At 71.9% G+C, this 54,612-nt stretch carries 57 protein-coding genes and 1 pseudogene (1 of these 58 only partly in view); 33 read left to right on the top strand and 25 right to left on the bottom strand.

The features are described from left to right. The 5 genes and pseudogenes from DEJ21_RS00285 to DEJ21_RS18505 form a co-directional block, all read right to left on the bottom strand. Positions 1-407 carry the 5' portion of a GNAT family N-acetyltransferase gene (locus DEJ21_RS00285; RefSeq protein WP_111053683.1) on the bottom strand. 121 nt of this gene lie to the left of the window's left edge, so 407 of the gene's 528 nt are visible here — the first part of the coding sequence; the start codon lies at positions 405-407; its stop codon lies beyond the left edge, outside the window. Positions 408-444: 37 nt separating this feature from the next. Further along, entirely contained in the window at positions 445-1,383 is a 939-nt protein-coding gene (locus DEJ21_RS00280) for an aldo/keto reductase family oxidoreductase (RefSeq protein WP_111223347.1), read from the bottom strand. Between the two features lie 51 nt (positions 1,384-1,434). Continuing rightward, positions 1,435-2,055, bottom strand: coding sequence for a hypothetical protein (locus DEJ21_RS00275; protein WP_111223346.1), 621 nt, complete (start codon positions 2,053-2,055; stop codon positions 1,435-1,437). Between the two features lie 49 nt (positions 2,056-2,104). Beyond that, positions 2,105-2,365 (bottom strand): SDR family oxidoreductase, encoded by a 261-nt coding sequence (locus DEJ21_RS18510; RefSeq protein ID WP_258374838.1) that lies wholly within the window; start codon positions 2,363-2,365, stop codon positions 2,105-2,107. Between the two features lie 128 nt (positions 2,366-2,493). Continuing rightward, a pseudogene (locus DEJ21_RS18505) lies at positions 2,494-2,919 on the bottom strand (SDR family NAD(P)-dependent oxidoreductase); the annotation flags it as partial. Between the two features lie 34 nt (positions 2,920-2,953). Between DEJ21_RS18505 and DEJ21_RS00265 the strand changes: the two are divergent. Further along, complete coding sequence (locus DEJ21_RS00265) at positions 2,954-3,766, top strand: putative RNA methyltransferase (RefSeq protein WP_111223345.1); 813 nt, start codon at positions 2,954-2,956, stop codon at positions 3,764-3,766. 19 nt (positions 3,767-3,785) lie between these two features. Here DEJ21_RS00265 and DEJ21_RS00260 read toward each other — a convergent pair whose 3' ends face one another. After that, positions 3,786-4,205 carry a VOC family protein gene (locus DEJ21_RS00260; RefSeq protein ID WP_111223344.1) on the bottom strand — a complete coding sequence of 140 codons (420 nt, stop codon included), beginning with the start codon at positions 4,203-4,205 and terminating at the stop codon, positions 3,786-3,788. A gap of 62 nt (positions 4,206-4,267) precedes the next feature. Here DEJ21_RS00260 and DEJ21_RS00255 point away from each other — a divergent pair, with 62 nt between their 5' ends. Continuing rightward, positions 4,268-5,224 (top strand): YafY family protein, encoded by a 957-nt coding sequence (locus DEJ21_RS00255; protein WP_111223561.1) that lies wholly within the window; start codon positions 4,268-4,270, stop codon positions 5,222-5,224. Here DEJ21_RS00255 and DEJ21_RS00250 read toward each other — a convergent pair. After that, entirely contained in the window at positions 5,160-6,209 is a 1,050-nt protein-coding gene (locus DEJ21_RS00250; protein WP_111223343.1) for an Abi family protein, read from the bottom strand. The two genes, DEJ21_RS00255 and DEJ21_RS00250, sit on opposite strands and share 65 nt — an antisense overlap. A 343-nt stretch (positions 6,210-6,552) precedes the next feature. Between DEJ21_RS00250 and DEJ21_RS00245 the strand changes: the two genes are divergently transcribed. From DEJ21_RS00245 to DEJ21_RS00215, 7 genes are all read left to right on the top strand, one after another. Further along, a complete protein-coding gene (locus tag DEJ21_RS00245) occupies positions 6,553-6,642 on the top strand; it encodes a potassium-transporting ATPase subunit F (protein WP_017887940.1) in 90 nt (29 codons plus the stop codon). Beyond that, a complete protein-coding gene (gene kdpA / locus DEJ21_RS00240) occupies positions 6,642-8,324 on the top strand; it encodes a potassium-transporting ATPase subunit KdpA (protein ID WP_111223342.1) in 1,683 nt (560 codons plus the stop codon). The genes DEJ21_RS00245 and kdpA overlap by 1 nt, the downstream gene beginning before the upstream one ends. After that, a complete protein-coding gene (gene kdpB, locus DEJ21_RS00235; RefSeq protein ID WP_111223341.1) occupies positions 8,321-10,420 on the top strand; it encodes a potassium-transporting ATPase subunit KdpB in 2,100 nt (699 codons plus the stop codon). The genes kdpA and kdpB overlap by 4 nt, the downstream gene beginning before the upstream one ends. Positions 10,421-10,422: 2 nt before the next feature. Further along, on the top strand, positions 10,423-11,022 hold the full coding sequence (gene kdpC, locus DEJ21_RS00230; protein ID WP_111223340.1) for a K(+)-transporting ATPase subunit C: 600 nt from the start codon (positions 10,423-10,425) through the stop codon (positions 11,020-11,022). Between the two features lie 121 nt (positions 11,023-11,143). Continuing rightward, on the top strand, positions 11,144-13,636 hold the full coding sequence (locus DEJ21_RS00225; RefSeq protein WP_111223339.1) for an ATP-binding protein: 2,493 nt from the start codon (positions 11,144-11,146) through the stop codon (positions 13,634-13,636). Next, entirely contained in the window at positions 13,633-14,316 is a 684-nt protein-coding gene (locus DEJ21_RS00220; RefSeq protein WP_027466795.1) for a response regulator, read from the top strand. The genes DEJ21_RS00225 and DEJ21_RS00220 overlap by 4 nt, the downstream gene beginning before the upstream one ends. A 96-nt stretch (positions 14,317-14,412) precedes the next feature. Then, on the top strand, positions 14,413-14,931 hold the full coding sequence (locus DEJ21_RS00215) for a helix-turn-helix domain-containing protein (RefSeq protein WP_027466794.1): 519 nt from the start codon (positions 14,413-14,415) through the stop codon (positions 14,929-14,931). On the opposite strand, the gene DEJ21_RS00210 is transcribed toward DEJ21_RS00215, so the two are convergent. After that, positions 14,915-15,760, bottom strand: a complete 846-nt coding sequence (locus tag DEJ21_RS00210) for a LuxR C-terminal-related transcriptional regulator (protein ID WP_071406217.1) — start codon at positions 15,758-15,760, stop codon at positions 14,915-14,917. The genes DEJ21_RS00215 and DEJ21_RS00210 overlap by 17 nt on opposite strands. A gap of 110 nt (positions 15,761-15,870) precedes the next feature. Here DEJ21_RS00210 and hxlB point away from each other — a divergent pair, with 110 nt between their 5' ends. The 3 genes from hxlB (at position 15,871) to DEJ21_RS00195 (ending at position 17,915) form a co-directional block, all read left to right on the top strand. Continuing rightward, a complete protein-coding gene (gene hxlB, locus DEJ21_RS00205) occupies positions 15,871-16,434 on the top strand; it encodes a 6-phospho-3-hexuloisomerase (protein WP_027466792.1) in 564 nt (187 codons plus the stop codon). Positions 16,435-16,445: 11 nt separating this feature from the next. Further along, the gene (hxlA, locus tag DEJ21_RS00200; protein ID WP_071406215.1) at positions 16,446-17,069 is read left to right on the top strand and encodes a 3-hexulose-6-phosphate synthase; all 624 of its coding nucleotides are present in this window, start codon (positions 16,446-16,448) and stop codon (positions 17,067-17,069) included. Positions 17,070-17,192: 123 nt separating this feature from the next. Continuing rightward, positions 17,193-17,915: an alpha/beta hydrolase gene (locus tag DEJ21_RS00195; RefSeq protein ID WP_111223338.1), complete on the top strand. Its 723-nt coding sequence runs from the start codon at positions 17,193-17,195 to the stop codon at positions 17,913-17,915. 71 nt (positions 17,916-17,986) lie between these two features. Here the strand turns inward: DEJ21_RS00195 and DEJ21_RS00190 are convergent, their stop codons facing one another. After that, positions 17,987-19,342 (bottom strand): APC family permease, encoded by a 1,356-nt coding sequence (locus tag DEJ21_RS00190; RefSeq protein WP_111223337.1) that lies wholly within the window; start codon positions 19,340-19,342, stop codon positions 17,987-17,989. Between the two features lie 201 nt (positions 19,343-19,543). Here DEJ21_RS00190 and DEJ21_RS00185 point away from each other — a divergent pair, with 201 nt between their 5' ends. The 3 genes from DEJ21_RS00185 to DEJ21_RS00175 all read left to right on the top strand — a co-directional run bounded on the left by DEJ21_RS00185 (position 19,544) and on the right by DEJ21_RS00175 (position 23,841). Then, positions 19,544-20,311: an HAD family phosphatase gene (locus tag DEJ21_RS00185; RefSeq protein ID WP_111223336.1), complete on the top strand. Its 768-nt coding sequence runs from the start codon at positions 19,544-19,546 to the stop codon at positions 20,309-20,311. Between the two features lie 73 nt (positions 20,312-20,384). Next, positions 20,385-22,895, top strand: a complete 2,511-nt coding sequence (locus DEJ21_RS00180; RefSeq protein WP_111223335.1) for a glycoside hydrolase family 65 protein — start codon at positions 20,385-20,387, stop codon at positions 22,893-22,895. Positions 22,896-23,073: 178 nt separating this feature from the next. Next, positions 23,074-23,841: an SDR family NAD(P)-dependent oxidoreductase gene (locus DEJ21_RS00175; RefSeq protein ID WP_071406210.1), complete on the top strand. Its 768-nt coding sequence runs from the start codon at positions 23,074-23,076 to the stop codon at positions 23,839-23,841. 24 nt (positions 23,842-23,865) lie between these two features. On the opposite strand, the gene DEJ21_RS00170 is transcribed toward DEJ21_RS00175, so the two are convergent. From DEJ21_RS00170 to DEJ21_RS00160, 3 genes are read right to left on the bottom strand one after another with little or no spacing between them, the layout of a single operon-like run. Beyond that, the gene (locus tag DEJ21_RS00170) at positions 23,866-24,252 is read right to left on the bottom strand and encodes a VOC family protein (protein WP_111023335.1); all 387 of its coding nucleotides are present in this window, start codon (positions 24,250-24,252) and stop codon (positions 23,866-23,868) included. Then, a complete protein-coding gene (locus tag DEJ21_RS00165) occupies positions 24,249-24,764 on the bottom strand; it encodes a DUF1697 domain-containing protein (protein WP_111223560.1) in 516 nt (171 codons plus the stop codon). The genes DEJ21_RS00170 and DEJ21_RS00165 overlap by 4 nt, the downstream gene beginning before the upstream one ends. Before the next feature lie 26 nt (positions 24,765-24,790). Then, positions 24,791-25,057 (bottom strand): hypothetical protein, encoded by a 267-nt coding sequence (locus tag DEJ21_RS00160; RefSeq protein WP_035809269.1) that lies wholly within the window; start codon positions 25,055-25,057, stop codon positions 24,791-24,793. Between the two features lie 100 nt (positions 25,058-25,157). Between DEJ21_RS00160 and DEJ21_RS00155 the strand changes: the two genes are divergently transcribed. Together DEJ21_RS00155 and DEJ21_RS00150 are read left to right on the top strand one after the other, a co-directional pair. After that, positions 25,158-25,622, top strand: coding sequence for a hypothetical protein (locus tag DEJ21_RS00155; RefSeq protein WP_027466785.1), 465 nt, complete (start codon positions 25,158-25,160; stop codon positions 25,620-25,622). A gap of 141 nt (positions 25,623-25,763) precedes the next feature. Further along, positions 25,764-26,216, top strand: coding sequence for a hypothetical protein (locus DEJ21_RS00150; RefSeq protein WP_017887957.1), 453 nt, complete (start codon positions 25,764-25,766; stop codon positions 26,214-26,216). 155 nt (positions 26,217-26,371) lie between these two features. On the opposite strand, the gene DEJ21_RS00145 is transcribed toward DEJ21_RS00150, so the two are convergent. Further along, complete coding sequence (locus DEJ21_RS00145; protein ID WP_111028934.1) at positions 26,372-27,847, bottom strand: NCS2 family permease; 1,476 nt, start codon at positions 27,845-27,847, stop codon at positions 26,372-26,374. A gap of 157 nt (positions 27,848-28,004) precedes the next feature. Here DEJ21_RS00145 and folE point away from each other — a divergent pair, with 157 nt between their 5' ends. From folE to DEJ21_RS00120, 5 genes are all read left to right on the top strand, one after another. Then, on the top strand, positions 28,005-28,616 hold the full coding sequence (gene folE, locus DEJ21_RS00140) for a GTP cyclohydrolase I (RefSeq protein WP_111223334.1): 612 nt from the start codon (positions 28,005-28,007) through the stop codon (positions 28,614-28,616). Next, a complete protein-coding gene (gene folP / locus DEJ21_RS00135; RefSeq protein ID WP_111223333.1) occupies positions 28,613-29,548 on the top strand; it encodes a dihydropteroate synthase in 936 nt (311 codons plus the stop codon). Before folE ends, folP begins: the two co-directional genes overlap by 4 nt. Beyond that, positions 29,545-30,294 carry a pyrimidine reductase family protein gene (locus tag DEJ21_RS00130; RefSeq protein ID WP_258374793.1) on the top strand — a complete coding sequence of 250 codons (750 nt, stop codon included), beginning with the start codon at positions 29,545-29,547 and terminating at the stop codon, positions 30,292-30,294. Before folP ends, DEJ21_RS00130 begins: the two co-directional genes overlap by 4 nt. A 54-nt stretch (positions 30,295-30,348) precedes the next feature. After that, complete coding sequence (locus DEJ21_RS00125; RefSeq protein WP_111223331.1) at positions 30,349-31,002, top strand: HAD-IA family hydrolase; 654 nt, start codon at positions 30,349-30,351, stop codon at positions 31,000-31,002. 256 nt (positions 31,003-31,258) lie between these two features. Continuing rightward, positions 31,259-31,801: a type 1 glutamine amidotransferase domain-containing protein gene (locus DEJ21_RS00120; protein ID WP_027466778.1), complete on the top strand. Its 543-nt coding sequence runs from the start codon at positions 31,259-31,261 to the stop codon at positions 31,799-31,801. Between the two features lie 63 nt (positions 31,802-31,864). On the opposite strand, the gene DEJ21_RS00115 is transcribed toward DEJ21_RS00120, so the two are convergent. Further along, on the bottom strand, positions 31,865-32,464 hold the full coding sequence (locus tag DEJ21_RS00115) for a molybdenum cofactor biosysynthesis protein (protein WP_258374792.1): 600 nt from the start codon (positions 32,462-32,464) through the stop codon (positions 31,865-31,867). An 89-nt stretch (positions 32,465-32,553) separates the two neighbouring features. Between DEJ21_RS00115 and DEJ21_RS00110 the strand changes: the two genes are divergently transcribed. Genes DEJ21_RS00110 through DEJ21_RS00095 form a run of 4 tightly spaced genes read left to right on the top strand, consistent with a single transcriptional unit; the run spans position 32,554 to position 35,201 of the window. After that, positions 32,554-34,146: an AlkA N-terminal domain-containing protein gene (locus tag DEJ21_RS00110; RefSeq protein WP_111223329.1), complete on the top strand. Its 1,593-nt coding sequence runs from the start codon at positions 32,554-32,556 to the stop codon at positions 34,144-34,146. Then, positions 34,143-34,655, top strand: coding sequence for a methylated-DNA--[protein]-cysteine S-methyltransferase (locus tag DEJ21_RS00105; RefSeq protein ID WP_111028941.1), 513 nt, complete (start codon positions 34,143-34,145; stop codon positions 34,653-34,655). The genes DEJ21_RS00110 and DEJ21_RS00105 overlap by 4 nt, the downstream gene beginning before the upstream one ends. 28 nt (positions 34,656-34,683) lie before the next feature. After that, complete coding sequence (locus DEJ21_RS00100) at positions 34,684-34,944, top strand: type II toxin-antitoxin system prevent-host-death family antitoxin (protein WP_071250100.1); 261 nt, start codon at positions 34,684-34,686, stop codon at positions 34,942-34,944. Next, positions 34,941-35,201 carry a type II toxin-antitoxin system RelE/ParE family toxin gene (locus DEJ21_RS00095; RefSeq protein ID WP_071250103.1) on the top strand — a complete coding sequence of 87 codons (261 nt, stop codon included), beginning with the start codon at positions 34,941-34,943 and terminating at the stop codon, positions 35,199-35,201. Before DEJ21_RS00100 ends, DEJ21_RS00095 begins: the two co-directional genes overlap by 4 nt. A 4-nt stretch (positions 35,202-35,205) precedes the next feature. On the opposite strand, the gene DEJ21_RS00090 is transcribed toward DEJ21_RS00095, so the two are convergent. Both DEJ21_RS00090 and DEJ21_RS00085 read right to left on the bottom strand, forming a co-directional pair. Further along, positions 35,206-35,799: a TetR/AcrR family transcriptional regulator gene (locus DEJ21_RS00090; protein WP_111223328.1), complete on the bottom strand. Its 594-nt coding sequence runs from the start codon at positions 35,797-35,799 to the stop codon at positions 35,206-35,208. A 9-nt stretch (positions 35,800-35,808) separates the two neighbouring features. Beyond that, positions 35,809-36,375 (bottom strand): hypothetical protein, encoded by a 567-nt coding sequence (locus DEJ21_RS00085; RefSeq protein WP_111223327.1) that lies wholly within the window; start codon positions 36,373-36,375, stop codon positions 35,809-35,811. A gap of 211 nt (positions 36,376-36,586) precedes the next feature. Between DEJ21_RS00085 and DEJ21_RS00080 the strand changes: the two genes are divergently transcribed. From DEJ21_RS00080 to DEJ21_RS00070, 3 genes are all read left to right on the top strand, one after another. Then, positions 36,587-37,408 carry an alpha/beta fold hydrolase gene (locus DEJ21_RS00080; protein WP_111223326.1) on the top strand — a complete coding sequence of 274 codons (822 nt, stop codon included), beginning with the start codon at positions 36,587-36,589 and terminating at the stop codon, positions 37,406-37,408. 18 nt (positions 37,409-37,426) lie between these two features. Further along, positions 37,427-38,299 (top strand): hypothetical protein, encoded by an 873-nt coding sequence (locus DEJ21_RS00075; RefSeq protein WP_111223325.1) that lies wholly within the window; start codon positions 37,427-37,429, stop codon positions 38,297-38,299. 201 nt (positions 38,300-38,500) lie between these two features. Beyond that, positions 38,501-39,976, top strand: coding sequence for an APC family permease (locus tag DEJ21_RS00070; protein ID WP_110859459.1), 1,476 nt, complete (start codon positions 38,501-38,503; stop codon positions 39,974-39,976). A gap of 125 nt (positions 39,977-40,101) precedes the next feature. On the opposite strand, the gene DEJ21_RS00065 is transcribed toward DEJ21_RS00070, so the two are convergent. Then, positions 40,102-40,845 carry a LysE/ArgO family amino acid transporter gene (locus DEJ21_RS00065; RefSeq protein ID WP_220036532.1) on the bottom strand — a complete coding sequence of 248 codons (744 nt, stop codon included), beginning with the start codon at positions 40,843-40,845 and terminating at the stop codon, positions 40,102-40,104. 69 nt (positions 40,846-40,914) lie between these two features. Between DEJ21_RS00065 and DEJ21_RS00060 the strand changes: the two genes are divergently transcribed. Then, positions 40,915-41,829 (top strand): LysR family transcriptional regulator ArgP, encoded by a 915-nt coding sequence (locus tag DEJ21_RS00060; protein ID WP_110859461.1) that lies wholly within the window; start codon positions 40,915-40,917, stop codon positions 41,827-41,829. Here DEJ21_RS00060 and DEJ21_RS00055 read toward each other — a convergent pair. Both DEJ21_RS00055 and DEJ21_RS00050 read right to left on the bottom strand, forming a co-directional pair. After that, complete coding sequence (locus DEJ21_RS00055; RefSeq protein WP_110859462.1) at positions 41,820-42,599, bottom strand: Fpg/Nei family DNA glycosylase; 780 nt, start codon at positions 42,597-42,599, stop codon at positions 41,820-41,822. The genes DEJ21_RS00060 and DEJ21_RS00055 overlap by 10 nt on opposite strands. 92 nt (positions 42,600-42,691) lie before the next feature. Further along, positions 42,692-47,449: a DEAD/DEAH box helicase gene (locus DEJ21_RS00050; RefSeq protein ID WP_111223323.1), complete on the bottom strand. Its 4,758-nt coding sequence runs from the start codon at positions 47,447-47,449 to the stop codon at positions 42,692-42,694. 160 nt (positions 47,450-47,609) lie between these two features. Between DEJ21_RS00050 and DEJ21_RS00045 the strand changes: the two genes are divergently transcribed. Then, positions 47,610-48,284, top strand: a complete 675-nt coding sequence (locus tag DEJ21_RS00045) for a PadR family transcriptional regulator (protein WP_111038468.1) — start codon at positions 47,610-47,612, stop codon at positions 48,282-48,284. Between the two features lie 136 nt (positions 48,285-48,420). Here DEJ21_RS00045 and DEJ21_RS00040 read toward each other — a convergent pair whose 3' ends face one another. Beyond that, entirely contained in the window at positions 48,421-49,041 is a 621-nt protein-coding gene (locus DEJ21_RS00040; RefSeq protein ID WP_111223322.1) for an alpha/beta hydrolase, read from the bottom strand. 73 nt (positions 49,042-49,114) lie between these two features. On the opposite strand from DEJ21_RS00040, the gene DEJ21_RS00035 reads away from it, so the two are divergent. Further along, on the top strand, positions 49,115-49,657 hold the full coding sequence (locus tag DEJ21_RS00035) for an NUDIX hydrolase family protein (protein ID WP_071406188.1): 543 nt from the start codon (positions 49,115-49,117) through the stop codon (positions 49,655-49,657). Between the two features lie 69 nt (positions 49,658-49,726). Here the strand turns inward: DEJ21_RS00035 and DEJ21_RS00030 are convergent, their stop codons facing one another. Beyond that, complete coding sequence (locus tag DEJ21_RS00030; RefSeq protein WP_027466762.1) at positions 49,727-49,930, bottom strand: CsbD family protein; 204 nt, start codon at positions 49,928-49,930, stop codon at positions 49,727-49,729. Between the two features lie 264 nt (positions 49,931-50,194). Further along, complete coding sequence (locus DEJ21_RS00025) at positions 50,195-51,805, bottom strand: DEAD/DEAH box helicase (protein WP_111223321.1); 1,611 nt, start codon at positions 51,803-51,805, stop codon at positions 50,195-50,197. A 294-nt stretch (positions 51,806-52,099) separates the two neighbouring features. Here DEJ21_RS00025 and DEJ21_RS00020 point away from each other — a divergent pair, with 294 nt between their 5' ends. Continuing rightward, positions 52,100-52,927 carry an endo alpha-1,4 polygalactosaminidase gene (locus DEJ21_RS00020; RefSeq protein WP_246552088.1) on the top strand — a complete coding sequence of 276 codons (828 nt, stop codon included), beginning with the start codon at positions 52,100-52,102 and terminating at the stop codon, positions 52,925-52,927. A gap of 22 nt (positions 52,928-52,949) precedes the next feature. On the opposite strand, the gene DEJ21_RS00015 is transcribed toward DEJ21_RS00020, so the two are convergent. The 3 genes from DEJ21_RS00015 to DEJ21_RS00005 all read right to left on the bottom strand — a co-directional run bounded on the left by DEJ21_RS00015 (position 52,950) and on the right by DEJ21_RS00005 (position 54,507). Beyond that, positions 52,950-53,309, bottom strand: a complete 360-nt coding sequence (locus tag DEJ21_RS00015; RefSeq protein WP_035809483.1) for a GntR family transcriptional regulator — start codon at positions 53,307-53,309, stop codon at positions 52,950-52,952. Positions 53,310-53,319: 10 nt separating this feature from the next. Further along, complete coding sequence (locus DEJ21_RS00010; RefSeq protein WP_111023315.1) at positions 53,320-53,892, bottom strand: DUF1684 domain-containing protein; 573 nt, start codon at positions 53,890-53,892, stop codon at positions 53,320-53,322. A gap of 132 nt (positions 53,893-54,024) precedes the next feature. Continuing rightward, positions 54,025-54,507 carry a hypothetical protein gene (locus DEJ21_RS00005; protein ID WP_111023264.1) on the bottom strand — a complete coding sequence of 161 codons (483 nt, stop codon included), beginning with the start codon at positions 54,505-54,507 and terminating at the stop codon, positions 54,025-54,027. Positions 54,508-54,612: the final 105 nt, after the last annotated feature.

The raw sequence follows: 54,612 nt of genomic DNA, 5'->3' as shown, positions 1-54,612 counted from the left end.
GGGGTCCCGAGGGCCGGCGCCGCGACGTCGGTCACCCAGCGCATCAGCGCACTCCCGATGCCGCCGGAGCGCAGCGCACTGCTGACCCGCACCGCCTCGACGAGCAGTCGGGTGGCACCACGACGAGCCATCCCGGGGATCCGGGTGAGTTGCAGCGTCCCGACGAGCCGTCCGTCGGCGTCCTCGGCGACGAGCAGCGCGTTCGCCGGGTCGTCCACGATCGACCGGAGTGCCTGGGCGTACTGCGGACGGTCCTCCGGCGCGGCGACGTCACCCCGTGCGGCGCTGATCGGGTCGTCGGACAACAGCGCCATGAGCGCATCGAGGTCCTCGTCCACCGCGTTCCGCAGCGTCAGTTCGCCGGAGCGGGTGGTCAGGCGGACGGGTAGGGCGAGATCGTGGAGCACGACCCCACCCTGCCCGACCCGACCGGGCCGTTCCTGCTCAGGGAACGGTGTGTCCAGCCGCGGTGAAGATCCGGTACCACTCCTCGCGCGACAGCTCGACGTCCGAGCCGGCGGCTGAGTCCCGCACACGCTGCGGGTTCGTGGTGCCGAGGACGACCTGGAAGTGCGCGGGGTGGCGGGTGATCCACGCGACCGCGATGCCGGTCGGGGTGACACCGTGTGCGGCGGCGACCTCCTCGAGCACGTCGTTCAGTTCGGCGTACTGCTCACGGTCGCCCAGGAAGACGCCGTCGAAGAAGCCCTTCTGGAACGGCGACCAGGCCTGCAGCGTGATGTCGTTGATGCGCGAGTAGTTGAGGATGTCGTTGTCGCGGTCGACCGACTGCTCGAGGCCGCCCATGTTCGCGGTCAGGCCCTGCGAGATGACGTTGGCGTGGGTGATGCTCAGCTGCACCTGGTTGAACGCGAGCGGCTGGCGGACGTGCTTCTTGAGCAGGTCGACCTGGCCGGGGGTGTGGTTCGAGACGCCGAAGTGGTGCACCTTGCCGGCGGCGTGCAGCTCGTCGAAGGCCTTCGCGACCTCTTCCGGCTCGACCAGGGCGTCGGGGCGGTGCAGCAGCAGGACGTCGACGTACTCGGTCTGCAGTGCCTCGAGCGACTCGTGCACGGACTCGAGGATGTGCTCGTACGAGAAGTCGAAGTAGGCGCCCTTCGGCGTCGGTCGGATGCCGACCTTGGTCTGCAGCACGATCTCGGCGCGTTCCGCGGGCGACAGCGTGACCGCCGCGCCGAACCGCTGCTCGCAGCCGTGCCATTCGCCGTACACCGCGGCGTGGTCGAACATGTTCACGCCCGCATCGCGCGAGGCGCTGTAGAGCGAACGGATGTCCTCGTCGCTCATGTCGTTGATCCGCATCAGCCCGACGACGACGTCGGAGGCGGTGAGGTCTGTCTGTGGCAACTCCAGTGTCTTCACGCCCTCGATCCTGCCAGCCGGTCCCCGGTGCAGGCAGGCCCTGCCAGTACCTCAGGCGCGTTCGGGCAGCAGGACGGCGAGCACCTCGGAGCCGTCCGTCCACGTCCCGGTCAGCGTCTCGCCCTCGGGCAGGGCCGTACCGACGACCCGAGCGATGACGATCGTGCCGTGGTCGGTCGCGATCGACGTCAGGGCGTCCGCAGTGGTCGCTCGCACCGAGGTGATCGTGGGGGAGTCGGATGCGGAGCCGCTCCCGCGGGCCCAGGCGTCCTTCGGCCGCTGTCCGGCACCGTTGGCCAACTCGAGCTCCGCTTCGTGCCCACCGGTGACGATCGCCCGGCGCAGCACGTCGGCATGGACAGGATCGCCCACCGCGTCGTACACCCACCGTCGCCCGAGCACGGAGTGGTCCATCTCGGTCACCAGGAACGCGTCGGCACCCGGCAGCGGTGCGTCCCGGTAGGTCAGTGGCGCCTGCAGGACCCGGCCGCCGTCGGTGCGGACGAGCAGCACTTCGATGCCGACCTCGCCAGCGGGGTCGTCGAACCGGAACTGCCCGACGACCTCGAGCGGCGCTCCCGCGACGACGCCGCTCCACGCCTGGTCGGGGAGCCAGGCGGCGAGCGCCTCGGCCTTGGAAGGGCGGAGCGTTGCCTGCTCGATGACTGCCATGTCCTGACCGTACTGCCGCGCAGCACCCTGCCGTCGGCGCACCTCGAGGTCAGTGGACGGAGAACCCGCCGTCCACCGCGATGGACTGCCCGGTGACGTAGGCCGACCCGGGTCCGGCGAGGAACACCGCCGCCGCGGCGAAGTCCGACGCCAGCCCGTTCCGGCCGACCAGCGTCCGTGCGGCGAGGGCCGCCACCGTCGCCGGGTCGGACCCGAGTCGCTCATTGAGCGGGGTGCGTACGAAACCGGGGACGAGGACGTTGGAGGTGACCCCCTGCGCGGACCAGGCCTCTGCCTGGGACCGGGCCAACGCCTCTCCCCACCGGCACGGCCGGCCCGCCGCTGGCGCGTCGGTCCGGAACCGGCGGCGGGGCCCCGACCGGCCTTGGAGACCCCGTACGCGCCGCTGGCGGCGAAGGGGCGGTGGGCCTGCTGCGAACTGATCGACACGATCCGCCCGTACCCACGGGCCGCCATGCCGGGTGCGAGCCGCTGCCCGAGCACGAACGGCGCGTCGAGGTTGACGGCCATCGTGGCGTCCCAGGTCGCCTCGTCGAGTTCGGGCATCGGCGGCCGCAGGTTGATCCCGGCGGAGTTCACCAGCACGTCGACGTCGCCGACGGCGTCCGCGAGTGCGTGTGCGCCAGCGCGGGAGGACAGGTCTGCGACGATGCCGTCGGCCGAGCGGCCCGCCTGGCGGATGCCGGCGACGGTGGCGTCGATGGTCGCGGCCGTCCGGGCGGCGACGAGGACATGGGCACCCGCGTCGGCGAGTGCGGTGGCGATCGCTCGGCCAATGCCGGAGCTGCCTCCCGTCACGAGTGCGATGCGGCCGTCGAGGCCGAAGAGCTGCTGCAGCGACATCCGGTCAGGCTACCGAGGCCCGTACGCTGGGCCGGTGCGTGACGACCTGCTGCCGATGCTCGCCTGCCCCGTGTGCGCCGAGCCCCTCGGCCGCGTCGACGGCGGCCAGGTCGGCTGCCCGAACGGTCACCGGTTCGACGAGGCGAAGCAGGGCCACCTGACGCTCCTGCCCGCGAAGCGGCGCGCACTCACCGCGGACACCCCGGAGATGGTGAACGCGCGGCTGCGGTTCCTGGGGCGCGGCCACTACGCGCCCGTCGAGCGGGCGCTCGCCGCGATCGTCGCGGACGCCACCGCGCCCGGCATCGTGCTCGACGTCGGTTCCGGCCCGGGGACCTACCTGGCGCATGCGCTGCGCGCGGCGGACGGGAGGCTCGGGGTCGCGTTGGACTTGTCGGCCGTCGCGATCCGGCGTGCGGCACGCGCCCACGAGCGTGCGGGGGCCGTCGTCGGGGACGTGACCGAGCGCCTCCCGGTCGTCGACGGCGCTGCCGCCGTCCTGCTCGACGTCTTCGCACCCCGCAACCAGACCGAGTACGCCCGCGTCCTGCATGTCGACGGCGTGCTCGCGGTGGTGACCCCGCGGACCGGCCACCTGGCGGAACTCGCCGAGGCGACGATCAGCGTGGACCCGGAGAAGGAGCGCCGGCTGCACGACTCCCTGACACCGTCGTTCGCGCTGCGGTCCTCCGAGGACCTGACGTGGTCCATGGAGCTGTCGGCGGAGGACGTCCACGACGTCGTGCACATGGGACCGAGCCACCACCACGTCGCGGCGGACGCCGTGTTCGAGCCGGCGACGGTGACGGCCGCGGTCACCGTGTCGACGTGGACGCCGACGCGCTGACCGCGACCGTCAGGACGGATCAGTCGCCAGCGGGGGCGACGTCGAGCTGCCAGACCACGCCGAAGCGGTCGCGCAGCTGCCCGGCCAGCGGTGCCCAGGCCGAGGGTTCCAGGGGCTGCCGGACCTCGGCGCCGTCGGACAGTACGGCCCAGTACCGCTCGATCTCGGCCGTGTCGTCGCCGTGCACGAACACGTAGAAGGCGTTCGATCCCTGGTCGTAGGGCTGCCCGGGCCAGACGTCGAAGGCCATGACACGGAAGCCGGCGGGCGTGGAGACCTGCCCGAAGACGATCCGGTCCGCCCAGCCCGGGTCGTCCAGGGCGCCCATCTGGCCGTAGGTGGCGGCGGTGACCTCGCCGCCGAAGACCGATGCGTAGAAGTCGAGCGCCGCGCGGGCGTCGCCGTCGAAGTTGAGGTGGGTTGTCGTCTCGATGCTCATGGGACGAGGATGTCGGGCAATGCGGTCAGATCATGTCCGCTTCTCAGACGAAGATGGACGCCATGGCCGGACCCTCCGCACGGATGCTCGCGCTGCTCTCCCTGCTCCAGGTGCACCGCGACTGGCCGGGCGACGAGCTCGCCGGTCGGCTCGAGGTCAGTCCCCGCACCGTCCGCCGCGACGTCGATCGACTCCGCGGGCTCGGGTACCGGGTCGAGGCGCTCCGTGGCCCGGCCGGCGGCTACCGGCTGGAGGCCGGCTCCGACCTGCCCCCGCTGCTCTTCGACGATGACCAGGCTGTGGCGATCGCCCTGGCGCTCGCCGTGGCGCCGGCCTCGGGGGCCGACGTCGCCGAGTCGGCGGCCCGCGCCCTGGCGACCGTTCGGCAGGTGATGCCCGCGCGGCTGCGGTCCCGGGTCGACGCGGTGCAGGCCGTGACCCCGACGAGCCGGACCACCACCGACCCGGAGGTCCTGGTGGCGGTGAGCGAGGCCGTCCACCTGCAGGAGGTGTTCCGCTTCGGGTACGGCGACGATGAGACCCCGCACCGGGTGGAACCGCACGCCGTCGTCGCCCGGAACGGCCGCTGGTACCTGCTCGACTGGGATGCCGATCGCGATGACTGGCGCACGCACCGCATCGACCGGATCACGCCCCGGATGCGCACCCGCGTCCCTTTCACGCCGCAACCGATCCCCGGTGGCGATGCGGCCGCGTTCGTGTCCGCGCGGTTCAAGGGGTCGGCGGTCGACGACGTGTGGCCGTGCACCGGTTCGGTGACCACGACAGCGGGCGATGCGCGGCGGATCGCGCCGTACCTGCCCGAGGACGCCGTGGTCGAGCAGCTCGAGGACGACCGGGCCCGCGTCACCCTCGGATCGTGGTCGTGGGACGGGCTCGCGGGCGTGGTGTCAGGACTTGCGGTCGACTTCGTCGTCGCGGGTCCGGAGGAGCTCATCGAGGCCGTGGCAGACCTCGCTGACCGGTTGTGCGCGGCCGGCACGCGTCGCCCAGCGTGATCAGTGGGGGACCTGTCCAGAGCGCGTGGTCCAGCCAACCGCCGCCGACACCCATCGACGAGAGATCGAGGTGTTCGTTGCTCGGGAAGGCCCCGAGGAGAGCGGCCACGCGCTCGGCCCAGTCGCGGTCGGACGGGACCGATCTGAGCAGGTAGGCCATCACCGCCAAGGTGTTGTAGACACCGAACTGCTTCGGCGCATCGGTTCCCGAGAGATGTGCGAGGAGCGGTACCGCACCGGACCTCGGCCGTTTCGGGACCACGACCAGCTTCCGGTTGAACAGACGCGCATGGTGTGCTGCGACGTTCCGGACGTAGTTGACCGAGGCGAGCCAGCTCAGCATCGTCTTCTTGGTCGGGACGCCGAACTCTCGGGCGATCCGGGTGGCGACGTCGTTCCGGAGACCGCCGTACAGCCGAGCGAGGTGTCCCAGCTCGAGGATTTCGGTGAGTGCCCAGATGGGCATCCGGTCGTCGTACTTGGTGCGGAAGTGGGCGACGAACGATTCATCCGAGGAATCCTGCCGTTCGCGGACGCGCTGTAGCCAAGCCGTGTGCGGGCTGGAGCCATCGGACGCATCGGCCCGGTGTGCGGTGAACGCCTCGGTGAAGAGGGATCCGTCTTCGTGAGCGAAGGGGGCATGCTCTCCGAGGACGTGGCCGACCTGTGTCCGAACGGCCACCTCGATCCGCTCGACACCTTCGATCACCAGGAGCCGGAGTCTCCGATCGAAGGCGATGAGTGCTTCGGCTGCGGCGAGTTCCGTCCCTGCTCGGTACCGGTCCTGGACCTCGATGTGCCGACGGCCGTCGTCGTCGATCTCGAACGAGGATTCACGGAAGGGATAGAGGTATCCGGTGAGTCGGTAGTAGCCGACTTCGCGCAGCACCGATCCCGCGACGCCCCGATCACCGATGCGGACTCCCTTGGAAGCCAGCTTCTCGATCTGCTCACCCATCGAGAGCCACGGCTTCACGTACTCCATGCGCCCCCCTGAGACAAGAAAATCGGCCCGAGCCGTGAGGCGAGCGGGCCGATCGTGATACCGAAACTCTACCAGGATCCGCGTCACGGGATCGAGCGCTCTCCACAGGCGTTAGGAGCGTGCATGCGTCCGCCAGGGCGGCGTCAGGGATCCGTTAGGAGCGGCCTGGAGGCCCGGCGCAGGATCCAGCATCGGTTCGGCACCACTCGTGGTGCCGGTCCGCGTCACCCGGCGCGGACACCGCAGATCTTCTGGAGTCCCTCGTGTTCGACGTGTTCGTCGTCGCCGGTGTCCTCGCCGTGTTCGGCGTGGTGGCACTGATCGCCAAGGGGGTGGAACGGCTGTGATCGGCATCACCATCGCGGCCGCCGTCCTCGGCATCGCCGCAGTCGTGTACCTCGTCTGGGCGCTCGTGCGTCCGGAGCGTTTCTAGTGGGCGCCGCGGACGTCTGGGCGGGCATCGCCCAGGTCGCCACCCTCGTCCTGCTGCTCGTCGTCGCGTACCGCCCGCTCGGTGACTGGATGGCGAAGGTCTTCACGCCCGTCCGCCACAACCGGGTCGAGCGCGGGGTCTACCGACTGATCGGGGTCGACCCGGACGCCGAGCAGTCCTGGCCCGTGTACCTGCGCGGCGTGCTGCTCTTCAGCGTCGCCGGGCTCCTGCTCGTCTACCTGCTGCAGCGCATCCAGGTCGTCCTGCCCGGCGACCTCGGGCTGCCCGCCGTCGGACCCTCGCTCGCGTTCAACACCGCGGCGTCGTTCGTCGCGAACACGAACTGGCAGTCCTACTCGCCCGAGGTCACCCTCGGCTACACGGTGCAGATGGCCGGCCTGGCGGTGCAGAACTTCCTGTCCGCGGCCGTCGGTCTCTCGGTCGCCGTGGCCCTGGTGCGCGGGTTCGCCCGTCGCAGGTCCGGCACGCTCGGCAACGTGTGGGTGGACATCGTCCGCGGGCTCGGCCGACTGCTGCTGCCCGGGGCGTTCGTCTTCGCGATCGTGCTCGTCGCTGGCGGGGTCGTCCAGTCGTGGGGGAGCGGCACCGACGTCACCACGCTCATCGGTGGCACGCAGCACATCCCGGACGGGTTCGTCGCGTCGCAGGAGGCGATCAAGGAACTCGGCACGAACGGTGGCGGCTACTTCAACGCGAACTCGGCGCACCCGTTCGAGAACCCGCAGGCGTGGACGAACCTCGTCGAGATCTTCCTGATGCTCGTCATCCCGTTCTCGCTCCCGCGCACGTTCGGGCGCCTGGTCGGCGACGACCGCCAGGGGTACGCGATCCTCGCCGTGATGGGCGCGATCTTCCTCGTGTCGCTGTCGGTCATGTCGATCGCCGAACTCGGCGGCGGCGGTGTCGCCACACACGCTGCCGGGGCCGCGATGGAGGGCAAGGAGAGCCGCTTCGGCATCCTCGGTTCGACGCTCTTCTCGACCGCGACCACCTCGACGTCCACCGGTGCCGTCAACGCGATGCACGACAGCTACACCCCGATCGGCGGGATGATGGCGCTCGTCAACATGATGCTCGGCGAGGTCACCCCCGGCGGCGTCGGATCCGGCCTGTACGGCATGCTCGTGCTCGCCGTCATCACGGTGTTCATCGGCGGCCTGCTCGTCGGTCGCACCCCGGAGTACCTCGGCAAGAAGATCCGCGCCAAGGAGATGACCTTCGCGGCGCTGTACATCCTCGTCACGCCGACGCTCGTGCTCCTGGCCACCGGGCTCTCGCTCGTGATCCCCGGGGTCCGCGAACAGGTGCTCGGGACGTCGATCTTCAACCCCGGCAACCACGGGCTGACCGAGCTGCTCTACGCCTTCACCTCGGGTGCGAACAACAACGGCTCGGCCTTCGGCGGGCTCACCGCGAACACCACGTGGATGAACTCCTCGCTCGGCGTCGTGATGCTGCTCGGCCGCTTCGTGCCGATGGTGTTCGTCCTGGCGCTCGCCGGGTCCCTCGCCGCGCAGGACCGGGTGCCGGAGACCGCCGGCACGCTGCCCACCCACCGCCCGCTGTTCATCGGGCTGCTCGGCGGCGTCGCCGTCATCGTCACCGCACTCACCTACTTCCCGGTGCTCGCACTGGGTCCGCTCGCAGAAGGACTGTCATGACCACCCCCGTGACCACGGAGTCGGAACCGCGCACCGCCGTGGAACCGGCCACCCGCTCGTCCGCATTCGGACCCCGCCAACTGGTGGCGGGCCTCCCGGGCGCCCTGCGGAAACTCGATCCGCGACTCATGTGGCGGAACCCCGTCATGTTCATCGTCGAGGTCGGCGCGGCGCTGACGACGGTGGCCGCCGTCGTCGAGCCGTCCGCGTTCACCATCGCGATCGCCGTGTGGCTCTGGCTCACCGTCGTCTTCGCCAACCTGGCGGAGTCGGTGGCGGAGGGCCGTGGCAAGGCGCAGGCCGACACCCTGCGGAAGACCCGCTCGACCACGAGCGCCCGTCGGGTGCTCGGGTACGCGACGACCGACGCGGCCGCGACCGGCAACGAGACCGAGGAGGTCGCGTCCGTCGACCTGGCCAAGGGCGACGTGGTCGTGGTCGTCGCCGGCGAGGTCATCCCCGGTGACGGCGACGTCATCGACGGCATCGCGTCGGTCGACGAGTCGGCCGTCACGGGCGAGTCCGCACCGGTCATCCGCGAGTCCGGTGGTGACCGCAGTGCCGTCACCGGCGGCACCCGGGTGCTGTCGGACCGGATCGTGGTGCGCATCACCTCGACGCCGGGCGAGACCTTCATCGACCGGATGATCCGCCTGGTCGAGGGCGCGGCACGGCAGAAGACGCCGAACGAGATCGCGCTGAACATCCTGCTCGCCTCGTTGTCGATCGTCTTCGTGATCGTCTGCCTGACGATGCAGCCGATCGCGGGACTCGTCGGTGCGACGGTCAGCGTGCCGGTGCTCATCGCCCTGCTCGTCTGCCTCATCCCGACCACCATCGGAGCCCTGCTCTCCGCGATCGGCATCGCCGGCATGGACCGGCTCGTGCAGCACAACGTGCTGGCGATGTCGGGCCGCGCGGTCGAGGCCGCCGGTGACATCACGACGCTGCTGCTCGACAAGACCGGCACGATCACCTACGGCAACCGTCGGGCATCCCGCGTGGTGCCGGTGCCGGGCGTGAGCGAGGCTTCGCTGATGGAAGCGGCAGCCCTGTCGAGCGCTGCGGACTCGACCCCTGAAGGGCGCTCGATCGTCGACCTGGCGCGCGAGGACGGCGCCGCTGTCGGCCTGCCGGACGGCGCCGTCGAGGTGCCGTTCACGGCGCAGACCCGCATGTCCGGTCTCGACCTGCCCGACGGCTCACAGATCCGGAAGGGCGCCGCTGCGGCAGTGCTCGCCTGGGCGGACACCACCGAAGCCGGTGTGGTTTCGGCCATCGACGCGACCGTCGCGGAGATCTCCGACCAGGGCGGCACCCCGCTCGTCGTCGGTCGTCGCTCCTCCGACGGCGCGGTCGCCCTGCTCGGCGTCGTGCACCTGAAGGACGTCGTCAAGGACGGCATGGCGTCGCGGTTCGCCGAGCTCCGGTCGATGGGCATCCGCACGGTGATGATCACCGGCGACAACCCGCGCACCGCGGCCGCCATCGCCCACGAGGCCGGCGTCGACGACTTCCTCGCCGAGGCCACCCCGGAGGACAAGCTCGCCTACATCAAGCGCGAGCAGGAGGGCGGCAACCTCGTCGCCATGACCGGTGACGGCACCAACGACGCCCCGGCCCTGGCCCAGGCGGACGTCGGCGTCGCGATGAACACCGGCACGACGGCGGCGAAGGAGGCGGGGAACATGGTCGACCTCGACTCCGACCCGACCAAGCTCATCGACGTCGTCCGCATCGGCAAGCAGCTGCTCATCACCCGCGGTGCGCTGACCACCTTCTCCATCGCCAACGACGTCGCGAAGTACTTCGCGATCATCCCGGCGATGTTCCAGGCGGCGTTCCCCGGGCTCGCGGCGCTCAACATCATGGGGCTGCACAGCCCGTCGTCCGCGATCCTGTCGGCGGTCATCTTCAACGCGCTCGTCATCGTGGCGCTCATCCCGCTGTCCCTGCGTGGCGTCAAGTACCGCGCGGCCGCAGCGTCGTCGATCCTCGGCCGCAACCTGCTCGTCTACGGGCTGGGCGGCGTGGTCGTCCCCTTCATCGGCATCAAACTGATCGACCTCGTGGTCGGTCTCATCCCGGGGTTCTAGTCATGGCATCTGCACGTTCCACCTTCCGTTCCGCCGGTGTGGCCATCCGCCTCACCCTCGTCGCCACCGTCGTCCTGGGCGTCGGCTACCCGCTCGCCGTCTGGGGCGTCGGCCAGGCGGCGTTCCACGACCAGGCCAACGGTTCGATGGTCACGGACTCGTCCGGCAAGGTCGTCGGTTCCTCGTTGATCGGGCAGTCGTTCACCGGCAAGCAGGCCGACCGCTGGTTCCAGTCGCGGCCGTCCGCCGCCGGGGACGGCTACGACGCGGGGGCGTCCTCCGGCTCGAACCTCGGGCCGAACAACGCCGACCTGCTCACGGCCGTCGAGGAGCGTCGTGCGGCGCTGGCGAAGGCCGACGGGGTCCCCGCCGCGCAGGTGCCTGCCGACGCCGTGACCGCATCCGGTTCGGGGCTCGACCCGGACATCAGCCCGGCCTACGCGTCCCAGCAGGTGGCTCGAGTGGCCTCGGCGCGGGGGTTGTCCGTCGCCACCGTGCGGCAGCTCGTGGCGTCGCACACCGAGTCGCGGCAGCTCGGGTTCCTCGGTGAGCCCGTCGTGAACGTGTTGTCGCTGAACCTGGCCCTGGCGAAGCTGTCCTGACCGTGGGTGACCCCTCCGCAAGACACCGGTGCTCGCGCGTCGAACACCCGCAGACCGCGGTGCGACAGGTGAACACCGGTGTTTTGCGGAGACCGACCCCCCGACGCGAGAGGATGAGCACGTGAAGCGCGGGAAGCTGCGGGTCCTGCTCGGTGCGGCGCCCGGTGTCGGCAAGACCTACACGATGCTCGAAGAGGGGCGTCGGCTGCTCGACGAGGGTCGCGACGTGGTCGTCGCCGTCGTCGAGACGCACGAGCGCGCCGCCACCGCGGCACTGGTGGACGGGCTCGAGGTCGTGCCACGGCGCACCGTCTCGCACCGGGGTGTCGACCTCGACGACCTCGACCTCGACGCCGTCATCGCCCGGGCGCCCGAGGTCGCGCTGGTCGACGAACTCGCGCACACGAACGCCCCGGGGAGCCCGAACGAGAAGCGCTGGCAGGACGTGGAGGCACTGCGGGACGCCGGCATCGACGTCATCTCGACCGTCAACGTGCAGCACATGCAGTCCCTCGGCGACGTGGTCCGCGAGATCACCGGCACCGTGCAGCGCGAGACCGTCCCCGACGCCGTGGTGCGCGCGGCCGACCAGATCGAGGTCGTCGACCTGGCCCCGGCAGCGCTGCGCGAACGGCTCTCCGACGGGCTCGTGTACCCGGCGGCACGGATCGACGCCGCGCTGTCGAACTACTTCCGCCTCGGCAACCTCACCGCACTGCGCGAGATCGCCCTGCTCTGGCTCGCCGACGAGGTCGACGACGCGCTCAAGGCCTACCGCGCCGAGCACGGCATCGAGCACCGGTGGGAGACCCGGGAGCGCGTGCTCGTCGCCCTGACCGGCGGCCCCGAGGGCGAGACCCTGCTGCGCCGCGGCGCCCGGATCGCCGCCCGCAGTGCCGGCGGCGAGCTCGCCGCCGTGCACGTGACGACGAACGACGGCCTGCGCGTCCGGCACCCCGGCGCGCTCGGCAAGCAGCGGACCCTGCTCGAGCAGCTCGGTGGCACGTACCACCAGGTCGTCGGCGACGACGTGCCGAGCACGCTGGTGCGGTTCGCGCGGTCGATCGACGCCACTCAGATCGTGATCGGGGTCAGCCGTCGCAGCCGGCTCGCTGCAGCGATCACCGGTCCGGGGATCGGCAACACCGTGATCCGCGAGTCCGGCGACATCGACGTGCACGTCGTCACGCACGAGCGCGCCGGCGGCGGGATCACCCTGCCGAAGCTCGGCGGCAGCCTGTCGCGTGGCCGGGTGGTCGCCGCCTTCGTGCTGTCCGTCCTGGTCGGGCCGCTGCTCACGTGGGTGCTGTCGATCGGCAGCGATCCGGACGCCATCACGGTGGACGTACTGGCGTACCAGCTGCTCGTCCTCGTCGTGGCGCTCGTGGGCGGGATGTGGCCGGCGGTGTTCACGGCCGTGCTGTCCGGGCTGAGCCTCGACTACTTCTTCGTGCAACCCCTCTACATGGTCACCGTCCAGCAGCCGTGGCACCTGTTCGCCCTGGTCATGTACGTGATCAGTGCGGTGCTGGTCAGCTTCGTGGTCGACCGGTCTGCTCGGCGGTCCCGCGCTGCCCGTCGGGCCTCGGCCGAGTCCGGGCTCCTGATGGGCATCGCCGGCAGCGTGCTCCGCGGCGACGACGCCCTGCAGGCACTGCTCGACCGCACACGAGAGGCGTTCGGCTTCGCCGGCGTCCGGATCCGCCAGGGCGACGAGGTGCCGGCGACCTCCGGCGAGTTCGGTGCGACGCCGGACGCGTCGACGACGCTGGCGTCGGGTGCCGTGCTCGAGTTCGCCGGTGCGCCCGACGACCCGACCCAGCGCCGGCTGCTGCGGGTCGTCGAGCAGCAGCTCGACGCCGCCGTCGAGCACCGCGAGCTGACACGCACCGCCGTCGGCGCCGAGCGAATCGCCGCCGCCGACCGGGTCCGGAGCGCGCTGCTCGCGGCCGTCGGCCACGACGTGCGCCGCCCCATCGCCGCGGCCTCCGCCGCCGTGCAGACGCTGCGTGCGCCCGACATCGACCTGTCACGGGCCGACCGGGAGGCGCTGCTCGCGACCGCCGACGAGAGCCTCGGTCAGCTGGCGGTGCTGTTGGCAGACCTGTTGGACGTCAGCCGCGTGCAGGCCGGTGTCCTCGCGGTCACCCCGGCGGCGATCGCGCTCGAGACGGTGGTCGCCCCTGCCCTCGACGAGCTGGAGCTCGGCCCTGACGACGTCGACCTCGACCTGCCCGCGGACCTGCCGCCGGTGCTCGCCGACCCGGTCCTGCTGCAGCGCGTCGTCGTGAACCTGCTCGCCAACGCCGCCCGGTACGCCCCGGACGGCACCCACGTCCGCGTTGCCGCGAGCGCGTTCGCCGGCGGGGTGGAACTCCGCGTCGCCGACCACGGCCCCGGGATCCCCGAGGACCGCCGCGACGAGGTGTTCCAGCCGTTCCAGCGGCTCGGTGACACCGACAACGAGACCGGCCTCGGGCTCGGCCTGGCCCTGGCGCGTGGGTTCACCGAGGGCATGGGCGGCACGATCGAGGTCGACGACACCCCGGGCGGTGGGCTCACCGTCGTGGTGCGGCTGCCGATCGCCGGGCACGTGGGAGTGGAGATCCGATGAAGGTCCTGATCGCTGACGACGACGCGCAGCTCGTCCGCGCCCTCTCGGTGACGCTCTCGGCGCGCGGGTACGACGTCGTCACGGCTCGGGACGGGCGCGAGGCGATCGACGCCGTCATCACCGAGCGCCCCGACCTGGTGCTGCTCGACCTCGGCATGCCCCGGCTCGACGGCATCGGGGTGCTCGAGGGCGTCCGGGCCTGGTCGCAGGTGCCCGTCCTGGTGCTCTCGGGCCGGACTGACTCGTCCGACAAGGTCGACGCGCTCGACGCCGGTGCCGACGACTACGTGACGAAGCCGTTCCAGATGGACGAGCTCCTCGCCCGGCTGCGGGCACTCGGACGACGCCGGGTGGTGGCGTCGGAGGAGACCCCGACGATCGCGATCGGACCGCTGCTCGTGGACCTCGTCGCGAAGCAGGTCACCCCGGCCGAGGGCCCCGCGATCCGCCTGACGCCCACCGAGTGGCGCCTGCTCGAGGTCCTGGTCACGAACCCCGACCGGCTGATGACCCGCGAGATGCTGTTGACCGAGGTCTGGGGGCCGACGCACGGCAACGACTCCGGGTACCTGCGCCTCTACATGGCCCAGCTGCGGCGGAAGCTCGAGCCCGACCCCGCGCACCCGCGGTACCTGGTGACGGAGTCCGGCATGGGCTACCGCTTCGCCCCCGGAGCGTAGGCGAGCGCCGCTGTCGGGGGACTGGCGGGAAGCTGTCGTGTCGGTGGCGGGTCCCTGTCGTGGTGCGCCGTTCCGCGGTTCCCTACTGTTCAGGACATGAACGAGATGCGGATCGGTGAACTCCGACGACTGCGGGGCTGGACCCAGGAACGACTGGCCGAGACGAGCGGCATCGCCGTGCGGACGGTGCAACGGATGGAGAGCGGCAACGACGCGAGCCTCGAGTCGCTGTCCGCGGTGGCCACGGCCCTCGAGGTCCCCGTGCGCGACCTGTTCGCCACCGAGGAGCCGGCGTCGCTCGACCCCGGGGTGCGCGGTCTCGACGAGCGCGCCGAGCGGGAGCAGGCACAGCGCGACGCTGCTTCGCGCGGCTGGCAGTACCTGTACTCCGGTGTCGGCATCGTCGTGACGCTCGGCACCCTGGCGCTCATCGGTTCGCGCATCTGGCCGGGTGCCGCGATCTTCGTCATCCCCATCTACTGGGCGGGTGGGCGGCTGCTCTCCCAGTTCCTGATGGCGACCGTCGTCGAGCCCGCGCTCGACCGTCGGTACCCGTTGTCGCGGTCTCGTCGGGACGCCTCGTCGCGGTCCCGTCGGTTCACGCCCGGGAGCTGAACGCCGCGAGCTCGGCCCGGGTCCGGGCGCCGTGCTTCCGGAGCAGGTTCGCCACGTGGTACTTCACGGTGTTGACGCTGATGCCGAGTCCCTCGGCGATTTCCCGGTTGCCGACACCGGTCGCCACGAGCCGCAGGACGTCGCGCTCCCGCGGGGTCAGGTCGCCGTCGTCGACCGCGTCCACCTCGGTCGGCCGCGGGTCGAGCGGCAGTGAGATGTCGAGCACGGACCCCCAGCCGGGCGTGCTCGCGACCTGCACCCGCCCGTCGAGCGTGACGACCCGCTCCGCGATCGGCCGCATGGCGTCGTCGTGCACGTCGAGCGTCCCGGAGCCGTCGTCGCGGAGCTGCATGAGCAGGTTCCGGCCGTCGCAGTCCCACTGGATGCGCACCCGCTTCGCCGCACCGTCGTCGACCAGGGCGAGCACCGCGGTCCGGACGATCGCCCGGGCCGCGTGGGCGACGTCACCCGGGAGCGCACGGCCGGTGGCCGGCGGCTCGACGAACTGCACGTCGAGGTCCCCGAAGCGCACGAGCGGCCGCAGGTCGGCGCGCAACCGCGAGAACGCGCCGGTGACGGGTTCGAGCAGGGTGCTCCGCTGCTGATCGGTCACGGTGCGCAGGTCGACGAGGGCGGCCGAGGCGATCTCGACGGCCTCGGCCCGGGCGGCCGCGTCGGTGACCCGCGACGACCGGAGCACGGCGAGGACGGACTCGAGGGTCAGCGCGTGCCGGTCCGCCTGCTCGGCGACCGTGCGGGCGTGCTCGGCGGCCGCGAGCCGGATGGCGGAGCCGCCCCGGGCCTCCAGGGTGTCGACCGATGCGTCCATGGACGTGACCGTACCCGTCCCACCCGAGCGGACGGGCCCACCCGATGGGATGGGGTTCCTGCCGGGGCGGGTAGCGGCGTGCCGGGGCGTGCGACGGAAGGATCGAGGGCATGGCAGCAACCACCGTCTCCGCAGCGCTCGACCTGGTCGTCCGCGAGGTCGGCGACCTGGCAGCCCGCCTCGACGACGCCCCGGCCCAGCGCGCACTCGACCTGATCGAGGGCGCCGACCGGGTGTTCGTCCACGGCGCCGGTCGCTCCGGACTCGCCCTCCGCATGACCGCGATGCGCCTCATGCACCTCGGCCTCGACGCGCACGTCGTCGGCGAGGTCACCACCCCGGCCATCCGACCGGGTGACCTGCTCCTCGTCGCGAGCGGCTCCGGCACGACCACCGGCATCGTGCAGGCCGCGCGCACCGCGCACGAGGTCGGCGCATCGGTCGTGGCGCTCTCGACCACCGACGACTCCCCGCTCTCCGAGCTGGCGGACGTCACGATCGTGCTGCCCGCCGCGACGAAGACCGACCGCTCCGGCACCGCCTCGGCCCAGTACGCCGGTGGCCTCTTCGAACAGGCCGTCGCCCTGGTGGGCGACGCCGTGTTCCACGCCCTGTGGGCCCGAGGCGGGCAGTCCGCCGACGACCTCTGGCCCCGTCACGCCAACCTCGAATGAAAGGCACACCCATGCAGCTCCAGTTCGCCATGGACACCCTGACCACCGAAGCCGCCCTCGAGCTCGCCGCCGCGGCCGCGCCGCACGTCGACGTCCTCGAGCTCGGCACGCCCCTGATCAAGAGCGCCGGCCTGTCCGCCGTCACCGCGATCAAGGAAGCACACCCCGACAAGATCGTGTTCGCCGACCTCAAGACCATGGACGCCGGTGAGCTCGAGGCCGACATCGCCTTCTCGGCCGGTGCCGACCTGGTCACCGTCCTCGGTGTCGCCGGCGACTCGACGATCGTCGGCGCCGTCAAGGCCGCCAAGAAGCACGGCAAGGGCATCGTCGTCGACCTGATCGGCGTCTCCGACAAGGCCGCCCGTGCCCGTGAGGTCGTCGCGCTCGGCGCCGAGTTCGTCGAGGTCCACGCCGGGCTCGACGAGCAGGCGGAAGAGGGCTTCACGTTCTCGACCCTGCTCGACGCCGGCAAGGACTCGGGCGTCCCGTTCTCGATCGCGGGCGGCGTGAACGCGTCCTCGGTCGCCTCGGTGCAGGAGGCCGGTGCCCGCATCGCCGTCGCCGGCAGCGCGATCTACAGCGCCTCGGACGTCGGCGCAGCAGCCGCCGAGATCCGCGCCGCCATCAAGTAGCGCGTCTCGGTCGCCCGCCCCGGGCGACATCGTGAGCAGGAATGGTCGGGTGTGCACGTCGCACCCGACCATTCCTGCTCAGGAAGCGAACGCCGCCGTCCTGATGCGCCGTACGGTGGCCACATGAACCGAGCGCTGCGCTGGACCACCTGGATCGTCGCCGTCGTCGTGCTGATCGCGGTGGTGTTCCTCGTCTGGGCGCACATCGTCATGCAGGGCACCCGCAGCGCCGCCCTGCAGGTCTGGCGCGACGACCGGATCGCGGTCCGGGACGCCGGTGACTCGGTGGTGATGACCCCGACCGGCCACGCCGACGGGGTCGGGATCGTCTTCATCCCCGGCGCGAAGGTCGATCCGTACGCCTACATGGCCACGTTCCGGCAGGTGGTCGCCAACGGCACGACGGTGGTCATCACGAAGCCGACGCTGAACCTCGCGTTCTTCGACACCCGGCCGCTCGACACGTTCGAGGCCCACGCGCCCTCGGTCGCACGCTGGGCGGTCGGCGGACACTCCCTGGGCGGGGTCCGCGCGTGCCAGCTCGCCGAGGACGCCGACGGCCTGCTGCTGCTCGGCAGCTACTGCGCGAACGACATCAGCCGCTCGTACATCGACGTGCTGAGCGTCTCCGGTTCGCGGGACGGCCTGTCGACACCGGCCAAGGTCGACGCGGCACGGGACAAGCTGCCGTCGACCGCCACCATGACCGAGATCCAGGGGTCGAACCACGCCGACTTCGGTGCCTACGGCGACCAGCCGGGCGACCGCACGGCGACCATCAGTCGTGCTGATGCCCGCCAGCAGATCTCGGACGCGATCGAGGCCTGGGTGCGCGACCTGCGCTGATCACGCGGGCGGAGCGGCGGACGCACTACGGGCCTCCAGACGGTCTGCCTGGAGGCCCGTGGGACGTGACGTCAGTGGATCACGCCCGCCTCGTGGTCGCGTCCGGAACGGCGCCCGGTGAACCGGGCGACGAAGTACAGGACCACGCCGACGGCGAGCAGGATCGCGGCGTAGAGCCACACCTGTCCGCTCTGCTGCGTGAGCAGCAGGATGCACGACAGCACCCCGAGCACCGGGACGAACGTCCAGACCCGGAAGTGGTCGTGCTCGACGTGGTCGCGGCGGAGCACCAGGACGGCGACGTTCGTGCTGATGAACACGAAGAGCAGCAGGAGCACGACGGTCTCGGCCAGCACGCCCACGTCACCGACCAGGGTCAGGAGCATCGCGACGATCGTGGTGGCGACGATCGCGGTCCACGGGGTCTTCCGGTTCGGCAGGACCTTCGCGAGCACGGCGGGCAGGAGCCGCTGCTCGGCCATGCCGTAGGTCACGCGGCTCGACATGATCATCGTGAGCAGCGCGCCGTTCGCGACGGCGACCAGGGCGATGAGGCTGAAGACCCAGTCGGGGATCGGGACGCCGGTGGCGGAGACGACCGCGAGCAGCGGGCCGCTGGACTCGGACAGCTCGGACGCGGGCAGGGCGACGGAACTGGCGAGCGCGACGAGGACGTAGACGACGCCTGCCGTGGCGAGGGCGCCGAACAGGGCCTTCGGGTAGACGCGGCGGGGTTCGCGGACCTCTTCCGCGATGTTCGCAGAGGTCTCGAAGCCGACGAACGAGTAGTAGGCGACGATCGCTGCGCTCAGGGTCGCGAGCGCGGGGTTCGCCTCGGCAGGGAACTCCCCGATGCGCGAGACGTCACCGCCGCCACCGCCGAGCATCACCGCGACGACGACGATCACGATGACGAGGCCGGACACCTCGATGATCGTCATGACGACGTTGCTCTTGAGCGAGTCGGAGATGCCCCGGGCGTTCAGGCACGCGATCAGGGCGAGGAAGACGATCGCGGTGGGGACCGGCGGCAGGTCGACGAAGGTGCCGAGGTAGTCGCCGGCGAAGGCGAGCGACAGTCCGGCGGCGCTCGTGACGCCGGCCGCGAGCATGCTGAAACCGACCAGGAACGAGACGATCGGCGACTTGTACGCGCGCTCGGCGAAGACCGCGGCGCCACCGGCCTTCGGGTACTTCGTGACCAGCTCGGCGTACGAACCCGCGGTGAGCAGGGCCAGCAGCAGCGCGAGCACGAGCGGTGCCCAGAGTGCACCGCCGACGTCCTTCGACAGGGTCCCCATCAGGGCGTAGATGCCGGCGCCGAGCACGTCGCCGAGGATGAAGAGGTACAGCAGCGGGCCGGTGATCGCCTGGCGGAGCTTCGACTGGGTACTGTCGTGGGGTGCGGCCGTGGTGTCGCTGGTCATGGTGGCGCCTTTCGTCCGGGTCAGCGTGCCGGGGTGTGTCTCAGAGGCCTCACAGGTGCGCCGTGGCCGGGGTCCTCCCTGCACAGCGGAGCGGTCGGGGAACTCTCTCCACAGGGTGCGGCGCGTCGGAACGTCCGGACTGGAGCGGTCCTAGACTCGTCGGGAGCCACACGTCCACCACCAGTCCCCGGAGGACCGCAGATGACGACGCAGGACCACCGCACGCCCGCGCGACTCAGTGACCAGCGGGCGCTCCTGTTCGACCTCGACGGCGTGCTCACCCCGACCGCCGACGTCCACATGCGGGCCTGGAGCCGACTGTTCACGCCGTACCTCGAAGCGCACGGAGTCGCGCCGTACACCGAGCAGGACTACTTCACCTCCATCGACGGCAAGCCCCGCTACGACGGGGTGCGTTCGCTGCTCGAGTCGCGCGGCATCGACGTGCCGCAGGGCACCCCCGACGACGCGCCCGACACCGACACCGTGTGCGGGCTCGGCAACCGGAAGAACGCGGAGTTCACCGCCGAGCTCGACGAGCACGGCGTCGAGCCCTACCCGGGCTCGCTCCGGTTCCTGACCGCCGCGATCGCCGCAGGCATGTCCGTCGCGGTCGTCTCCAGCTCGGCGAACGCCACGTCGGTGCTCCGGACGGCGGGCATCCTCGACCGGTTCCCCGTCGTCGTCGACGGGCTCGTCGCGCGCCAGGACGGCCTGACCGGCAAGCCGGCGCCCGACACCTACCTCGACGCAGCGACCCGGTTCGGGCTCACCGCCGCCGAGTGCGTCGTGGTCGAGGACGCCACGAGCGGGGTCGAAGCCGGCCGCAACGGGTCGTTCGGTCTCGTCGTCGGTGTCGACCGCGGTGCCGGGGCGGACGCCCTGCGCGAGCACGGTGCCGACGTCGTCGTGTCCGACCTCGACGAACTCATCGACCAGCTGCCCGCACCGGCCACCAGCACGACGTAGGCCACTGGGCCGGACGCTCCCTGGCTGCCGGCCGCACCGACGTACCCATCTCCCTCCCTTCCCACGGAGCAGCATGAACCCCATCACCTCGGACCCCCTCGACCGCGTCCGCTACCCGATCGACGAGTGGGCCCTCGTCGAGACCGAGTACACCCCCGACGAGCAGGGCGTCGCCGAGACGAACTTCGCCGTCGGCAACGGGTACCTCGGCCTGCGCGGGAACCTCGACGAAGGCCGTGGCGGCGTGCAGTACGGCACGTACATCAACGGGTTCCACGAGACCTGGCCGATCCGGCACGCGGAAGACGCCTTCGGCTTCGCGAAGACCGGGCAGACGATCATCAACGCGCCGGACGCCAAGGTCATCCGCCTCTACGTCGACGACGAGCCGCTCGTGCTGGCCGAGGCCGACATCCTCCGGCACACCCGTCGGCTGGAGTTCCGCGGCGGCTACCTGTTCCGCGAGACCGAGTGGTCGACGCCGTCCGGCAAGCGGGTGCTCATCCGGGCACGTCGACTCGTGTCGTTCACCGACCGGCACCTCGCCGTCATCGACTACGAGGTCACCGTGCTCGACGCGGACGCCTCGATCCTGCTGTCCAGCCAGATCCTCAACCGCCAGGACGTGCAGGACGAGTACCACGCCGGCATGCGGGCCGCGGCGAACGCCTTCGACCCGCGCAAGGCCGAGTCGTTCACCGAGCGGGTGCTCGTGCCGAAGCTCAAGCGCAGCACCGGCGGCCGTTCGGTCCTGGGGTACCAGGCGTCCAGCTCCGGCATGACGATCTGCGTCGGCGTCGAGCACCACATCGAGACCGAGAACAGCTGGGACGAGTCGTCGTCGATCGAGGACGACCTGGCGAAGCACGTCTACCGGGTGCAGGCCCGCGCGGGGCAGCCCATCCGGCTCGTGAAGCACGTGGTCTACCACACCTCCCGCGGGGTGCCCGTGCGCGAACTCGCCGACCGGTGCGACCGCACGCTCGACCGCGCGCACGCCGAGAACGTCGACGAGACCTTCGCGAAGCAGCGCGAGTGGCTCGACGACTACTGGGCCCGCAGCGACGTCGAGATCGCCGGCCAGCCCGCGATCCAGCAGGCCGTCCGCTGGAACCTCTTCCAGCTCGCGCAGGCCACCGCCCGCACCGACGGCCACGGCATCGCCGCGAAGGGCGTCACCGGCTCCGGCTACGGCGGCCACTACTTCTGGGACATGGAGATCTACGTCCTGCCGTTCCTGTCGTACACGGCGCCGATCGTCGCCCGGAACGCCCTGCGTTTCCGCTACAACATGCTCGACGCGGCACGGGCGCGGGCCCGGGAGCTGAACCAGCGCGGCGCCCTGTTCCCGTGGCGGACGATCAACGGCGAGGAGTCCAGCGCGTACTACGCCGCCGGCACCGCGCAGTACCACATCGACGCCGACATCTCGCATGCGCTCATGCAGTACGTGCGGGCCTCGGGCGACCGCGAGTTCCTGAAGCGCGGCGCCATCGACGTGCTCGTCGAGACCGCGCGGCTCTGGGCCGACCTCGGGTTCTGGCGGTCCAACGGCGACAAGAAGTTCCACATCGACGGCGTCACCGGGCCGGACGAGTACACGACCGTCGTCGACGACAACCTCTACACGAACGTCATGGCGCGGGCGAACCTGTGGTTCGCCGTCAACGCCTGCCGCGAGCTCGCCGCCGACGACGCCGAAGAGTACGACCGCATGGTGCGCCGGACCGGTCTGCAGCCGGACGAGCTCGTCGAGTGGGAGCACGCCGCCGAGTCGATGGAGATCCCCTTCGACCCGCACCGCGGCATCCACCCGCAGGACGCCCAGTTCCTCGACAAGGAACTCTGGGACCTCGAGAACACCCCGGAGTCCAAGCGCCCCCTGCTGCTCCACTACCACCCGCTGGTGATCTACCGGTTCCAGGTGCTCAAGCAGGCCGACGTCGTGCTCGCGCTGTTCCTGCAGGGGCACGAGTTCACGGCAGCCGAGAAGCGTCGCGACTTCGACTACTACGACGCACTCACCACCGGCGACTCGACGCTGTCCGCGGTCGTGCAGTCGATCATGGCGGCCGAGGTCGGGTACCACGACCTCGCCGACCAGTACTTCCAGACCGCGCTCTACGTCGACCTGGCGGACCTGCACGGCAACACCTCGGACGGCGTGCACATCGCGTCGACCGGTGGCATCTGGGGTGCGCTCGTCAACGGCTTCGGTGGCATGCGCGACCACGGCGGTCGGATGAGCTTCAACCCGCGGCTGCCGAAGCACTGGGATCGTCTGTCCTACCGCCTGACGGTGCGCGGATCGCGGGTCCGGGTCGACCTCGAGCAGGAAGCCATGACGCTCACGGTCGAGACCGGTTCGGGCTTCACGGTGTGGGTGCACAACCAGCAGTGGGACGTCGAGGCGGGGGAGCCCACCGTGGTGCCGCTGCCGCACCACGGGCCGCGGATGTCCGGGCACGCCCCGACCACGAGCGACATCCAGGGCACGCTGCGTGCGGACGGCTCGGTCATCACCGCGTCGATCCCGACGATCTCCCTGGAGCGCGACTTCGACCTCGACGACTCGACCGGCTGACGCCTCGTCACGTCCGCTCGTCGCCCCGGCTCAGCCTCGCTGTGCCGGGGCGTCGTGCATGTCGGGGTGTTCCCGCGCCTCCGAGCGCGTCCAGCCGGCCCGGGGCACCGTGGTCTGCCGTGCCCCTCGGGTCGATGGCGTCTCCCCGGGCACGGTTCGTGCAACGAGAGGAGACATCATGGGCAACCGGTTCGAGGGCAAGGTCGCGATCGTCACGGGCGCAGGGTCCGGCATCGGTGAGGCGACGGCGCGGGCGTTCATCGACGAGGGTGCGTCGGTCGTGCTGACCGACAGCGTCGAGGAGAAGGTCCGCGCGGTGGGTGACTCCCTGCCGACGCACCGGGTCGTCGCCCTGCACGCCGACGTGGCGAGCCCGGAGGACTGGGAGACCGTCGTCTCGGCGGCGATCGACCGCTTCGACCGGCTCGACGTCCTGGTGAACAACGCCGGGACCTTCAGCTCGGGCGACATCACCGACATCAGCACGGCCGAGTGGCGCCGGGTCATCGAGACCGACCTGTCCGGTGTGTTCTACGGCACCCGGGCGGCCCTGCCGTTCCTGCGCGAGACGAAGGGGTCGATCGTCAACACCTCGTCGGTCTCCGGTGAGGACGCCGACTGGCGGATGAGTCCCTACAACGCGGCGAAGGGTGGCGTGACGAACTTCACCAAGGCCGCCGCGCTCGACAACGGACAGTTCGGCGTGCGCGTCAACGCCGTCGCTCCGGGACTCATCTGGACCGACCTGACCCAGGAGCAGGCGGAGGACGAGGCCCTGCAGTCGAAGTTCACCGAGCGCATCGCCCTCGGCCGCGGGGGTCGCTCTGCCGAGGTCGCCGAGGCGATCCTGTTCCTGGCCAGCGACGCGGCCTCGTTCATCACCGGTGCGGTCCTGCCGGTGGACGGCGGCACCATGGCGAGCAACGGGCAGCCGCCGCAGGCCTGAGCCACCCCGGCGTCGGCGGCACCGTCAGCTGGCGACGAGCTCGACCTTGAACCGCTCGGCGTCCTCGAGGAAGGCCGCGTGGTGCTCCGGGCCACCGGCGAACGGGTGCCGGTCCTCGTACAGGCGTGCCCAGCCGTGACCGGGAGCCTCGGCCCAGAGCCGCTCCACGGTCTCGGCAGTACCGGCGTGGAACGCCAGGTGGCTGAGCCCCGGGCGGCGCCGGTCGTGGTCGCCGTCCAGCGGCGCCGATTCGAGGACGACGTACAACGGGCCGAGCCGCCAGCTCCGGCCGTGCTCCCAGCGCTGGAACGGCTCGTAGCCGAGTTCTCCGAGCAGCCAGCCCCAGGGGCCGACGGCGGTGTCGAGGTCGGCGGTGCGGAGCTCGACGTGGTGCAGCGTGCCGAGCGTCACAGGAGCTTCCGCAGGGTGTTCGTGTTGCGGGTCGTCGTCGTGTGCTTGAAGCGGGCGGCGGCGGCCCGCTTGGCGAACACGGTGTCGGTGCTCGACCCCTTCGGACACGACCAGTAGACGACGCCGTCCCCGCGGGTGACCTGCTCGACCGACTCGTCGAGTTCGAGGTCCGCGACCAACGCGTCGAGCGCACCGTCGTCGGACCCGAACACGACGTAGTCGTGCCGTTCGTCGGCGCGCTCGAAGGGGAACCCGTCGACCACGGCCGCGAGGGCGTCGTGCCGGACGAGCACGATCCAGGCGTCGTACCCGAACCGGTCGCGCAAGCCCTGCTCGATCGACGTCTTGAGCTGCTCGGCGGGCACGTCGGCGGAGAACACGACGTTGCCCGAAGCGAGCACGGTGCGGACGTCGTCGAACCCGAGCCCTCGGAAGAGCTCCGCGAGCTCGGCGCTCCGGATCGTGATGCCGTTCACGTTGACGCCGCGCAGCAGCGCCACCCACCTGTCCATGTCCGGACGGTAGCGGTCCGGGCCGCTCACGTCCACGTCCGGGCCACGCCCCAACCGGCACCCTGCGGCACGATGTCGACCACCAGGGCCTCACCGTCGTCGTCGCTGGTCGCCTGGAACCGCCAGCCCACCGTGCGCTCGGGCGCGTGGGTGATCGCGGTGGGCAGCTCGGCGCGCGTCACGGTCAGCCGGGTGGGGGTGTCGCTCACCCGCCAGCGCCGTCCGGCCCACACGAGCCGCGTCGGCGTGCCCTCGGCCCACCACACCGTGGCGGCCGTGTCGGTGATCATCATCGGGTCTCCTCATTCGAACGTGTGTTCGAATGGTAGGTGCCGACCTCCGACGTCGCAACTGACCGTTGCATTCAGAACACGTTCTGAATAGGCTCGATCCATGACGCTCGTCGCTCCGCCCCGATCCCGACGGTCGGTGCAGTCCTCTGACCTCTCCCGCCACGCCAAGCAGGTGTTCGCTGCCGCCGAGGAAGCCCCGCTCGAGGTCACCCGTCGCGACGGGAAGCCCCTCGTCCTCACCACGAAGGAACGATCCGACGACGACGACGCAGTGCTCGACATCGCGGCGCAGCTCATCGCCGCGGTGACGCTCAACGAGCAACTGCCACTCCACGATCGGCTGGCGATCCCGTACCCGTGGATCAAGCTCCTCAGCGCCGCAGACCAGCAGCGCTTCGCCCGGGAGATCGTCGACGTCGCCCGTGGCTCGTTCTCGCTCCGGCAGCCGCGCAGACTCCTGCTCGAGATGCAGGCGTGGCGCAACAGTGCCGAGGCGATCGCCGCGGGCTGGGACACCGGAGAGCCGGAGATCCTCGCCGAGCCGATCCGCGTCGAGAAGCCCTGACGCGGTGGCGGGCCGGCGCGGCGGGGTGGCGGTGCAGCGGAACGCATTCGCTGCCGCGTGGGATCGGCTGACCCCACGCACCACCCCAACCAGACGAAGTGACTGCGCTCGGCCTCGGCACCCCTCGTGTAGACGGGACCCATGACGAACGACGCACAGGGCCCCGACGCGCAGCACCAGGTTCCCGAGGGGGTGTCCGAGGCCACGGTCGAGGCGCTCGGCAGCCTGTCCGCCGCGGTCGAGGTCATCGAGCACGCCCGTGGCCTGCTCTACGGGTTCCACCGCCTGACCGGCACCGCTGACCTGAACCTCGGTGAGGCGGTCGAGCAGCTGCGGAAGGCCGGGCACACCGAACTCGCCGAGCGCATCGACACCGAACTCGTGGGCCGCAACGTCATCGCGGGCCGCTGGACGTTCCAGATCGTCGAGGACTACGACGACGGCTACTACGCCCTCGCCAAGGAGCTCGAGCGCACCGCGCGCGACGAGCTCGTGCAGGGCCGCCGCCACCTGTTCGAGGCGGGCATGAAGGAAGACCGTCGCACCCAGGACCAGCGCCACCACGAGGCGACGCCGAGCGACCTGCCGGACTGACCACGGGCCTCCAGGCCTGCGGAAGACACCGGCGTCCTGCGGAAGACGCCCCAGAAACATCGAGACGCCGCCGGATTCGGCGGCGTCTCGATGACACGACGGCGTCTTGCGCCAGGTCCAGCCAGACCCCGATCAGCAGGCCCAGCAGGAACGCCTCAGCCGACGCCGAGCAGCGCCTCCAGCGGCCCGCGCGCGAAGTACAGCAGGAAGCCCGCGGCCACGACGTAGAGCAGCCACGAGACCTCGCGGCCACGGCCGGACAGCAGTTTGATGAGCACCCAGCTGATGAAGCCGGCGCCGATGCCGTTCGCGATCGAGTAGGTCAGCGGCATGACGACGATCGTCAGGAACGCCGGCAGGGCCGAGCCGAAGTCCGACCACGAGATGTCCGCGACCTGCGCGACCATGAGCGCACCGACGACGACGAGCCCGGCGGCGGCGACCTCGAGCGGGACGACCTGGGTGAGCGGCGTGAGGAACATCGACGCCAGGAACAGCAGGCCGGTGACGACCGAGGCCATGCCCGTGCGGGCGCCCTCGCCGATGCCGGAGGCCGAGTCGATGAAGACGGTGTTCGACGACACCGACGCGCCACCACCGGCGATCGCGCCGACGCCCTCGACGACGAGCGCCGACTTCAGGCGGGGGAACGTGCCGTCGGGCTTCGCGACACCGGCGGCCTTGGCCAGACCGGTCATGGTGCCCATGGCGTCGAAGAAGTTCGTGAAGACGAGGGTGAAGACGAGCATCGACGCGGCGAGCGGGCCGATGCGGGTGAAGGCACCGAAGACGTCGGCGTGGCCGACGAGCGACAGGTCCGGCACGGCGAAGAGTGCGTTCGGCAGGCCGGGGGCGTTGAGGTTCCAGCCGGTCTTCGAGTCGACCGAGGTCGGCACCTGGAAGATCGCCTGCAGGATGATCGCGATGATCGTGGTCGCGACGATGCCGATGAGCAGCGCACCCTTGACCCGGCGGGCCATCAGCGTGCCGATGATGATCAGGCCGATGAGGAACACGATGGTCGGCAGGGCCCCGACGGAGCCGTCCTCGCCGAGCTGCAGCGGCGGCGACGCGAGCCCGGAGGACCGCACGAAGCCGGAGTCGACGAGCCCGATGAACGCGATGAACAGGCCGATGCCGACCGTGATCGCGGCCTTGAGCTGTGCGGGGACGGCGGTGAAGATCATCGTCCGGATGCCGGTCAGCGCGAGGATCACGATGATCACACCGTTGATGACCACCAGGCCCATCGCCTCGGCCCAGGTGACCTGGTGCACGACGCTGACGGCGAGGAACGAGTTGATCCCGAGCCCCGCGGCGATGCCGAACGGCAGGTTCGCGATGATGCCCATCGCGATGGTCATGACGCCGGCGACGAGACCGGTCGCCGCGGCCACCTGAGCGTTCTCGAGCCATCCGCCGCTGACGTCCTTGGCGGCCTGGTCGGCGCTGAACCCGCCGAGGATGAGGGGGTTCAGGATGACGATGTACGCCATCGTCACGAACGAGACGAGGCCACCGCGGACCTCGCGGGGGATCGACGATCCGCGTTGCGTGATGGAGAAGAATCGATCGAGGCCGGTCGCGAAGCGGTTCCGGGGCGTGGTGTCGGTCTGCGGGGCGCTCACCACGAGAGTTTAAAGGACGCTGGGTTTCGGGCGTGTCACACCGGTCTCACAGGTTGTGACGGCCGGGAGGCCCGTTCCACGCGGTTCGCGCACCTCGCGCTGGGCGTCTGCCCGCGTTCTCCGGCCATGGCTGGTGTTGGATGAACGGGTGACGTCACCCATGGACCGCGCCCGTGTGGAGGCCGCCGTCCGCGAGCTGCTGCTCGCCATCGGCGAGGATCCCGACCGCCCGGAACTCACCCGCACCCCCGCCCGGGTCGCCGACTCGTACGCCGAGTTCTTCTCCGGGATCGGCACCGACGCGGTCGCCATCGCCCGGGACGGCACCGTGCACGCCGAGGACGGTGAGCGCGGTCGGCTCGTCATCGTCCGGGACGTGAAGTTCCGTTCCGTCTGCGAGCACCACCTGCTGCCGTTCCTCGGGGTCGCGCACCTGGCGTACGCCCCCGGCGACCGCCTCATCGGGCTCGGCACGCTGGCGCGGGTGCTCGACGCGGTGGCCTCCCGTCCGCAGCTGCAGGAGCGGCTCGGCGAACAGGTCGCCGCGACCATCGCCGAGGGGCTCGGCGCAGAGGGCGTCCTGGTGGTCCTCGACGCGCAGCACCAGTGCGTCACGACGCGCGGGGAGCGCCAGACCGGTTCGACGACGGTGACGGTGGCGGCGAACGGTTCGCTCGCCGACGCCGCGGGACGAGCCGAGGCGATCGCGCTCATCGGCGCGGGGCGTGGGACCGACGCCGGGCACGACGAGCGTGCCGGGGCGGACGCATGACGGGCCTCCCGGACGGCGCAGCCGGACCCGGCACGGCCAGCCCCGGCTGGGTCGTGCCGGACCTGCGCCACCCGGTCCGGACGTTCGGCCGCCGCACCATCGACTTCGACCACCGCATCGCCGTGATGGCGATCGTGAACCGCACGCCCGACTCGTTCCACGACCGCGGCGCCACCTTCGAGCTCGACCGGGCCGTCGCCGCCTCGGTGCGCGCAGCCGAGCAGGGCGCCGACTGGGTCGACATCGGCGGCGTGAAGTTCGCCCCCGGTCCGGAACTGCCCGCCTCCGACGAGATCGACCGCGTCGTGCCCGTCGTCGAGCAGCTCGCCCAGCAGTCCGACGTCGTCATCAGCGTCGACACCTTCCGCCCGGAGGTCGCCGCAGCGGCGATCGCAGCCGGGGCGACCGTCGTCAACGACACCACCGGCCTGTCCGACCCGCGGATGGCCGCCGTGGTCGCCGACTCCGAGGCCACCGTCGTCATCACGCACTCGCTCGCGGAACCCCGTCGTCCGCTGCCCGCGCCGCCGCAGTACGGCGACATCGCGGGCGAGGTCGTCGCGTTCCTGCGCGAACGGGTCGACCGGGCGCTCGCCGCGGGCATCCCCGAATCGCGGATCATCGTCGACCCGGGCCACGACCTGCACAAGAACACCGTGCACACCCTCGAGCTCACCCGTCGGCTGCCCGAGGTCGTCGCGCTCGGCTACCCGGTCCTCGCCGCGGTGTCGAACAAGGACTTCGTGGGGGAGTCGCTCGGACGCCCCCGCGGGGAACGGCTCTCCGGATCGCTCGCCGTCGCGACCGTGAGCGCGATGCTCGGCGCCCGGATCGTCCGGATGCACGACGTCGACGAGAGCGTCGACGCGATGCGCATGGTCGAGGCCACGCTCGGATGGCGCACCCCCGTGGAATCGAGGCACAACACGTGAACGTCCTGCCCCCGTCGATCGCGGACCTGTCCGACGACGACCTGCTCGACCTCTACACCGCCTACGCCGGGGCCCCCTGGCTCCGGGTGAACTTCGTCGCGACGCTGGACGGTTCGGCCTCGGCTTCGGGGGTGTCCGGGTCGCTCGGCGGCGACGACGACCTGCGCGTCTTCGACCTGCTCCGCCGGGTGGCCGACGTCGTGCTCGTCGCCGCCGGTACCGTCCGTGACGAGGGCTACGGGCCGATGGTCCTGCACGACGCCGACGTCGCCTGGCGTCGGGCGCACGGCAAGCCGGACCACCCCGTGTTCGCGATCGTCACCGGCTCGCTGTCGCTCGACCCGGGGTCTCGAGTGTTCACCGAGGCGCCGGTGCGCCCGATCGTCCTGACGTCGGCGACGGCGGCTGCGTCGTCGAAGGCCCAGGCGCTCGCCGAGGTCGCCGACGTCGTGCCCTGCAGCGCGGACGACGAGCCGGACTCGGTGGACGCCGGGCGGATCCGAGACGTGTTGGCCGACCGTGGCCTCGGGACGATCCACTGCGAGGGCGGGCCGTCGTTCCTCGGGGCGCTCATCGCCGCGGACGCCGTCGACGAGCTGACCCTGACGATCGACCCGTCGCTCGAGGGCGGGGAGGGGCCGCGCATCGCCCGGGGGTCCTCGCCGGAACTCCGGCGGATGCGACCGGCGCACGTGCTGCTCGGCGCCGACGGCGTGCTGCTCACCCGGTACGTCCGGGCGCGCTGACCCGTCCGCGCTGGTGCCGGGGCGCGCTGACCCCCGTGGGCTAGGGTCGGGCGCGTGATCGACATCGTGGCGTCCGGGGTCCTCTTCGACATGGACGGGACCCTCGTCGACTCGACCGCGGTGGTCGAGGCGACCTGGACCCGGTTCGGCCACGCGAACGGCATCGACCCGGACGAGATCCTCGCGTTCTCGCACGGACGGCAGGCGATCGACACCCTGCGGCGCTTCCTCCCCGACCTGCCCCTGGCCGAGCAGCAGCGGATCGCGGCGGAACTCGTCGCCGAGGAGACCGCGAGCACCGAGGGCATCCTCGAGATCCCCGGCGCCGTCGCCTTCGTGCAGCGGCTCGTCGAACTCGGCGTCCCGGTGGCCCTCGTGACGAGTGCCCCGCGAGACCTCGCCGCGGGCCGGATGGCCGCCGCAGGGTTCGCCGTGCCCGAGGCCTTCGTGCCCTCGGAGGCCGTCGAACACGGCAAGCCCCACCCCGACGGCTACCTGCGCGGAGCTGCCCTGCTCGGCGTCGACCCGACCGACTGCGTGGCGTTCGAGGACGCCCCGGCCGGACTGGAGTCCGCCATCGCCTCCGGCGCGACCACGGTCGTCGTCGGGCCCCTCGAGCACCCGGTGACGGTCGGCCTGCACCGACTGCACGGGTACGACGGGCTCACTGTCGAGCGCGACAGCGAGGCCTTCCGCATCCGCGGCTGAGCGCGGCGCCCGTCCTGCCCGGCTGGCGGTCTGCCGTCGGTCAGGACACCCCGCCCGGCCTGCGCCGAGTGGTCAGGGGCCGTCGGCTGCGCCGCCGCCAGGCGACACTTCGCGACCGCCCGGCGGACGTGAGCGGGGAGTCGCGACCGGCCGATCGCCCGACCGGACCCCCGAGCCGCCCCTGGAGGCCTGCCCAGCCGACGCCGACGACCCTCTGGTGTGCGGCCGGAACGACCGGGCCGCGGAAGGAGCGATCATGGCAACCCTCGACGGCAAGAAGGTCCTCGTCATCACGACGAACTACGGCGTGGAGCAGGACGAGATCGTCGTCCCCACCGAGCAGCTGCGTGAGCGCGGTGCCTCGGTGACCGTGGCGGCGAAGGAGACCGGCACGATCCAGACCCTGGTCGGCGACAAGGACCCGGGGCAGACGCTCGAGCCGGACACCACCATCGCCGGTGTCGACGCGAAGGACTTCGACGCCCTCGTCATCCCCGGCGGCACGATCAACGCCGACACGCTGCGCCAGGAGTCCCGCGCGGCGACGCTCGTACAGGCCTTCGCCGAGGCGAGCAAGCCGGTCGCGGCGATCTGCCACGGCCCGTGGACCCTCGTCGAGGCGGGTGTGCTGTCCGGCAAGACCGTCACCTCGTTCCCGTCGCTGCAGACGGACCTGCGCAACGCCGGTGCCGAGTGGGTCGACCAGGAGGTCCAGGTCGACGGCGGCTTCATCACCTCCCGCACCCCGGACGACCTGCCGGCGTTCGTCGACGCGATCGAGAGCGCCCTCACCGCCTGAGCACTGCGCCGTCTGAGCCGAGTCTCGGCCGGCGCAGGGCGGTCGCCCCGCCCGGCGACCGCGTCAGCCGAGCGCCACGGGGCGGGCCGTGCGGAGCACCGCGGGTCCGAGGGTGAGCACACCGTCGGACTCCGGATCGCACCGCACGCCGCCCCGGCCGCGCATCGCCCGGAACGCCCCGGGGGCCACCTCGTGGTCCATCCAGGCGCAGGGGTTCGCCGCCCGGTAGCCACGGAACCGGACGGCACGGCCGAGGTCGTCGCTGCCGTCGCCACCGGAAAGCAGGCTCTCCAGCGAGAACGGCTCGCCCCGCAGCGCCTCGACGTCGGCACCGCGGAGGAACACGTTCCGCCGGGTCGCAGCGGGGTCGACGGAGGCGCCGATCGCCGTGCCGACGGCTTCGAGCCCCTCCAGCCCGATCACCGTGACCGAGGCGTGCACGTGCGCCCGGGCCGCGAAGTACCGGTCGCCGACGATGCCCAGCCCGGCCCGCAGTTCGATCCGGTCGCGTGACTCGTCCGGATCGTCCGCGCCCACCGGCAGCGCGCCGTCGGCCGGGCGCCCCTCGTACCGGTGCCGCGGCGAGACGAGCAGCAGCGCGACCTCGACCTCGGTCCGGAACGGCAGGTCGTCGAGACCGGCCACGTCGTCTGCGGAAGTCACCCGGCCAACGCTAGCCGGGCCTCCCGGCCGTGCGCTGCTCCGTCCGATTCCCGCCAGTCGACGTCGGCGGCGCATGTCAGGCTGAGCCCATGACCACCCCGGACACCGACGTACAGCCGGACGCGCTGCACGCCGAACGGCACCGCGCCGTCGCCTCGCGCGACGCACGCTTCGACGGCCAGTTCGTCACCGCCGTGCACTCCACCGGCATCTACTGCCGGCCCAGCTGCCCGGCCCGCACGCCGAGGGTCTCGGGCGTCACCTTCTACCGCACGAGCGCCGCAGCGCACCTGGCCGGCTTCCGCGCCTGCAAGCGCTGCCTGCCCGAGGCGACCCCCGGCAGCCCCGAGTGGGACCTGCGCGAGGACGTCGCCGGCCGGGCGATGCGACTCGTCCTCGACGGTGTCGTCGAGCGCGACGGCGTCCCCGGGCTCGCCGCGCGCGTGGGCTACTCGGAGCGGCAGCTCAACCGCATCATGACGGCCGAGCTGGGCGCCGGGCCGAAGGCGCTCAGCCGGGCGCACCGGGCGCAGACCGCGCGGACCCTGCTCACCTCGTCCGACCTGCCCGTCGCCGACGTCGCGTTCGCCGCGGGCTTCGCCAGCGTCCGGCAGTTCAACGACACCGTGCGCGAGGTCTTCGCCGTCACCCCGACCGAGCTCCGCGCACGCCGGTCCGGGCGAGGCGACGGTGCCACGGACGGCGGCGACGGCGCACTGCACGTCCACCTGCCGGCCCGGGCACCCTTCGACGCGCAGGGCCTGCTCGACTGGCACGCGCTGCACGCCCTGCCGGGCACGGAGCAGGTGGACACCGACCCCACGGGCCGGGTCACGTCGTACGGGCGGCTGGTCGACCTGCCTGGAGGCCCGGGCTGGTTCAGCGCGTCGGCCGCCGTCCCCGACGTGGCCGGTCGGGGCACGGGGATCGACCTGCGCGTGCGGGTCGCCGACCTCTCCGACCTGCCGGCCCTCGTGGCGCGTGTCCGGGCACTGTTCGACCTCGACGCCGACCCGGTCGCCGTCGACGCCGTCCTCGGAGCCGTGCCCGAGCTCGCCGGCCCCGTCGCACGGGTGCCCGGCCTCCGGCTCCCCGGCGCGGTGGACGCCCACGAGATCGTGTTCCGCACCCTGATCGGGCAGCAGGTCTCGGTGGCCGCGGCGCGCACCGCCCAGACCCGGCTCGTGGCCGCGCTCGGTGCGCCGGTGCCCGACGCGATCCGGCCCGGCGGGCTGCTCTTCCCGTCGGCGGCGGTGATCGCCGAACGCGGGCACGAGGTGCTGCGCGGCCCGGCCGCCCGCGTCGACACGATCCTGCGGGTGGCTGCGGCGCTCGCCGACGGGTCCCTGGTGGTGGACGGTGGGCAGTCCCTCGGTGACCTGCGCGACGGACTCCTCGCGGTGAAGGGCATCGGGCCGTGGACCGCCGACTACGTCGCGCTGCGGGTCCGGCACCACCCCGACATCTTCCTCCACAGCGACCTCGCCGTGCGGAACGGTGCACAGGAACTCGGGCTGCCCGGAACGGCGCGCGAGCTCTCCCTATGGTCGGAGCAGGTGGCCCCCTGGCGGAGCTACCTCACGATGCACTGCTGGCGACCGATCATCGACCGCGCGATGACCGCGACCGCCGGCGCCCGTGCAGCCCGTGCCCCCGAGGACCCCCGGAAGGACGACCGATGACCGACGCAACCATCCAGACCCTGGACACCCCCGACGGGGCGTTCACCGTGCTCGAAGACGCCGAGGGCAGGGTCCTCGCGTCCGGGTGGACCGACTCCGTCGAGCGGATCCTCGCCCGTCTGGCCGACCGCCACCGTCCCGACCGGGTGCTCGACGGCGTGGTCGCCTCGGCCGACGCGGTCGACGCCTTCTACTCGGGCGAGGTCGAGCACGCCATGCAGGTGCCCGTGCGCCAGTTCGGTACGGAGCTGTTCACCGAGGGGTGGCGCCAGCTCCGCCGGATCCCCGCCGGCGGCACCCTGACCTACACCGGGTTCGCGGCGGCGATGGGCCGGCCCGACGCCGTGCGGGCGGCGGCGAGCGTGTGCGCCCGGAACGCCCCGGCGCTCTTCGTCCCGTGCCACCGGGTGTTGCGCTCGGACGGCACGCTCGGCGGCTTCGCCTGGGGCCTCGACGTCAAGCGGTCCCTGCTCGAACGGGAGTCGGTCGGCACCACGGCACTCGTCTGACTTGTACAAAACGCTCTAGAATGTACAGGTGAGCGAAGTGTCGATCTCCGAAGCCCGTGGCCGCCTGGCGTCGATCATCGACGACGCCCGGCACGAACCCGTCTACCTGACCCGGCGCAACAAGCGCGTCGCGGCCGTGGTCGACGCGGCCGTCCTCGACCGGTTGCTCGAGGCGGCGGAGGACCTGGACGACCTGAAGGCGGTGGAAGAGGCCCGACTCGAGAACGAGCGGATCGGCGGCGAGAACGTCAAGTGGGAGGACCTCAGGCGCGAACTCGGTCTGGGATGACCTACGACATCGAGTTCGAGCCGAGTGCGGGGCGTGCCATCCGCAAACTGCCGCCACATGCCCGACGACTCGTCGAAGGGGTTCTCGCGATCCTGGCTGACGAGCCACGTCCACCCGCGGCTCGTCGACTCGTCAACAGCCCGGAATGGCGTGTCCGGGTCGGTGACTACCGCGTGATCTACCTGATCGACGATGGGCGGCTCGTGGTCGTCGTCGTGCGCGCCGGGCACCGGCGCGAGGTCTACCGGGGTCGCTGAGGCGTCAGGCGATCGCGCCGCGCAGGCTGTCCACGTGCAGCTCGACGAGCGCCAGGACCCGCTCGGGCGCCCGTGCCGCGGGATCCCACGTGTGCTCGACCGCCAGCCCGTCGATCAGCGCGTGCAGCCGGTCGGCCTCGTCGGTCAGGTCGCGACCGTCGCCGAAGCCGCCGTCCTCGCGCAGGATCTCCAGCGCCCGGGTGCACACCCGGCGGACCCCGTCGTTCAGGCGTCGGGCACTCGCAGCCAGGTGGTCGTCGGTGCGCGCGAGCACGCCGAGCTGCACCTGCGCCAGGATCTCGGTCGTGCGCTCGGCATCGAGCGGCAGCACCTGGGCGAGGACGTCCAGCGCGAGCGCACGACCCGTCGAACGCAGGGCGGCGAGCCGAGCGGTGACCCGTTCCTCGATGATCGTCAGGCAGTGTTCGCGCAGGGCGTGCTGCGTCGGGAACACGCGGCGGAGTGACGCCGGGGCGATGCCGGCCTCGTCCGCGACGTTCCGCACGGACAGCGCGCTGAGGCCGTCCCGCTCCAGGATCCGCAGGCAGGCCGCAGCCACCAGGGATCCCCGTTCCTCGAGGTCGACACGGCGGGGCACCGGGTCAGCCTACGGCCGGCTCGAAGCTTCCGCCGGGTCCGCGGCTGCGGTGGTGACTCGGCGCGGCCAGATCGTGTAACTGATCGCCCACAGCAGTTCGACGCCCAGGACGACCCCGAGCAGTGCGACCGTGCCCTGCAGCTCGTCCGTGCGCTCCGGGTCGCCGACGACGAGGACGAGCGCACCGACGATCCCGCCGGCGATCAGCACGGCGAGCCCGGTCCGCAGCACGTCGCCCCAGCACCGGGCCGTGTACCGCCGTCCACTCAGACGCTCCGGCGCGGGACCCCCGGCGAACCGGTGCGTGAACCGGACGTCCGCCCACGCGATCATCCGGTGCCCGTACGCGACCGAGAAGCCGATGTAGATCGCCGCGAGTCCGTGGTGCCACGACGCGGTTCCGCCACCGAGCAGGTCGACCGTGACGACCGCGAGCAGCACGACGTCGATCACGGGTGCCGCGACGAGCATCGCCGCACCCGTGCGCGGCCGTCGCAGCAGGTACCGGGTGGTCAGGCCGCCGAGGATCGCGACCCAGAAGGCGATCTCGCAGGCGACGATGGCGATGAGTGTCATGGTTCCCCGTTGCAGTGCCGGTGTTCGTTTGAGTACATGTGTACTCAAACAGCATGACACCGCGACCACCACGGTGTCGAGCGGCGGGGTCCTGCCCCTGGAAGCGGGGGGAGACACGGACTCCCATGCCTGCGACACTCGGAGGACCGGTAATCCGCACGGTCCCCTCCGAGGCCCGACGCATCGCCGTCGACAGCTCGCAAAGGACCCCATGCTCCCTCCAGTCGACCGAACGGTCGTCTCCTCCGACGGCACCACCATCGCCGTCTCCGAGGCAGGGGACGGGCCGGCGGTCGTCGTCGTGGGCGGTGCTTTCGACCACCGCGGGACCCCGTACCTCGACCGCGTGGTCGCCGAGCTCGGCTCGACGCACCGCGTGGTGACCTACGACCGCCGTGGCCGTGGTGCCAGCGGTGACTCCGCGACGTGGGCCATCGAGCGCGAGGTCGACGACCTGCGCGCCGTCGTCGAGAGCATCGGCGCACCGACCACCGCCGTCGGCATCTGCGTCGGCGCCGGTGTCGTCCTGCACGGGCTCGCCACCGGACTGCCCGTCGACGGCGCCGTCCTGTGGGAACCGCCGTACCGCGCCTCGGTCGACCCGCACGCCGACGACGTCGTGTTCGCCGACCTGCTCGACGAACACGTCGGTGCCGGCCGCCGCGCCCAGGCCGTCCGCGGGTTCCTGACCCAGGTGCTCGGGGTCCCGATGGGCCAGGTCACGGCCCTGCGGCTCAAGGGGTCGCTCTGGCGCTCCCTGGTGGTCGACGCCCACGTGCTGAGCCGCGAGGTCCGGGTGCTGAACGGCCTCGCCGTGCCGGAGCGCGTTGCCGCCGCGGTCGGTGTGCCGGTGCTCGTCGGCGCCGGTGGCGACGGACTCGAGTGGATGCGACGAGCGGCCCGCGCCCTCGTCGACGCGGTGCCCGGCTCGGAGTACGCCGAGGTGCCCGGGCAGGGACACGTCCCCGACCCGGCAGCCCTCGGAGCCCTGATCGACCGCGTCCGGAGCCGGATCGCCTCGCCCAGCAGCTGACTGCGAGAGGATGGGCGGGTGAACGCACCCCGCCTCGGTCTCCTGCTCGACGTCGACGGGCCCATCGCCAGCCCGGTCTCCCGCACCATCGCGATTCCGAGCATCGTCGCGGACCTCGTCGCGCTCGCCGCCGAGGGCATCCCGATCGTCTTCAACACCGGCCGCAGCGACGCCTTCATCCGCTCCGAGGTCGTCGGCCCGCTGCTCGCCGGGGGCCTCGCCGAGGGTGGCCGCGTCCACGCCGTCTGCGAGAAGGGTGCCGTGTGGTGCTCGATCGGCCCGCAGTACGACGGCGGCATGGGCGAACTGACCGTCGCCGAGGACCTCGCGCTGCCGCGGGACTACGCCGACGAGATGCGCGAGCTGGTCCGGGACGAGTACGCCGACCTGGTGTTCTTCGACGAGACGAAGCGCGCCATGGTGTCGATCGAGCAGCGCGTCGAGGTGCCGAACGCCACCTACCTGGCCCGCCAGCCGGAGTTCGACGCGAAGGCCATGACCGCGCTCGAACGTCGCGGGCTCGGTGTCCGCCGCCTCGACGACGTCCGGCCCGACGCCGACGGTGCCGTGCAGTGGCGCATCGACCCGACGATCATCTCGACCGACGTCGAGTCCGACCGCAGCGGCAAGGACCTGGGGGCGGAGCGCTCGCTCGAGCTCCTCGGGCAGGACGGTGATCTCCCGGTCACCTGGCGCACCGTGGGGGACTCCCGCAGCGACTACGCCATGGCGGACTGGCTGCACGCCCACGGCCACGAGGTTGCACACGTCGACGTCCGTCCCGCCGACGGGGTGCCGGCCACGCCGTACCCGGTGCTCACCGCGCCCGACGGCGTGATCCACGACGAGGCCGGAGCCCGGTTCCTGGCGGACTGGCGCGCCGGCCGCTGACGCGGCCGCAACCGCGCCCCGCTGACGCGACCGCGGCCCTGGACGCACCCATCGGCCGGCCGAGCGGTACGCGCCGGACCGCCGCCGCGCCTCCCGGCCGTCGCCGGACCGAGCCACCGTCCGGGCGGACGCTTTGCGTGACACAGTGGTACACCAGTACCCTTCCGAGGTCCGCCGCCAGCCGATGACGGGATCCACCCCATGGCAACGAAGCTCCGCATCAAGTCGATCGAGGCCTCCCTGGCCGACTCCGAGGAGCAGGGCAGGTCCCTGAAACGCTCCCTGAAGACGTTCGACATCGCCGCGATGGGGATCGCGGTCGCCGTCGGCGCCGGCATCTTCTCGGTCGGCGCGAACGCCGCCGCGAACTTCGCCGGGCCCGGCGTCATCATCTCCTTCCTGCTCGCCGCCGTCACCTGCGGCCTGGCGATCATGTGCTACGCCGAGTTCGCGTCGACGATCCCCGTCGCCGGCTCCGCGTACACGTTCACCTACGCCACGATGGGTGAGCTGCTCGCCTGGATCGTGGGCTGGGACCTCATCCTCGAGACCCTCACGGCCAGCGCCGTGATCGCGAAGTACTGGGGCATCTACCTGAGCACCGCGTTCGACGTCTTCGGCATCACCCTGCCGAGCACGATCCAGCTCGGCCCGATCCCCTTCACCTGGGGTCCGGTGCTCATCGTCGGGATCTTCACGGTGCTCCTCGCCTTCGGCACCCGCCTGTCGTCGCGGGTGTCGGCGGTCATCACCGTCATCAAGGTCGCGATCGTCGTGTTCGTCATCGTCGCCGGTGCGTTCTTCGTCAAGGCCGCCAACTTCACCCCGTTCATCCCGCCGGCCGAGCCCGCCAAGGGTGCCGAGGGCAGCGTCTGGACCCAGTCCCTCGTGTCGTGGTTCACCGGTGCCGAGCCCGCCCAGTACGGCGTCTTCGGCCTGCTCGCCGCGGCGTCCCTGGTGTTCTTCGCCTTCATCGGCTTCGACGTCGTCGCCACGAGCGCGGAGGAGACCGAGAACCCGCAGAAGACCCTGCCGCGCGGGATCTTCATCGGCCTCGGCATCGTGACCCTGCTCTACGTCGGCGTCAGCATCGTCATCACCGGCATGGTCTCGTACCAGCGCCTGGCGGAGGAGAAGGCGCCGTCCCTGGCGTCGGCGTTCGACATCGTCGGGCTGCCGTGGGCCGCCGGCATCATCGCCATCGGCTCCCTGATCGGGCTGACCACCGTCGTCATGGTGCTGCTGCTCGGGCTGTCCCGCATCGTCTTCTCGATGAGCCGCGACGGCCTGCTGCCCCGCTGGTTCTCGAAGACCAACCCGAAGACGCAGACGCCGGTGCGCGTGCAGGTCGTCGCCGGTGTCGTCGTGGCGCTGCTGGCCGGGTTCACCGCGGTCGACAAGCTCGAGGGCATGATCAACATCGGCACGCTGTCCGCGTTCGTCCTGGTGTCGATCGGCATCGTCGTGCTGCGTCGTTCGCGGCCCGACGCCCCGCGGGCCTTCCGGGTGCCGTGGTCGCCGGTGCTCCCGATCATCTCGGCGGTGCTGTGCTTCTGGCTGATGCTGAACCTCGAGGTCGAGACCTGGCTCCGGTTCGTCGTCTGGCTGGCCATCGGCTTCGTCATCTACTTCGGCTACAGCCGTCGGCACAGCCGCGTCGGCCAGCGCATGCAGTAGGGCGGTTCCGCGGGTCGGCCTGGCCCGCAAAACACCGGTGTTCGCACGTTGCACACCCGCAGACCGCGGCGCGACGTGTGGACACCGGTGTTTTGCATCCACCGCCCGCCGCGCCGCCGCCGCCGCTACGCGCCGACGAGCAGCAGCACGCCGAACGCGAGCATCACGACGGCGACCAGGCCGTCGAACACCCGCCAGGTCAGCGGCCTCTCGAACAGCGGTCGCAGCAGGCGTCCACCGAACCCGAGCGCCCCGAACCACAGGCAGCTCGCCGCGACGGCACCGATCGTCCAGAGCCACCGGTCGTCCGCACCCTGCTGGTTCGCCACCGACCCGAGGAACACCAGCGTGTCCAGGTAGACGTGCGGGTTCGCCCACGTGAAGACGAGCATGGTCAGCACGGTCGTCCGCATGGTCACCACCTGGCCGGGAGGCGCGGTGCGCGTCCGCCCCGCCGCCACCGTCGTGCCGGTGGTCGCGTCCACCGCCGCGTCCGCCCCCGCGCCCGCGTCCGTGCTGGCGCCCACCACACCGTCGTCGGCCGCCTCGTCGGCGACCCGCATCGCGTCCCCCGAGGGCCGCAGCGCACGCCGCGCTGCGAGCACTCCGTACGTGAGCAGGAACGCGGCACCGATGAACCGGATCACCAGGAGCGCCACGGGGAACCGCTCGACCACGGCGCCGACCCCGAGCACCCCGGCGACGATGAGCAGCGCATCCGAGACCGCGCACACCACGACGGCAGCGGCCACCACCCGGAGCCCGGCGCTCACGGCGAGGCGCAACAGGTAGGTGTTCTGCACACCGATCGCGACGATCAGTGCGAGTCCGGTGCCGAGGCCGGAGAGCAGGGGCAGGAGCGAGGTCACGATCCGACGCTAGGGCCGGGTTGCGGTGTAGTACAGCTCACGTTCCTGCACCCCCGTAAGCTCAGCTGCATGACCCGGTTCCAGCGCGAGCACCTCGAGACGCTGCTCGCCGCCGTCGACCACGGCACGCTCGACGCGGCGGCCCGTGCGCTGGCGATCACCCCGTCGGCGGTCTCGCAGCGGATCAAGTCGATGGAGCAGCAGGTCGGTCGGGTCCTGCTCCAGCGCACCACCCCGGTGCGCCCGACCGCGGACGGCGCAGTGGTGCTCCGGCACGCACGGCAGGTCCGGCTGCTCGACGAGGAGACCTCCCGAGCGCTCGGCGGTGGATCGTCGGTGGTGCCGTCGATCCCGCTGGCCGTGAACGCCGACTCGCTCGGCACCTGGTTCCTCGACGCCCTCGCCCTCGTCCGGGCCGACACCGAGGTGGTCTTCGACCTGCACCGCGAGGACCAGGACCGCACCGCCGAGCTGCTCCGCGCCGGCACGGTGATGGGCGCCGTGACGGCCGAGGCAGACCCGGTGCAGGGCTGCTCGTCGGTGCCGCTCGGCATCGACCGGTACCGGGCGGTGGCGTCCCCGGCGTTCGTCGCCCGCTACCTCGGCGACACCGGCACCGAGCGGCGGATGCTCCGGCGGCTCGACGAGGTCCCGCTCGTCGACTACGACCGCGACGACGACCTGCAGCAGGGGTACCTGCGGCAGGTCCTCGGCCACGCTCCCGGCGGACCGCGTCACTTCGTCCCGACCTCTGCCGACTTCGCCCGTGCGGTCACGCTCGGGTTCGGGTGGGGGCTGCTGCCCGAGGCGCAGTGCCTCGAGGCGATCGACCGCGGTGTCCTGGTCGAGCTGGCCCCGGGTCGGCACGCCGACGTGGCGCTGTGGTGGCAGCGCTGGAACCTGGCGTCACCCCTGCTCGAACGGGTCACCGACGCCGTCCGTGCGACCGCGTCGTCGCGACTGCACCCCGCGCGTCAGGTCTGACAGCGCGGACACCAGTAGGTGTCGCGCAGGGTGAGCTCCGAGTCACCGAGTTCGCCGTGCCGGATCGGAGTCCCGCACCGCAGGCACGGCTTGCCGGCACGGCCGTAGACCCAGAACCGTCGCCCGGGGCGGTCGACGCCGGTCGTGACGCGGGCGCTGCGGTCGCGGTTCGCCAGGATCAGCCGGCTCGCGAGCGTGATCGTCCGCGCCGGGTCCGGCACCTGGCCGACCGGACGCGTCGGCAGCACGCCGCGCAGGAAGCAGAGTTCGTTCCGGTACACGTTGCCGAGCCCGGCGAGCACCCGCTGGTCGAGCAGTGCCAGCCCGACCGGGCGCTCGGGGTCCTCGGTCAGGTTGGCGAGCGCCAGGTCGGCGTCCCAGTCGGGGCCGAGCAGGTCCGGCCCCAGGTGTCCGACGACCTCGGACTCCTGGTCGCGCGGCACGACCTCGAGCACCCCGAGGGCGAAGCCGACGGTCGAGACCCCCTCGGCGTCCAGGATCGCCCTGGCCTGGTGCGCGGGGCGTCGCCAGCGGTCACCGGGCGCGTAGACGTCCCACCGGCCCTCCATCTTCAGGTGCGAGTGCACGGTCAGGTCGCCGATGCGGTGCAGCAGGTGCTTGCCGCGGGGGACGACCTCGTCGACGGTGCGGCCGACCAGGTCGAGCGTCGCGAACGCGGGGACCCGGAAGTCACTCTTCGTCAGGACCTTGCCCGCCAGCGCGGTGTGCAGGCGGCGGGCAGCCCGGTAGACGGTGTCGCCTTCAGGCACGGGTCACCTCCGACGGGTGCGCGCGCGCAGTCCCGATGGCACGGGTCACCTCCGGCACGTGGTCGCTGCACTGCCGGGAGGCGCGGCTCGCCTCACACACGGAGCCGCAGCCCCTGCGGGGTCGCCGTGAACCCCGCGGCCCGGAGCGCGCCGCCGAGCGGTGTCTCGAGCACGAAGTCCCCGTCGACGCGCTCGACCGAGAGCTTCCGCAGCCCGGTCCGGACGATGCCGGCGATCGAGGCCGCCGCGGCAGCGAGGTCGGCGGCGTCGTCGGTGAAGGTCAGCACCGACTTGCCGCCGCGCTCCACGTACACGGTGAGCTTGCCGTCGACGGTCGTGACGAGGGCACCCGCCTTGCGCCCGGGCCGGTGGCCCCGAGCCGTCTTCGCACCGCTGCCGACCGCGGTCTCAGGCGGGGCGGCTTCGACGTCGTCGGCCACGAGACCGGGGTCGGCGTCGCCCGTCGGCCACGGCAACGAGGCCCCGAACGGGTTCGCCGGGTCGGTCGCGGCGAGTGTGAGCGCCTCGCGCTTCCGGTCCGGGTCGTCCCGCTCGTCGTCGCCGAGTTCGCGGGCGTAGGTCCGCAGCCGGTCGACGGTCGGGCCGGTGGCGAACTGAGCCGCGCCGAGCCCCTCGACGAAGTACCCGCGACGAGCCCGGCCGGACTCCTCGAACCGCGAGAGCACCCGGTACACCCCGGCGAAGCCGCCGCGGACACCTTCGACCTGCACGGCACCGCGGGTGACGACGCCGTAGCGTTCGAGCAGCTGTTCGGCGGTCGCGGCGGCCCGGACGGTCGAGTCGGACTCGGCCAGCGGCAGGAGCGACCAGCGACCCCCGACGGACGGCGGCCCGGACTGCGTCGGCATCGTCGGACGCCGTCGGCCACGATAGGCCCGAGCCCGCGGAGCACTCGAGCTCTTCGCCTTGCCGCCGAGCATCGAGCGCAGCGGGGCGAAGGTGTCGTTCGTGATCTGCCCGGCCCAGACCAGGTCCCACAGCGCGGTGGTGAGCGCCTGGTCGTCGCTGCTGCCCACGGCCTGGCCGAGCTGCCGGAAGAAGTACGCGCCACCGCCGGCCAGGGCGCCGAGCACGTCCCGCTGCAGCTCGGTCGTCTCGTCCCCGGAGGGCTCGGCGAGCGTCGTCGCCGCGGTGTCGGCCAGGTGCAGGCGCACCCAGCCGTCGTTGCCCGGCAGGGTGCCCCCGCCGGACCACAGGACCTCGCCGGTGGCGGTGAGTTCGTCGAGCATGCTCGTCGAGTAGTCGGTGACGCGCGACGGCAGCACCAGGGTCTCCCAGGCGCTGGCGGGCAGGGCGACACCGGCGAGCTGGTCGATCACCTGCAGGACGCCGTCGACGCCGCGGAGCCCACCGCGGGTCCCGGGGGTCTGCACGTGCTGCCAGGCGGGCAGGAAGCGGGCGAGGGTGTCCGGCGAGACCGGTTCGACCTCGTGCCGCAGCGCTGCGAGTGACTTCGTGCGGATCCGTCGCAGGACCTCGGCGTCGCACCACTCGGCACCCTGACGGTCGGGTCGGAACTCGCCCTCCACCACCCGGCGGTCGGCGACGAGTCGGCGCAGGGTGTCCTGCACGACGGCGATGCCCAGCCCGAGGCGACCGGCGGCCTCCTGCGCGGAGAACGGCCCGTGCGACCGGGCGTAGCGGCCGATCAGGTCGCCGAGCGGGTCGGCCACGGGCTCGACGAACGCCGTCGGCACACCGATCGGCAGCGGGACCCCGAGGGCGTCGCGCAGGCGGGCGGCGTCCTCGATCACGGCCCAGCGCGTCGCCCCGGCGTGCGAGAACGAGAGCACCCGGCGGTCGCGCTCCAACACCTGGAGTGTGCTGCGCAGTTCGGCGGTGGCCGCTGGACGGTCGGCGGCGTCGGCGAGCCAGCTCCGGTCGACCGCTTCGTCGAGGCCGAGCGCGCCGACGAGCCGCAGCACGTCCACGAGTCCCTCGACGTCACGGGCACGGCGGTCCGGCGACAGCCGCTGCAGGTCGCGCTCCACCGAGGTGATGACCGCCGGGTCGAGCAGCTCGCGCAGCTCCGCACGTCCGAGCAGCTCGCCGAGCAGGGTCGAGTCGAGCGACAGGGCCGCTGCCCGGCGTTCGGCGAGCGGGGTGTCGCCCTCGTACATGAAGGCCGCGACGTACCCGAACAGGATCGAGCGGGCGAACGGCGACGGCTGCTCGGTCTCCGTCTCGACCAGGCGGATCCGGCGTCCGGCGATGTCGTCGGCGATCCCGAGCAGCGCGGGCACGTCGTAGACGTCCTGCAGCACCTCGCGCACGGTCTCGAGCACGATCGGGAACGTCGGGTACTTCTGCGCGACCTCGAGCAGCTGCGAGGCCCGCTGTCGCTGCTGCCAGAGCGGCGACCGCTGCCCGGGGTTCCGACGGGGCAGCAGCAGGGCGCGCGCCGCACACTCACGGAACCGCGCGGCGAACAGTGCCGAGCCGCCGACCTCGTCGGTGACCAGGGCCTCGAGGTCGTCGCGCTCGAACACGAACAGGTCGGCACCCGGCGGCTCGGCGTCGGTCTCCGGGATGCGGACGACGATGCCGTCGTCGGCCGCCATCGCGTCACCGTCGATGCCGTGCCGTTCGCGCAGCCGTGCGGCGACGGCCAGGGCCCACGGCGCGTGCACCTGCATGCCGTAGGGCGAGTGCAGGATGAGCCGCCAGTCCCCGAGCTCGTCGCGGAACCGCTCGATGACGAGCGTGGTGTCGTTCGGCACGTGACCGGTGGCCGCGCGCTGGTCGCGCAGGAAGGTCAGCAGGTTGGTGATCGCGCGCTCGTCCAGTCCACCGGCGGCGACGCGGGCGCGGGCGTCGTCGTCCGAGGCGCCCTCGACCTCGCGCACGAACGCACCGGTGGCACGGCCGAGTTCGGCGGGCCGGCCGATGCCGTCGCCCTTCCAGAACGGCACGCGTCCGGGCTGCCCGAACGCCGGGCTCACGACGACGCGGTCGTGGGTGATCTCCTCGATCCGCCAGCTCGTCGCACCGAGGGCGAAGACGTCGCCCACGCGCGACTCGTAGACCATCTCTTCGTCGAGTTCGCCGACGCGGGACGCCTTCTCGCCGACCATGAAGACGCCGAACATGCCGCGGTCGGGGATCGTCCCGCCGCTCGTCACCGCGAGTCGCTGCGCACCGGGGCGCCCGGTCAGGGTGCCGTGCACGCGGTCCCAGACCAGCCGTGGCCGGAGTTCGGCGAACTCGTCGCTCGGGTACCGGCCCGTGACCAGGTCGAGCGTCGCCTCGAACGCCGATCGGGGCAGACCGCTGAACGGGGCGCTCCGCCGCACGAGCTCGAACCAGTGCTCGACGTCGAGGGTGTCGATCGCCCCGGCCGCCACGGTGTGCTGCGCCAGGACGTCGAGCGGGTTCGCCGGCACCGAGATCGACTCGATCTGACCCGTGACCATCCGCTCGACCGTGACCGCGCTGTTGACCAGGTCGGCCCGGTGCTTCGGGAACAGCACGCCTCGGGAGATCTCGCCCACCTGGTGGCCGGCACGACCGACGCGTTGCAGGCCGCTCGCGACGGAGGGCGGCGCCTCGACCTGGACGACCAGGTCGACCTCGCCCATGTCGATGCCGAGCTCGAGTGAGCTCGTCGCGACGACGCACCGCAGCCGGCCGGACTTCAGGTCGTCCTCGATGATCGCGCGCTGGTCCTTCGACACCGAGCCGTGGTGTGCGCGGGCGAGCACCGGGACCGAGGCGTCCGAGCCCCCGCCGCCCGTCTGCCCGGACCCGCCGATCAGCTGCGCCGGCGGTCGCTTGGCCCCCTGGGGCGCGACGGCGTGCGCCGAGGTGCGGGCCGGAGACTGTGGTCGACCCCGCGCCACGGGGAGCCCGTCGTCGTCCGGGGACGCCCCCGCCGGCACCAGCACGCCGTCACCGGCGGCGGCGAGCACGCGTTCCTCGTGGATCTCGTTGAGCCGAGCCGTGAGCCGTTCGGCCAGCCGCCGCGAGTTCGCGAACACGATGGTCGAGCGGTGTTCCTCGATCAGGTCGACGACACGTTCTTCGACGTGCGGCCAGATCGACCCGTTCGTCGGCGACTCGGACGCGTCCGCGCCGACCGGCGGCGCCCCGAGCTCGGTCATGTCGTCGACGGGCACGACGACCCGCAGGTCGAAGGTCTTCTGCGCGGGCGGCGCGATGATCGTCACCGGTGCACGGCCGCCGAGGAACCGCGCGACCTCTTCCGGTGGGCGGACGGTCGCGGACAGCCCGATGCGCTGCACGGGCTTGTCGAGCAGGTCGTCGAGGCGCTCGAGCGACACGGCCAGGTGTGCGCCACGCTTGGTCGAGGCGACCGCGTGGACCTCGTCCACGATGACCGTGTCGACGTTCACCAGGGTCTCGCGCGCCTGCGAGGTGAGCATCAGGTAGAGCGACTCGGGCGTGGTGATGAGGATGTCCGGCGGCTGGCGCAGGAGCTTCTGGCGGTCGGACGACGGGGTGTCACCGCTGCGCACCCCGACCGTGACGTCCGGCGGTTCGGTGCCGAGGCGCCGAGCGGTCTGGGTGATGCCGACGAGCGGGCTCCGGAGGTTGCGCTCGACGTCGACGCCGAGGGCCTTGAGCGGCGAGACGTAGAGCACCCGCGTGCGCTGCTTCGCCGGTGGGCGGTCCGTCGCGCTGATGAGCCGGTCGATCGACCACAGGAACGACGCCAGGGTCTTGCCGGAGCCGGTCGGGGCGATCACGAGTGCGTGCTGCCCGGTCGAGATCGCGTCCCACGCCCCGGCCTGCGCGGGCGTCGGTGCGTCGAAGGCGCCGCGGAACCACTCGGTGGTCGCGGGGGAGAAGCGCTCGAAGACGTCCGTCATGGTCCGTCCCATCCTGCCCGCGACCACCGACAGCAGGCCGAGCGCACGTACCCCTTGACAGAGCGATAGTTACCGATCTATCGTAAACACATCGCGATACGACGAAGACGATCAGGTCAGACCGGTCGCGAGCCGACTCAGCACGACGAAAGGACTCCTCATGCGCCCCTCGTATGACGACAACAGCAACACGTCCCCCCGCGACCAGCGCGGGTTCGGCCCGCGCGGCCCCCGCTTCGGCGGCGCGCGGCAGCACCACGGCGCCGGCTTCCCCGGCCGTGACCGCGGTGACCACGACCACGGCGGCCGCGGCTTCGGTGGCCGCGGGTTCGGTCCCGGCTTCGGCCCGGGCATGGGCTTCGGCCCCGGTTTCGGCGGACCCGGCTTCGGCCGGGAACGCCGTCGCCGGGGTGACGTCCGTCTCGCGATCCTCGGTCTGCTGGCCGAGGGCCCGCAGAACGGGTACGCCGTGATCAAGACCATCGCCGAGCGCACCGGCGGCGCCTGGAAGCCGAGCCCCGGTTCGGTCTACCCGACGCTCCAGCAGCTCGTCGACGAAGACCTCGTGGTCTCGTCGGGCGACGGCCGCAAGACGCTCTTCGAGCTCACCGACGCCGGCAAGGCCGAGACCGAGGCCAAGGCCGACGAGATCGCTGCGGCACTCGACGGGGCCCCGGGCATCCCGGACGCCCAGCGCGAGTTCTTCGAGGCGCTCCGGAAGACCATGGGCGTCCTGCAGATGTACCGCAGCACCGCGACCGAGGAACAGGCCAAGGCCGCCACGGCCAAGGTGGACCAGCTCCGCAAGGACCTGCTCCAGATCCTCGCCGACTGACGGACGTCACCCGTGACGGACAGGAGGCCCGGTGCCAGCTGGCACCGGGCCTCCAGTCCGTCCGCACATCGTGAGCAGAAATGGTCGGGTCCGCACGTCGGACCCGACCATTCGTGCTCACGAAGCGCGCGCAGCGCTACACCGCGTCGACGAAGGCCGCCACGTCCGCCAGCTCCGCCGTCGACACGGCGTGCGGCAGGCCCGCGTAGGAACGGTCGGTCACGTCGGTGTGCGCTGCGGCCCACGCCTGCGTCCGGGCGGTGGCCTCGGGCGGGATCACCGGGTCGAGGTCACCGTGCCCCAGGAACACCCGCGGCCGCACGGCCGACACGGCCTCGTCGCGGGAGTCCGTGACGCCGGACACGACGAACCCCGACAGCGACACCGCGAACGCGAACGCCGCGGGCCGGGCGCGCAGGAGCTGGAGCGCCATCGAGCCGCCCTGCGAGAACCCGAGCAGCCCGATCCGCGGGTGGTCGGCGGCGACGGAGTCGATCCAGTCGAGCACCTCGGCGGTCGCGGCGTCCACCGCCTCGGGCGCTGGGGAGCCGGGCGTGCCGAGCGGGTACCAGCTGAAGCCGGGCCCCCACGGCATTGGCGCGCGGAGTGACGCGACGGTCCACGCGGGCGGCAGCGCGGGGGCGAGCCCGAGCAGGTCGTGCTCGTTCGAGCCCACCCCGTGCATCGCCACGAGCAGGGGTGTGCCCCGCCGGTCCGAGGCACTCCGGGTCCACTGCACCAGGTCCGCATCGATCATGTGGACAACGCTAACCATCCCCAACTCCCGCGCCTTCCGCCGAACTCGCCGCCGTCCCTGGTAGACACGGTGCATGTCCTCGCTGCGCACCCCCGATCCCGACTCCGGCTGGCTGTCCGACGAGGAGCTCGCGAACGTCCGCCGTCGTCTGCCGATCTGCTACGTCGAGGCGGTCCCCGTCCGCACCGACGGCCTCGGCGTCGTGACCGAGGTCGGCGTGCTGCTGCGCGTCTCCCCGAGCGGTTCGATCGCCCGCACCCTGGTGTCCGGCCGGGTGATGTTCGGTGAGTCGATCCGCACCGCACTGTTCCGCCACCTCGAGAAGGACCTCGGGCCGATGGCGTTCCCGCAGCTGCCCTCGAGCCCGACGCCGTTCACCGTGGCCGAGTACTTCCCGCTGCCCGGCGCCTCGGTGTACACCGACGAGCGGCAGCACGCGATCTCGCTGGCCTACGTCGTCCCCGTCACGGGGACGTGCGAGCCCCGGCAGGACGCCCTCGAGCTCACGTGGATGACCCCGATGGAAGCCGCGTCCGACGCCGTCGCCGACGAGATGGAAGGCGGCCGTGGCGCACTGCTCCGCGCCGGCCTGGCATCGGTCGGCGCCCTGCACTAGCCCCGCGCACGACGAAGCCCCCGGATCCGATCGGATCCGGGGGCTTCGCAGCGCGGTTGCGAACCGGCTTCAGTGCTTGTCGTCCTTGAAGCTGTCGGCGACGCCGTGCGCGGCGTCCTTGACGTCGGTGACGCCCTGCTTCGCCGAGGCCTTGCCCTGGTCGGTCTGGCCTTCGGCCTTCAGCCGGTCGTTACCGGTCGCGTTGCCGGCGGCTTCCTTGACCTTGCCTGCCGCCTTCTCAGCGGCGTTCTTGATGTCATCGATGCCAGCCATAGGCACTCCTTCCAGAAGCGGACGTGTTCCCCGTCAGCCGCTTGCGCGGCATCCGGTGAAGCAGACCGTACGCCCGGTGGAGTACCCCACCCCCAGCCGCCGCCAAGGTTCGCCCGAGCCCGGACGCAGAACACCGGTGTTCACGGATCACACCCCGGGATGCGGGGGTTCGAAACGTGAACACCGGTGTCTTGCGGGCATCGACGCGCTCAGGCCGACGGGGTCAGGCCGAGCGGGTCAGACCGCGTGGGTCACGAGCGTGTGTCAGTGGCGGTCGGCAGCGCCGGCCGGACGGGAGGCGCGGCGCGAGCCACCACGGCGGTTGCCGCCCGACTCGTTGCCGGACCGACCCGCGGCGTAGCCGCCCTCGGACGACCAGACGGCCGACGAGCCGCCGCGCACGACGTCGCTGCTGCCCGAGCGGCGGTTGCCGCCGCTGCGGCGACCACCGGTCGAACCGGCGGCCGCGGCACCGGAGCGCCCGGCGCCCTCGGAACGTGCGCCACGGGCCGGACGGCCCTGACGGCCCCCGGCCGAACCGGCGGACTCGCCAGCCGAGCCGGAGCGCGCGGGCTGCGCCGCGCCTCCCGACCGACCGCCGCGACCACGACGACGACCGCCGCCGTCACCGGCGGACTCGGCCGAGCGCTGCTTGGGCTGACGCTGCTGGGTGGGCTGCTCCTCGGCCACGTGGCGGATCGGGGCGACCTCGCCGACGAGCGCGGTGACCGCGGCGGAGGTCGAGGTGACGTGCTGCGGCGTGACCTTGATCGCGGCTGCACGCATCATCTGCGCGACGTCGCGACGCTCGGCGGGCATCGTCACCGTGACGACGTCACCGGACGAACCGGCACGCGCCGTGCGGCCCGAGCGGTGCAGGTACGCCTTGTGCTCGGTGGGCGGGTCGACGTGCACGACGAGCTCGACGTTGTCGACGTGCACACCGCGGGCGGCGACGTCGGTGGCGACGAGCACGAGGGCCTCACCGGAGGAGAACTTCGCGAGGTTGCGCTCACGGGCACCCTGCGACAGGTTGCCCTGCAGGTCGACGGCCGGGATCCCCTGGCTGCTGAGCTGCTTGGCGAGGCGCTTGGCGTGGTGCTTCGTGCGCATGAAGAGGATGCGGCGACCGTTGCCCGAGGCGAGGGCGCTCACGAGGTGCTTCTTCGCGTCGGCGTCGGCGACCTCGAACAGGTGGTGGGTCATCGCCTCGACGGGGCTGTTCGCCTCGTCGACGGAGTGCATCACCGGGTTGTGCAGGAACTTCTTGACGAGCTTGTCCACGCCGTTGTCGAGCGTGGCGGAGAACAGCAGTCGCTGCCCGTTCTCGGGCGTCGCCTGCATGATCTTGGTGACGCCGGGCAGGAAGCCCATGTCGGCCATGTGGTCGGCCTCGTCGAGGACGGTGACCTCGATGTCGCCCAGGTTCACGTGACCCTGCTGCATGAGGTCGGCGAGGCGACCCGGGCAGGCGACCACGACGTCGACGCCGCCGCGCAGGGCGTCGACCTGACGGCCCTGACCGACGCCACCGAAGATGGTCGTGGTGTTGAGGCCCATGGCCTTGGCGAGCGGGGCGAGCGCGACGTCGATCTGCGTCGCGAGCTCACGCGTCGGTGCGAGCACCAGGGCGCGGGGGCGGCCGGCGCGGCGCTTGCGGCCGCTGGCGGCGAGGCGGGCGACGAGCGGGATCGCGAAGGCGATGGTCTTGCCTGAGCCGGTGCGGCCGCGGCCGAGGACGTCCTTGCCCTGCAGGGAGTCCGGGAGGGTGTCCGCCTGGATGGGGAACGCCATGTCCTTGCCCTGGTCGGCGAGGACGGAGACCATCGGCGCGGGGACGCCGAGGTCGGAGAAACGGATGTCTTCGGTGGTCATGGTGACCTTTCAAGCCGGAGCAGTCCGGCTGTGGGCGCGCTCTGAGGCAGCGCGCGGGCGGGATGCGCGCCAACGGATGTGGCTGGCGCAGTCGCCGCAGCAGAGAAGCCTGGGCACCTTCGTGAGGTGCTCGATCATCGACCAGAGTCCGGAGACAGGTGGTCGGGAGTTCGGGGCGTCCGTACGACGCACGAGGCGATCGGCGCCTCGAGTACCACCAGCATAGCGTGCACATCCCCGGAACAGCGAGGGCGGGGTCGTTCGCCCTGCGCGTGCGAGGATTCCGGGGTGCGCATGCGAACCGTCCTGTTGACCACGGCGATGGCCCTGGTGGCCGTCCTCGGCACGGCCGGCTGCGCCGAGGCCGCCACGACCAGCGCGGCCGCGAGCTACCGCAACCTGCCGACCTCGGGTCGCGTGGACTACCAGCTCGGCGGCGGGTACACCCCGCCCTCCGGCGTGACGATCGTCGAGCGCGACAGCACCGACCGCCCGGCGAAGGGCAAGTACAACATCTGCTACGTCAACGGGTTCCAGACGCAGCCCGAGGCCGCCCGCACGTGGAAGAAGTCGTACCCGTCGGCGATCCTCCGCGACCGTGCCGGCAAGCCGGTCTCGGACCCGGGGTGGCCGGACGAGATGCTCCTCGACACCCGGACCGCGGCCAAGCGTGCCCTGATCACGAAGGTGCTCGCGAAGACCGTCGCCCGCTGCGGTGACCGCGGGTTCGACGCGGTGGAGTTCGACAACCTCGACTCGTGGACCCGGAGCGGCAAGCGGCTCACCCGTGCCGGCAACCTGGCGCTCGCGAAGTCGCTCGTCGCCAAGGGGCACCGGCACGGCCTGGCCGTCGGGCAGAAGAACACGCCGCAGCTCGGGGCGTCCGGCCGGAAGCAGACCGGGTTCGACTTCGTCGTCGCCGAGGAGTGCGTGCAGTACCGGGAGTGCGCCGCGTACACGAAGGCCTACGGCGGGCGGGTCATCGATGTGGAGTACTCGGACACCCTCGAGCGCTCGTGGCGCTCGGTGTGCGGGCTGAAGAGCCGTCCGGCCATGACGATCCTGCGCGACCGCGACCTGGTGACCCCGAAGGACGACGCGTACGTGTACGAGCACTGCTGAGCGCTCGCACCACCCGCGCCCGCTACGCCGGCCAGGCCTCCCGCAACGCGGTCGCGGCCTGGTCCGCCGACAGCCCCGCCGAGCGTGCCGCGGCGGCCAGGGCACGAGCGGCCTCGGCCACGGCGTCCGGCACCGCCGCTGGTCGCACCACCCGGGTACCGGCGCCCCGCGCGGTGTGCACGAGCCCGGCCTCCTCGAGCAGCTGGTAGGCCTTCGCGACGGTGCCCGCGGCGAGCCCGAGCTCGTCCGCCAGCCCACGCACGCTCGGCAGCCGTTCACCGTCCACCAGGTACCCGGCGGTGATCTGCGCGGCGATCTGCGATCGGACCTGCTCGAACGGCGGCACGCGGCCACCGACGTCGAGGGCGACGAGTCCTGTCATGCGTTCCACCCTAGAAGTCGTACTGCTCGCCGACGGGGATCGGGACCGGCACGGTGTTGCCCGGAGGCGCGAGCGGGCACGCCCACGCCGGGTCGTACGCGCACGACGGGTTGTAGGCGAAGTTGAAGTCGAGCACGAGCGACCCGAGGTCGTCGCCGCCCAGGTCCGCGCCCTTGATGGTGTCGAGCAGGTAGCGTCCGCCCCCGTACGTGCCGCGGGCCTTGCCGGCGCTGGAGTCCTTGACGGGGACGAACACCCCGCCCGCGTAGCCGCCGTGCTTCCAGACGTCGAGCGTGCCGACTCCGGGGACCCGCACGAGGCCGAGGCGGTCGAAGTGGACGACACCGTCGGTGCCGGTCTCGAAGTCGAACTCGGCGGGCTCGGTGGCCTCGATGCGGACCTGGAACCGCCACGCCGGGTCGTAGTCCGGCACCGGCAGGGACTCGAAGTCGCGGGCGTCCTCGTCGAGCAGCGGCGAGGCCGGGTGCTCCGCGAACATCGCGTCACGGGTCTCGCGCCAGAGTGCGTGCGCCGTCTGGGGGTCGGGGGTGGCGCGGACGCGGCGGTACAGGTCGAACATCATCCGCCGCCAATCCGTCGTCGCCAGCGTGCTGCGCACGCGGTCGTCGGTCGTCGGCTCCTGGGGGCGCGTCTGGCTCACGTGGTCGAGGCTACGCCCGCTCCGCGGTGGACGGGAGGCCCGACCCGCGTCGCGTCACTCGCCGTCGGTCCGCCAGGTGGGCGCGAGGGCGCGCATCCGGAACGCTCGCCACTGCCAGATGACCCACATGCCGGGCCACAGGGCGAGCCCGAGGACGGCCGGTCGCATCCGGTAGGTCAGGCGGTCGAGCAGCAGGGTCCGGCCACCCGGTGCGGGGACGACGGCCATCCGGTGCGACATCGTCATCCGCCCGAACAACCCGGACGTGCCGCCGCCGTTGTCGCGCTGCACGGGGACCCCCTGGACCTCGTACAGGTCGAGGTCGACGTGCGTGTCGCCGCTCGGCACCAGTCCGAAAGCGTCCGCGGTGATCGGGTGCGGGTGCCCCGGCTCCCAGCGCTCCGGGAACCCCTGGGGGTCGCGCGAGCGGTACGCCAGGAACGGCTTCGTCACCGCCACCATCACGGACGGGGAGAGCAGGGCATCGCGCACGGCCTCGACCGGCGCGTCGAGGACGATCCGGAGGCCGACGTGCATGACCAGCACCCTACGCTCGCGGCCGACTACCGTTCTCGGCGAATGTGAAATATGAGTATGTGAGTCTGTACAGCATGCGATCCCCTCACCCCCGCCTCCCCCTGC

It is taken from the genome of Curtobacterium sp. MCSS17_006 (assembly GCF_003234215.1).
GTDB lineage: Bacteria > Actinomycetota > Actinomycetes > Actinomycetales > Microbacteriaceae > Curtobacterium > Curtobacterium flaccumfaciens.
Note: the sequence above shows the minus strand (reverse complement) of the source record. Positions and strands in the feature narration are given on the sequence as shown.

What these genes read in the sequence shown, in the direction of transcription:
- DEJ21_RS00275 (WP_111223346.1), bottom strand. Translation starts at nt 2,055, where the DNA reads ATGGCAGTCATCGAGCAGGCAACGCTCCGCCCTTCCAAGGCCGAGGCG.
- DEJ21_RS00260 (WP_111223344.1), bottom strand. Translation starts at nt 4,205, where the DNA reads ATGAGCATCGAGACGACAACCCACCTCAACTTCGACGGCGACGCCCGC.
- DEJ21_RS00255 (WP_111223561.1), top strand. Translation starts at nt 4,268, where the DNA reads ATGGCCGGACCCTCCGCACGGATGCTCGCGCTGCTCTCCCTGCTCCAG.
- DEJ21_RS00250 (WP_111223343.1), bottom strand. Translation starts at nt 6,209, where the DNA reads ATGGAGTACGTGAAGCCGTGGCTCTCGATGGGTGAGCAGATCGAGAAG.
- kdpB (WP_111223341.1), top strand. Translation starts at nt 8,321, where the DNA reads ATGACCACCCCCGTGACCACGGAGTCGGAACCGCGCACCGCCGTGGAA.
- kdpC (WP_111223340.1), top strand. Translation starts at nt 10,423, where the DNA reads ATGGCATCTGCACGTTCCACCTTCCGTTCCGCCGGTGTGGCCATCCGC.
- DEJ21_RS00220 (WP_027466795.1), top strand. Translation starts at nt 13,633, where the DNA reads ATGAAGGTCCTGATCGCTGACGACGACGCGCAGCTCGTCCGCGCCCTC.
- DEJ21_RS00215 (WP_027466794.1), top strand. Translation starts at nt 14,413, where the DNA reads ATGAACGAGATGCGGATCGGTGAACTCCGACGACTGCGGGGCTGGACC.
- DEJ21_RS00210 (WP_071406217.1), bottom strand. Translation starts at nt 15,760, where the DNA reads ATGGACGCATCGGTCGACACCCTGGAGGCCCGGGGCGGCTCCGCCATC.
- hxlB (WP_027466792.1), top strand. Translation starts at nt 15,871, where the DNA reads ATGGCAGCAACCACCGTCTCCGCAGCGCTCGACCTGGTCGTCCGCGAG.
- hxlA (WP_071406215.1), top strand. Translation starts at nt 16,446, where the DNA reads ATGCAGCTCCAGTTCGCCATGGACACCCTGACCACCGAAGCCGCCCTC.
- DEJ21_RS00195 (WP_111223338.1), top strand. Translation starts at nt 17,193, where the DNA reads ATGAACCGAGCGCTGCGCTGGACCACCTGGATCGTCGCCGTCGTCGTG.
- DEJ21_RS00190 (WP_111223337.1), bottom strand. Translation starts at nt 19,342, where the DNA reads ATGACCAGCGACACCACGGCCGCACCCCACGACAGTACCCAGTCGAAG.
- DEJ21_RS00185 (WP_111223336.1), top strand. Translation starts at nt 19,544, where the DNA reads ATGACGACGCAGGACCACCGCACGCCCGCGCGACTCAGTGACCAGCGG.
- DEJ21_RS00180 (WP_111223335.1), top strand. Translation starts at nt 20,385, where the DNA reads ATGAACCCCATCACCTCGGACCCCCTCGACCGCGTCCGCTACCCGATC.
- DEJ21_RS00175 (WP_071406210.1), top strand. Translation starts at nt 23,074, where the DNA reads ATGGGCAACCGGTTCGAGGGCAAGGTCGCGATCGTCACGGGCGCAGGG.
- DEJ21_RS00165 (WP_111223560.1), bottom strand. Translation starts at nt 24,764, where the DNA reads ATGGACAGGTGGGTGGCGCTGCTGCGCGGCGTCAACGTGAACGGCATC.
- DEJ21_RS00160 (WP_035809269.1), bottom strand. Translation starts at nt 25,057, where the DNA reads ATGATGATCACCGACACGGCCGCCACGGTGTGGTGGGCCGAGGGCACG.
- DEJ21_RS00155 (WP_027466785.1), top strand. Translation starts at nt 25,158, where the DNA reads ATGACGCTCGTCGCTCCGCCCCGATCCCGACGGTCGGTGCAGTCCTCT.
- DEJ21_RS00150 (WP_017887957.1), top strand. Translation starts at nt 25,764, where the DNA reads ATGACGAACGACGCACAGGGCCCCGACGCGCAGCACCAGGTTCCCGAG.
- folE (WP_111223334.1), top strand. Translation starts at nt 28,005, where the DNA reads ATGGACCGCGCCCGTGTGGAGGCCGCCGTCCGCGAGCTGCTGCTCGCC.
- folP (WP_111223333.1), top strand. Translation starts at nt 28,613, where the DNA reads ATGACGGGCCTCCCGGACGGCGCAGCCGGACCCGGCACGGCCAGCCCC.
- DEJ21_RS00120 (WP_027466778.1), top strand. Translation starts at nt 31,259, where the DNA reads ATGGCAACCCTCGACGGCAAGAAGGTCCTCGTCATCACGACGAACTAC.
- DEJ21_RS00110 (WP_111223329.1), top strand. Translation starts at nt 32,554, where the DNA reads ATGACCACCCCGGACACCGACGTACAGCCGGACGCGCTGCACGCCGAA.
- DEJ21_RS00105 (WP_111028941.1), top strand. Translation starts at nt 34,143, where the DNA reads ATGACCGACGCAACCATCCAGACCCTGGACACCCCCGACGGGGCGTTC.
- DEJ21_RS00095 (WP_071250103.1), top strand. Translation starts at nt 34,941, where the DNA reads ATGACCTACGACATCGAGTTCGAGCCGAGTGCGGGGCGTGCCATCCGC.
- DEJ21_RS00085 (WP_111223327.1), bottom strand. Translation starts at nt 36,375, where the DNA reads ATGACACTCATCGCCATCGTCGCCTGCGAGATCGCCTTCTGGGTCGCG.
- DEJ21_RS00080 (WP_111223326.1), top strand. Translation starts at nt 36,587, where the DNA reads ATGCTCCCTCCAGTCGACCGAACGGTCGTCTCCTCCGACGGCACCACC.
- DEJ21_RS00070 (WP_110859459.1), top strand. Translation starts at nt 38,501, where the DNA reads ATGGCAACGAAGCTCCGCATCAAGTCGATCGAGGCCTCCCTGGCCGAC.
- DEJ21_RS00060 (WP_110859461.1), top strand. Translation starts at nt 40,915, where the DNA reads ATGACCCGGTTCCAGCGCGAGCACCTCGAGACGCTGCTCGCCGCCGTC.
- DEJ21_RS00050 (WP_111223323.1), bottom strand. Translation starts at nt 47,449, where the DNA reads ATGACGGACGTCTTCGAGCGCTTCTCCCCCGCGACCACCGAGTGGTTC.
- DEJ21_RS00045 (WP_111038468.1), top strand. Translation starts at nt 47,610, where the DNA reads ATGCGCCCCTCGTATGACGACAACAGCAACACGTCCCCCCGCGACCAG.
- DEJ21_RS00040 (WP_111223322.1), bottom strand. Translation starts at nt 49,041, where the DNA reads ATGATCGATGCGGACCTGGTGCAGTGGACCCGGAGTGCCTCGGACCGG.
- DEJ21_RS00035 (WP_071406188.1), top strand. Translation starts at nt 49,115, where the DNA reads ATGTCCTCGCTGCGCACCCCCGATCCCGACTCCGGCTGGCTGTCCGAC.
- DEJ21_RS00030 (WP_027466762.1), bottom strand. Translation starts at nt 49,930, where the DNA reads ATGGCTGGCATCGATGACATCAAGAACGCCGCTGAGAAGGCGGCAGGC.
- DEJ21_RS00025 (WP_111223321.1), bottom strand. Translation starts at nt 51,805, where the DNA reads ATGACCACCGAAGACATCCGTTTCTCCGACCTCGGCGTCCCCGCGCCG.
- DEJ21_RS00020 (WP_246552088.1), top strand. Translation starts at nt 52,100, where the DNA reads ATGCGAACCGTCCTGTTGACCACGGCGATGGCCCTGGTGGCCGTCCTC.
- DEJ21_RS00015 (WP_035809483.1), bottom strand. Translation starts at nt 53,309, where the DNA reads ATGACAGGACTCGTCGCCCTCGACGTCGGTGGCCGCGTGCCGCCGTTC.
- DEJ21_RS00010 (WP_111023315.1), bottom strand. Translation starts at nt 53,892, where the DNA reads ATGATGTTCGACCTGTACCGCCGCGTCCGCGCCACCCCCGACCCCCAG.
- DEJ21_RS00005 (WP_111023264.1), bottom strand. Translation starts at nt 54,507, where the DNA reads ATGCACGTCGGCCTCCGGATCGTCCTCGACGCGCCGGTCGAGGCCGTG.